The sequence below is a fragment of the Nocardia sp. NPDC003999 genome (genome assembly GCF_053604885.1).
Genome location: NZ_JBSGIB010000014.1, coordinates 1 through 57,671, shown reverse-complemented (window position 1 = coordinate 57,671; position 57,671 = coordinate 1). Strand labels below are relative to the sequence as shown.

The window sequence follows — 57,671 nt, the reverse complement described above, 5'->3', positions numbered from 1 at the left end:
CCGCGGCGGGGTTGGCGGTCGGCGCGGCCACCACGCTGCTCACCGCGCGCACCGGGGAACGCGTGCTGTTCGCCCTGCGGGTGCGCAGCTTCGCACACCTGCAACGACTCGGCCTGGACTACTACGAGCGCGAACTGTCCGGGCGGATCATGACGCGGATGACCACCGACGTCGACGCGCTGTCGACCTTCCTGCAGACCGGCGTGGCCACCAGTCTGGTCGGGCTGCTGACGCTGGTCGGCATCACGGTCGCGCTGCTGGTCATCGACGTATCGCTGGCTCTGGTCGTGCTGGCGACGGTGCCCGCCCTCGCGATAGCGACGGTGCTGTTCCGGCGGGTGTCCTCCGCCGCCTACACCGTGTCGCGCGAGCACGTGTCGGCGGTCAACGCCGACTTCCAGGAGAACGTCACGGGCTTGCGCGCGGTGCAGGCGAACCGGCACGAGCCGCGCGCCGCCCGCCGCTTCGCCGAGTACTCGCAGCGCTACCGCAACAGCCGGTTGCGGGCGCAGCGGGCGATCGCGCTGTACTTCGCGTTCGTCGTCGGATGGGCGGACGTGGCGCTGGCTGCGGTGGTGTTCTTCGGTGCGCGCGAGGTCGCCACCGGTGCGACCAGCGCCGGCACGCTGGTCGCGTTCGTGCTGTATCTGGAGCTGCTGTTCGTGCCGATCCTGCAGCTGTCCCAGGTGTTCGACAATTACCAGCAGGCCAGGGTCGGGCTGCGCCGGATCGGTGACCTGCTGCGCACCCCCTCCTCGATCGCCGCCGACCCGGCCGACCCGGTGACCATCGGATCCGCGCTGCGGGGTGACGTGGCGTTCGACGACGTCCGTTTCCACTACCCGGGAAGTCGTGTTCCCGCGCTGGACGGTGTGTCGCTGCGCATTCCGGCGGGTTCCAGCCTTGCTCTCGTCGGCCCGACCGGCGCGGGCAAGTCGACCGTCGTCAAGTTGCTCGCGCGGCTGTACGACCTGCGCCCGGATTCCGGCGAGCGCACGCGAGTGCCCGCCGCAGCAGCCGAAGGACACGCTCCCGACGCGATCAGGGTGGACGGCGTCGACGTGCGCGACTATCGCCTCGCCGACTACCGCTCGCGGCTGGGCATCGTCCCCCAAGAAGCTCACCTGTTCACCGGCGACGTGGCGAGCAACATTGCATTCGGGAAACCATTCGCGACCCCCGACGAGATCGCCGCGGCGGCTGCGGCGGTGGGCGCGACGGAGATGATCGCCGGCCTCCCGCTCGGCATGAAACAACCCGTCGGCGAGCGCGGCCGGGGCCTGTCGGCCGGGCAGCGGCAGCTGATCGCGCTGGCCCGTGCCGAACTGGTCGCTCCGGACTTGCTGCTGCTCGACGAGGCCACCGCGACGCTCGACCCGGACGCCGAGGCATCGGTGCTGGCAGCGAGCAGATCGCTGAGCCGGGACCGCACCACGGTGATCGTCGCGCACCGGCTCGGCACCGCCGCGCGCGCCGACCGGATCGCGGTCGTCGACCACGGGCGGATCGTGGAATTCGGCGAGCATACGGAGCTGCTCGCCGCAGGTGGGCCATATGCCCGGCTCTGGGCAGCGGCACAGGCGTCGGAGGGAATATTCTCGGGTGACGCCGGGTCATCACCAATAGGGTCGGGGGTGTCGGGTGGTCAGTGAATCGGCCGATTTGCTGCTGGGCCTATCCTCAGATAGGGCGCATCGGCGCGCAATCCGCTGATCCCCGTGCCGGGCACGTCACAAACGTCGCAGCGCGAAGAACGAAATGAGGCGAACACCTGCTGTGAGCAGCTCAACATCCCAGTTCGGACAGAACCAGTGGCTAGTCGACGAGATGTATCAGAAGTTCAAACAAGATCCATCATCGGTCGACGAGAGCTGGCACGAGTTCCTGGCCGACTACACGCCTGACGCGAGTGGCGACACCGGCAACAGCCAGCCCGCCCCCGCGACCGCGCAAGCTGCCGCTCCCGCACCGGCTCCGGCGGCCACCAAGCCCGCCACCGCCACGCGCAACGACGCCAAGCCTGCCGCCGCCCCCGCGGCCCCGAAAGCACCCGCCCCGGCCGCCGCCAAGCCCGCACCGGCTGCCGCCAAGCCCGCACCGGCCGCTGCCAAGCCCGCCGCTGTGACGACACGCACACCGCAGACCACCCCGGCGCCGACTTCGAACGCCGCGCCGACCTCCGGCCCGAAGCAGGCCGACACCGCCGCCGACGAGTCCAAGGTGCTGCGCGGCGCCGCCGCCGCGGTGGCGAAGAACATGTCCGCCTCGCTGAGCATCCCCACCGCGACGAGCGTGCGCGCCATCCCGGCCAAGTTGATGATCGACAACCGCTTGGTCATCAACAACCACCTCGCCCGCACCAGGGGCGGGAAGATCTCCTTCACCCACCTGCTCGGTTACGCCATCGTGCAGGCGGTCAAAGCGTTCCCGAACATGAACCGGCACTACGCCGAGATCGACGGCAAGCCGAACGCGGTCACCCCCGCGCACACCAACCTCGGCCTCGCCATCGACCTGCCCGGCAAGGACGGCAGCCGATCGCTGGTCGTCGCGGCCATCAAAGGCTGCGAGGCGATGACCTTCGGGCAGTTCCACACCGCCTACGAGGACATCGTCCGCCGCGCCCGCGACGGCAAGCTCACCGCGGAGGATTTCTCCGGCGTCACCATCTCGCTGACCAACCCGGGCACCATCGGCACCGTGCACTCGGTGCCCCGCCTGATGAACGGCCAGGGCGCGATCATCGGCGCGGGCGCGATGGAGTACCCCGCCGAGTTCCAGGGCATGAGCGACGAGCGCATCGCCGATCTGGGCGTCGGCAAGCTGATGACGCTCACCTCCACCTACGACCACCGCATCATCCAGGGCGCGGAGTCCGGTGATTTCCTGCGCACCATCCACCAACTGCTGATCGCCGACGAGTTCTACGACGAGATCTTCCACGGTCTCGGTGTGCCGTACGAGCCGATCCGCTGGCGCAAGGACATCCGCGAGCGCGCTGTCGACAAGAGCGCCCGCGTGCTGGAGATGATCGCCGCCTACCGCAACCGCGGCCACCTGATGGCCGACACCGATCCCCTGCGGCTGGTGAAGGACAAGTTCCGCAGCCACCCGGACCTGGACGTCACCCAGCACGGCCTGACCCTGTGGGACCTGGACCGCACGTTCAACGTGGCGGGCTTCCACGGCCAGGACCAGATGAAGCTGCGCGACGTGCTGTCCGTCCTGCGCGACGCCTACGTCCGCCACGTCGGCGTGGAGTACACCCACATCCTCGAGCCCGAGCAGTTGCAGTGGATCCAGGATCGGGTCGAGCAGAAGCACGCGAAACCGACGGTCGCGCAGCAGAAGTACATCCTGAACCGGCTGAACGCGGCCGAGGCGTTCGAGACCTTCCTGCAGACCAAGTACGTCGGGCAGAAGCGCTTCTCGCTGGAGGGCGCCGAGGCCGTCATCCCGATGATGGACGCGGTGATCGACCAGTGCGCCGAGCACAGCCTCGACGAGGTCATCATCGGCATGCCGCACCGCGGCAGGCTCAACGTGCTGGCCAACATCGTGGGCAAGCCCTACTCGAAGATCTTCACCGAGTTCGAGGGCAACATGAACCCGGCCGCCACCCACGGCTCCGGCGACGTGAAGTACCACCTCGGCGCGCAGGGCACCTACCTGCAGATGTTCGGCGACAACGAGATCGAGGTCTCGCTCACCGCGAACCCCTCGCACCTGGAGGCGGTCGACCCGGTCCTCGAGGGCCTGGCGCGCGCCAAGCAGGACCTGCTGGACAAGGGCGACGGCCCGGAGGGCTTCTCGGTCGTGCCGCTGATGCTGCACGGTGACGCCGCGTTCGCCGGTCAGGGCGTGGTCGCCGAGACGCTGAACCTGTCGGGTCTGCGCGGCTACCGGGTCGGCGGCACCATCCACATCGTGGTGAACAACCAGATCGGCTTCACCACCGCTCCGGAGAACAGCCGCTCCACCGAGTACTCCACCGACATCGCGAAGTTCATCGGCGCGCCGATCTTCCACGTCAACGGCGACGACCCGGAGGCGTGCGACTGGGTGGCCCGCCTTGCGGTCGACTTCCGGCAGAAGTTCCGCAAGGACGTCGTCATCGACATGATCTGCTACCGCCGTCGCGGCCACAACGAGGGCGACGACCCGTCGATGACCCAGCCGTACATGTACGACGTCATCGACACCAAGCGCTCGGTCCGCAAGGCGTACACCGAGAGCCTGATCGGCCGCGGCGACATCTCGCTGAAAGAGGCCGAGGACGCCCTGCGCGACTACCAGGGCCAGCTGGAGCGGGTGTTCAACGAGGTCCGCGAGCTGGAGAAGTATTCGCCGGAGCCGAGCGAGTCGGTCGAGGGCGACCAGCCGGTGCCCGCGTCCGTCGTGACGGCCGTGGACAAGTCGATCCTGCAGCGCATCGGCGACGCGTTCCTCAACGTGCCCGACGGCTTCAACGTGCACCCGCGCGTCAAGCCGGTGCTGGAGAAGCGCCGCGAGATGGCCTACGAGGGCAAGGTCGACTGGGCCTTCGCCGAGCTGCTCGCCTTCGGCACGCTGATCGACGAGGGTCGCGCGGTGCGCCTGACCGGTCAGGACTCCCGCCGCGGCACGTTCACCCAGCGCCACGCGGTGATCATCGACCGCAAGACCGCCGAGGAGTACACCCCGCTGCACAACATCGGCAGCGAGAACCCGGGCTGGTTCGCCGTGCACGACTCGGCGCTGAGCGAATACGCCGCCGTCGGTTTCGAATACGGCTACTCGCTGGGCAACCCCAACGCGCTGGTGTTGTGGGAAGCGCAGTTCGGTGACTTCGTCAACGGCGCGCAGTCGATCATCGACGAGTTCATCTCCTCCGGTGAGGCCAAGTGGGGCCAGCTCTCCGACGTCGTGCTGCTGCTGCCGCACGGCCACGAGGGCCAGGGCCCGGACCACACCTCCGGCCGCATCGAACGCTTCCTGCAACTGTGCGCGGAAGGCTCGATGACCGTCGCGGTGCCGTCCACCCCGGCCAACTACTTCCACCTGCTGCGCCGCCACGCACTCGACGGCATCCGCCGCCCGCTGATCGTCTTCACCCCGAAGTCGATGCTGCGCAACAAGGCCGTGGTCTCCGACCTCAAGGACTTCACCGAGAGCAAGTTCCGCTCGGTCTTCGACGAACCGGGCTACGAGCAGGGCATCGGCGACCGCAGCAAGGTCAAGCGCGTCCTGATGACCAGCGGCAAGCTCTACTACGAACTCGCCGCCGAAAAGGCCAAGCAGAAGCGCGAAGACGTCGCCATCGTCCGGATCGAGCAGCTCTACCCGCTGCCCGTCCGCCGCCTCAACGAGGCCCTCGAGGGCTACCCCAACGCCACCGACCTGGCCTGGGTCCAGGAAGAACCGGCCAACCAGGGCGCCTGGCCCTTCTTCGGCCTCAACCTCCCCGAAACCCTCCCACCCCGCTTCGCCAACACCCGACTGCGCCGCATCTCCCGCCGCGCGATGTCGGCCCCGTCCTCGGGGTCGAGCAAGGTGCACGCGGTGGAGCAGGCGGAGATCATCGCGGAGGCGTTCGAGCCGACTAGTTAGTCGCCTGCAATGCCGCCGGGCCGGATCGCTCAATCCTTCGAGCGACCCGGCCCGGTTTCGTATCTGAGGGTGATGACGGTTGCGGACCCCGAACGAGATCTCTGCACCAGGACTGCGATACAGCGTCGTTGGTTCTCTAGATCGTGCTCACGGCTCGAACAACCTCACACCTTGATGATCTCGATCTCCGAGTCACATAGCAACGCCATCTCTTCGGGGTCCGACGTCACCACCGTCGCCAGCCCCTGAACAGAGCGGGCCGACACAGCAAGGACGGCATCGATCGCGTACTTGTGTCCGCCAAGGCCGTGCTCGCGCAATAGTGCAGCGGCCCGGCCGGCCAACTCTCGAGTCACGGCATGCACATCGATCTGCGACAGCGTCCACGCGATCCGGGCGGCACGCACTTTGCTGTAGTCGGCTTCCACAGTCATTATAGCCGTGGTCGCCACTCGAACGCCGTCTTCTTTGGCGGCCCGCACCCAGGCAGGCATGCGGCGGTCCTTCCGATACGGCATGGACAGCCCCGCTCTATCGAGGAACAGTACGTCCGGCATCAGGCGGTCGATCCGCGCGAACCCCGACGGCGCCGCTCGAAGCCCAACTCCGCCCGGGCTTCATCGATTTCCGCCCGCGTCAGCGGCTCGTTGTCCTTCTCGAAATCGGCCACCAACTCCCCCAACTTGTCCATCGCCACACGCTGCCCCAACGCCTCGGCGACATAGGCGGAGAAGCCGCCCGGGCCGACATGGGCTCGAGCCTGCTCAGCGAGCTCCTCCGGGAGGCTGATCGAGTACTTCTTACTACCACCCATGCCCTAAGTGCTACCAAGGGTAGGAACAGTGCGGCCAGAGCACCCTTCACCGCGGCCGTCACGCTGATGACTAAGCGCAACTCATGTCCTCCCTTCACCAGTTACCGAACCGCTCAACCCATCGGCATCAAATGCCTGAGCGATACCCCTGCCTCCGTCGTCGACGGATTCGCTGCTGTCCTGAAATGCGGACGGCTGCGGCACGGCTTCGGCGCTTTTCGTCGCGGAATCCCTCGGCACCCCTGGCCGCGGGTGTTCGGGGTACACCGCTTGCACCAGTTGCGGACAGTGGTAACGGGTGTAGATGCAGAAGTGCTTACGCATGATGTCGAGAACCAATCGGGCCGCGGCGGTGGTGACGTGTGGGTCATCGACAAGGCGCCGGAGACTGTCCAGAGTCGAGCACTGCACCGAGATGTCGTCACTGCCCGCGTCGGCATACTCGCCATACGACAACCGCACCCGAGGATGCCGACGCAGAAATTTGCGTTCGGCCTCGACGGTGGGAACCAGCAGGCTGCGGCGGACATTGAGAAAGCCCGACAGATCATCGGAGACAACGAATACCTCCATCGCACCGACACTCACACAGAAACGGCGCTGGCCGCTGTAGGTGCCTGTGCTGACCGACCAATACTGGAACTCAGTCGCGCGCGGCACGGGAACCGACGAGTCCAAAAAGGTGCGAAGCAGCGCGGTGACCTCATCAGCCCCCGGCCTCGCTTGGTACCGACGCGCGTTTGCCGCGTATCGGACCTCCTGCGCCGGCATCGGCTTCAGCGGCGTCGCATCGGCGGCGTTGTAGACCAGCGGGTCGGCCAGCCATCGATCCTGCTCACCGACGGGCAGCAATTCCTCGAGGGCGTCGCGCCCAGCGGTGGCTCTCGCATTGATCACATTCCGCAGCGGTACGCCGAGCGCCTCCAACTCATGGGTGAAGGTCCGCTCACGCCGCTTGAGTTTCTGTTTCGACGCTATCTCCGGCCGAAACCGCACCGTGGCGATCTCCTCGCCCCACTTCGCGCGGTGCCCGGCCATCCGGCCCCGGAGGTTCACAGATTCGCCGACATAGAAGCTGTCATCGTGGAATCGAAGTAGGTACCAACCGCTCAGCACAGGCTGACCAGGCGGCAGCGCCACTGTTCGCGCCTCCGCGAAAAGAACTGCTGCATCGAAATTTCGGGAATCGGCCCAGCTCTCGGCAACCGATCTAGGCAGTGGATTCACGGAACGAGCATAGGAGTCGAAATCGAACTTTGCTGCGGGCCAAAATCTCTCCGTCGATCAGCTCGATGTTCTGCCATCCCGTCTTGCTGACGACCGCGCTCTTCTCCCGGATCAGCGCCGAGCGTGCGGCTGTGGCCATATCTTTCCAGCCGGGTGCGACTGGGCTGGCAGCGGTCACGGGCGCCTCAAAGGTCCGAACGACACGCTCACGCAGCAGGTGAAGCTCATGACGAAACACCGCGCTGGTCTTGGCCGACTTGTCCGCGACCGCGTCGTGGGCCCGATCCGCGGTCCCGCTGGCCGCCATCGTTTCCGGACGCCCCGGGTCGTACCAGTGCTCCGTCGTTTTGTCGAACTCCGCGATGCGGTGCTCATGACAGAGCATGAACAGATCCGTTGGTTCCAGCCGCCGGAACCCCCGGACGTCGAGCTGAGCGAGCAGCTCCTCGGTCGAGATACGGCGATTCGCGACCAATTCGCGAATAGTATTCACCAGCATTTCTTTCCGGTGTTGCCTCACTATTCCCCTTGGTGACGCAGGTCTGGAGCAAGACATGGTCACACACATCCCGGTAGCCCGCACACAGAATGGAGCATGATGCCGCGCAAGCGCTACGGCCATGACCTGTTGATCGGCAAGCCCAACAACGAGTTCGACGGTAGAGGGTTCACCGCAGGCTTCGGAATCTCGACCGGCTGCTCGCCTGAAGAAGCGACTTCACACCCCACCTCTGGCAGCCTGGTCACGCCGCTATGTACGCTGTACGCTCCGGGACCGTTGATGTGGGGGTGGCTGGAGTGCAGATCGACCCCGTGACGCTGACAGACGCAGCGCGCGTGTTGGAGTTCATTGCCGACGACGTCAAAGATCCAGTGAAGACGCCACGTCTGGATGCCGCTGACTGCATCAAGTCTCTGCGTGATTCGCCGATCGCCACCGCGCTCGGCGACGCCGATGGCGCGAGCGAGCAGGCCAAGATCGTGATGGAGAAACGGTACCGATGGATGGCCCATCTGCTGTATCTCACGGCGACAACGTTCCACGGCGTGGACGTCGATCTGGCCAACCAGTTGAACGCCATGGGCGAGTTGAACTGAATCGAGAACCTACCGATGTGGATTCCGAAGCTCGCCGACCTCATCAGTATCTCTGCTGGTACGGAGTCTCGATCGTTGGACGTATCGGCCCTGAAGGCGCTCGGCGAACGTGCAGAGAATGTCGAGAAGGGGCTCAACGCCACGGCCGACGCGATGCGCAGGCAGATCCAGGCACTGGAGTGGTCGGGCGCCGCGAGCCGCGCCGCGACAGATCGCGCCGATCAGGAGTACCAGGACGTTCGCAGGATCGCCGATGCGCACGGTCGGCTCGGTGAACTGGCGACCGGCGCTTACAACGACATGTCCTACGCCGTCTCATTTTTGACGTCCACAGCGCTGCTGCTCATGTCCGAGGGCTTTACGGTTGACCAGGACTGGACGGTTCATGCGCCCGACGGCGGTGACAAGGATCGGGCCACCAATGACACCGTCAGTCTGCAGGCTCAAGCCAAGCACATCGGTTCCTCCATGGATACGTGGGCACCTCAGATCACTCAGGTCATCAAAGATATTCGACTGCTGGCGCCGCCGTCGGCAGCGGACCGCTTCGCGACCGATCCAGCCGAAGTAGCCGAGATCAAGGGCAGACCCGCCGGGGCAGGACCGGCGACGCTCCATGAGCGTCTGCTGGCCAAATACAATGTCACACCCGATCCAGACGGAATGGTCATGTTCCCTACCGATCCGGACAGCGCGTTCGGCAAAACTTTGGCCGCCGCCGGGTTCGAGCCCAGACGAGTTACCGCCAGTGAGGCGCGGATGCTGTCAGAACTGGACTTGCATGGGGTCTTGGCGTTCGCCATGATCGAGCAGGCCGCCTCGGAGGAGGGAACGACGATCTTCGAGGACAAGCCGCGTGCGGGCGGTGTGGGCGACGGTCACGCCGACGCATTTCGGCACGCCTACTGGAACACTCTGCTGTCCAAAGAATTCGGCCAGGACTGGGCAAACGCGTACACGACTGCGCACGAGCGCATCGACGGTCCGACTTCACACGCGAGCGCGGAGGCGATGGACCTGCACAACAACGAGGTGGGCCGTCGAATCCAAGCCGAGCATCCGAATGCGTCGCCCACCGAACTGAAGGAGCTTGTGAAGAAGGCGGTAGAAAACGGTCAATTGGTTGTCGTCGGACCCGACGGCCAACTGAAGTACAGCAACCAGGTGCCATTCGGCGACACGGGGATTACCGACAGAGAGCCCCCGGCGCGAGGTGGTCACGACCCGGAGGTGACGCGCGGTGAGCCCAAGAACGGAACCTACTACTAAGGGAAAGTGGCTTCGCAGGGCGCTGTGGGGCGTTCTTCTCGTCGCTGTGCCGGTGTTGGCGGTGGTCGGACTTCTGGCATATGTGGCTGGCGGCCCGTTCGAACCGCACTTGAGTGAGGACAAGGCGCTGTCCGCACAGTTGAACGACCTGTGGCGGAAGGGCGGCTCCGCGCCACTGCGCGACCTTGCCGGCGGAAGCTGGGACCGCGTCTACGTGTACCAGCAGGAATACCTCGGCCGGAAACAGGTGGAGCGAGAAGTCGGTGCACCAGTGGAGATGGAGGACACCTTCTCCAAAAGTGGCGCGTCAGTGCTGGTCTTCGTGCGAGGGAACGGTGTTCAGCATGCGAGTTGGGTTGATGTGCCCTTGATTTCAGGGCTTTACACCGCAGACGTCGAGATTCGGGCGCCCGGCTACCCGCGCTATCTCGAATTCGTGGAGCCTCGGCCGACAGGTCCACACCTGATCGAGGACACCGATCTGGAGGCGAAGAAGGACGAACTCTTCCGCACGCACGGCTCAGCTTTGCTCCGCGATCTCACCGGCGGCGATTGGGACCGGGTCTACGTCGTGACCGCCGACACACGTGCGAAAGTCGAGGCGTTCGTCGGCGCTCAGGTCGAGATGGAACCCATCTTCACCGAGCGTGGCAGCATTCTCGTGTTCACAAAAGACGGTGCGGTTCAACGAGCCGCGTACATCCGCGGGTATCTTCCTCCCGACGGTGTCTACAGCCCTGCCGTACGTCTCGACGCAAACGTTGCCCCTTTGGAGGTACGACTCGTCGACCCCGCTCCGACCTCGACAACAACCGTGCCGCGGTAACTCGGCCGCAGCGGATTCCGGCAGCCGCCACTCACCCGGCTCGACGAGATCGGCTGCCGCCACGGATACCGCCATCGGACTCGTCGCGCTCTCGCGCTGACAATCGCGCCCAGCTGGGGACGGCCACCGGCAGCCCGCTCGAACGACTCGGCTGGACACAATTCCAGGCGGGCCGATGCTCCCCGGCTGGGAGAACACCGGCTGGACCCGTCGACTTATCTGGCAGCAGAGGAATGTCGTCTCAATGGGCCGCCGCTAGTACCAGATCCCGATAGGGGAGCTTGGTGATCGGATTATCGGCGATGCCGAGTTCTCCTTCGACCTGACCAAGGTGAATGGTTGCCACGTCCGTGTCGGCCGCCGTGATTTCCGTTTTGCAGAACTGCCCGTCCGTCGCCTTCGCCGTGGTGCCAATTGTCCTGCGGAATGTGTGCACCGAAGGGATCATCCTGTAGGTCGTCGATGCGATGAATTGCAAGTAACGTGGCGGTACTTCTCTAGGGTCTTCAGCGGCCGCAAAACCGGCCCGCCGGTATTCATTGCCTCGAACCGGCCGTACCCGCTGATCCTGTCGAAATCCGAGCGGAGACCTGCGATCTCCGGTATGAATCGAACCGGGTTCGGCGAACTGTAGTGGGAGGGAATACACGATCATGTCCGAAGACGCGCACCGCGTGCGAGAACAACAGGCCTGGTTGATCCGCGCTGGGCGAAGCGGGGAACGCGAGGCCCGCGCGCTACAGGACGGCCTCGCCATCCTAGGCTGGGACGAGGTGGGTGACCTCAGCCGGTACCGAACCTGGGATGAGCTCAAATCGGCTCTGCGTCAGGCATACCCGGACGCCGGTCGAGCGTTGATCGGTAATTGGGCCGGACAGCTGTGGAAATTCGAGACCGAGATCCAGTACGGCGATCTCGTGGTGATGCCTCTCAAGACCCATGCCGGATACTTGGCGGTCGGCAGAGTCAGCGGTTCGTATGAATTCCGTCAGGACGAGCCGAAGGAATTCCGGCAGGTGCGAAAAGTCGACTGGCTCCGCACCGATATACCGTGGGACGCGGTCCGGCCCGATCTGCGGGCCAGCCTCGGCTCTCTTCTCACGGTTTGCGGCCTAACCCGCCACAACGCCGCCACACGCATCGAGCATTTGGCGGCTCATGGTACCGATCCCGGCTTCGACGGGGACGAGGAGGCCACCAGCTCGGCCGAGCTGTTGGACGACGCCGCGTCCAGAGACCCATCGAATCCGCGTGAGCTGACCATTCGAAGCCTGCTCGAACACTGGGGTGTCGAACGACGCACTGCCGCGGTGATCTCCATGATCAAGTCGGATCTCGCGAGCAACGGACTGACCACGCGGCCCGCCTTCACCGAAGGCGCGTTGAGTGACATCGTCGCGCTTGTGCCGCTCGGAACAGAACCCGGGGGCGTCACGGTCACCGGCGCGGCCGAGGACATCGAGAACGTGACCGAGCCCGAGCCGATGTCTCGTCGGCTCGGCAGCCTCCCCGCTCGGCTTGTGTACGTGCCGTCCTCGGTCGATCTGACCTACGTCAAAACTTTGATGCTGCAACACCAGTTCTCCCAGGTCGCTGTCATCGATGAGGACGGCACCTATCACGGTGCGGTGACCTGGGAGTCGATCGGGCAGGCACACATCGCCAGCGATGACCCGACCTTGGCGAACGCGACCGTATCGGCCCTCGTTGTCGATCACGATGCCCTTCTGCTCGATCAGATCGATGCGATCTACGACAGAGGATTCATCTTCGTCCGGGATCAGGACCGCGTCAGAGTCACGGGTATCCTGACCGCCTCGGATCTCACTCGTCAGTTCGGCACGCTCGCACGTCCGTTCATCCTGATCGAAGAGGCTGAGAACCGGTTGCGTCGTGCTGCCGACGAACATTTCGACCTCGAGGACTTCAAGGGCTCGGTGGCCAACCATCAGAAGTCCCGGGTCAAGGACGCCTCGGATTTGACCTTCGGCAACTACGTCTTCCTCCTGCGAGACCCCGACCGCTGGCGCAAGCTCGGCTGGCGACTGGACCGAAGCCAGGTCGTCGATCTGCTGGAAAGAGTCCGGAACGTTCGCAACGACTTGATGCACTTCGCGACCGACCCCTTGTCGGAAGAACAATTCGCCGCGGTCACCGGGCTCTTGCAACTGCTTCGTACAGCCGAGCCGAACCCGTAGCAGTCGGCATCGGAGCGTCGACGACTACCTCCCGAAGGACGACGACGGTGTATGAGGAAAGGGTGTCGCTGAACCAGCACGTAGCACACGTGCCTTTCCTCTCCCGCGACTGTGGAGTCGGCACGTCGCCCTGGTTCGGCATGCCGACCGAGCGTCATCGAGCGGGCATGAGCGCGGAGATCATGGCCATACCGGCCGTTGTGCCGGGCACCCCGTATGCGCGAATTCACCGCCGCGCGCCGCGCGCAGGACCGGCTACAGCAGACGCGGAAACGTGCACGAATTCAGTCTCCACTGAACCAGAGATACCCATTCCTACGGATAGCGGCTTCGGCAGCATCGCGCAATACTGCGAGCATCTCCGCTTCTTTATCGTTGTTCGGCGACAGATGTACGAGTTCGTCCAAGAGCATGGCCAGTTGGGTCGTGTTGAACATTGTGTCAGCGTGCGCGTGGAGACCTCGAAGTAGAGAGCCCGCCGGAGCATTCTCTCGATACTTGACAAGCGTGTCCTCCACGTCCCCGTATACCAGTTCGACCCGTTCGTGGATTTGATTTTGAACAACTATGTCGATTCCCAATTCAACTCCCTGGATTTTACGGGATCGGATACATGGTGATGATGCCGCCGAATCGGTCGGTGATGATTTTGTATCGACTGGTGGCGTGACCACCCAACTGCTCCGACACGCTGCCGATGACTTTACCGGCGTCGACCTCGCGTTCGAAGTTGCCGTCGTGGTTGGGTCCACGTGCCGGTGAGTTCTCGGCCGCTTCGGCCAGCTCATCGAGTTCCTCGCCGGTAATCGTGTCGGGCCACGTCCCCTTCGACGGATTATAGTTGGGAGCGCCTTTGACATGCTTGCCGAGGATGTACTTTTCAACTTCATCGGTCATGCCCGGAGCCGGGTTGCCCGGAGCCAGCGGCAAGTTCTCGAATTTGTCCTCATCATCGATGTAAACCTTCATGGCGATGATGGCAGCAAGTTTGAGCGCGATATCGGTGAGGCTGGGGACTTTGTCGAACGCAGTGACGGTGAAGGCTGCGACGCCCGCCACCGCGGAGGCAGTGCCGATTATTTTGATGAGTTTGCTGGCGTCGTAGGTGCTTTTGAGCACTCTGGCGGTGTTACCCGCGATCGCTACGACGCCCACACCGGCGGCGACGTCGCTGAGTGCGGCGGTGATCCAGGAGGCGGCGACACCGATGACGACAGTGGTTCCGGCTGCTATCAAAGCGTTGGTGACCGCGTCCCTGAATTTGTCGCGGGTTTCGGAGGTGGCGGTGCTGTACTCCGCGACAGGTGTAGCGAGGTTGAGGGACGCGGAGGCAAGCTGGGTGGCGCCGCCGTTGAGGGTGGTGAGGTGACCGAGGATGGGGTCGAGGCCTTTTTTGTCCTGGATGTCGCTGAAAAGGTTGCTGATCTCGGTGATCCGGGATGCGGCATCGGTGATGGTCTTATGTTCGGCGAACGTCTTCCAGGTTGATGCGGCCTTCGCGAGCTTGTCCTTGTTGCCGTTGGGCAGCTTGCTTCCGAACTCCTCCTGGACTTTCCCGACCAGGGCGTCGTAGAAGCCGGGGACACTGCCACTTCCCTCGGTGACACCGTCGCCGTTATTGCCGACCGAAGTCGGGATGGTCACCTTGTACTCCGACATCGCCGTCACGGTGGGCCGGTCGGGCATCGGGTTGGAGTTGTTGGACAGTGCCCAGTTGTACCCGGCCGCGTAGAGCATGTTGCCGAAGTTGGTGAGGGCGTCGGCCAGGTTCGTGCAGGTCTGCATCGTTTCCCGGGCGACGCGGTCGTAGGTGATCCCCCATTGTTCGCAGCCCGCGGTGTTCCCGGCCATGCCAGCGCATTCACCCTTTACCGCGTCGTGGACCGGTTTGTCGGCGGCACGGAGGTCGGTTGCCAGCGCGTGGCATTTCTTGCCGGCGTCGTAGTAGGTCTGCCAGTCGATAACCAGTACACCCATGTGTCTTACCCCTGGGAGAACATCTTGTAGTTCGTGTCGTGGGCGGTGGTGTAGCGCGCATGGGCCGCCTTCGCCGCGTCGCTGACATCCTTCACACCCTCGACGAACTCCCGTGCCCCGGCGATCCATTGAGTGTGGGCATCGGCATACGCCTGGGCCGCAACCCCCTCCCACCCGGTACCGGCCAGGGTCGCGACCCGGTGATCGATCTCATCGAGATGCTCGCCGATGAACCCGGCCAGACCCGACAGACGAACCACGATCTCATCGAGATGGTCCAGGTCGACGGAAAACCGAGAGTTCATGGCAGATCCAAACTCGAAGTGCTCAGAGACGCAGCGTTGATTTCATCGCGTGCTTGATAGGTTTCCGCGGTGACTCCGAGCTTTTCCGCCATACCAGTCAGGGCGGTCATGATTCTGGCGCCGCCATCGCGGACCTCGGTCCAGCCCTCGGAGAATTCGTTGGCCGCGTCCCCGGACCAGCCGCCATCGGTCAGCGAAGCGACCTCCTGCGCGGTGGAGTCCAACGCCGCGCGCAGCGCCTCCGCCAACTCGTAGACATACTTGCCTACCTCGCGCACCTTCTCGGGCACCACCGCGACGTTCTGGCCCGAGGCTGGTGTCCCCCCATCACTCATGACGCGAATCCTAACCGATACGCGCTTCGGTACCGGTAGAGCGAGGTGGGAGATCTTGGTCGGTTGGCGAGTACAGATTCCAATACATCGTGGCGCTCAACTCCGCCTTCCTCGACAGCGTCGAAGCGCAGAGCGACGGAGCTTTCGACGCAGGACCGTCCATACTCGACCAGCGACTTACCGACGAGACAGACACGGCGGGTGTTCGGCTTCCGTTTCAATTAGTCTCAGTGCGTCTGGTCGTGGGCACCCCGAAGCTGATCATGACCAACGAACCTCACGCCCCACCGTCAACCGTCCCCCAGGTTCCTCGGCTCGTGCCGGGGGCGGCCGGTGACGTCGACTGGTTCCGGTGGGTTCACGACCCAGACGCACCTTCTCGACCGGTGACTCTGCTCATCCACGCCGCATCAGCAGAACCTTCGATGTCAGTTCGTCTTCGTGTTTCTCAGGTGACGACCGACATAGCCGACAACCACCTTTCCTGTCTCGCCGGCAGTGTCATCGAAGAAGTGCACCCGAGGAGACGTAGCGCCCGCGCTGTCGATCTTCACGTGCGACTCCATGAAAACTGTTCCAGTACGACTTATCTCGCGGGGGACAGGCAGCACTCTCTCCTGCCTCATTCTGGGGTTGTTCCGCACGGACTCCGATTCCACCATCGCGACACGAGTCGATGGATAGCCGCGCGCGCCTGGCGGAACGTTCGAGCAGTATTCCCTGAATGTTCCACTGAATCCGTTCGACCGTCGGAGCCCACTGTAGTCATTCAACGCCGAGAGGCAGTCCCAAACCTTCGCGGCCCACGTCGAACCCTTCCATTCGTCGTCTAGCTCCACTGCTTTATCAGGGTCATACGTGAGAATCAGATTAGTCATGGATGTGCGCACCAGCTGGTTGATTTGGTCGAATGAGGTCGGACTCGGCTCTGTTTCGACCGGCGTGTACGCCTCGTCCGACCGACCCGCTTCGACAAGTCGGCGCTGCAGCTCCGCGACAGTCTTGCGGAGGTCGCCGAGCTCGTTGGCGTCCGTGTCATGATCGATGACTTCATGTTCGTATCTCTGTTCCGCATCCTGGACTTGGATTTCGAGGGCCCTCGCTTTGCGTTCCAAGAGCTCCAGCTGCTGTTGGGTTTCATGCAGTTTCTCGATAACCCCAGATAGATGCGGCTTCGCCGCGTCGGAAAGCATCGAGTCGACGTCCGACACAGTGCCTGTGGAGTGCGACGGGTCGACACTGATCAATGTGTCGGTAATACCGGGGAACTCGACCTCGCTCAATAAGGCCGGTTGAGGTGTTCGAGCCGACAAAAGGCGCGGCTGACGAGCGATCGTTTGCGCAGCTTTCTCATGGAAGTCGCTCTTCCTGAGCCAACTGAACATAAAGAAGCGATGTCGCCGACCATCCACCCAATCGTTAACGGCGACATCCGGTAGGTACCTCCGGAACTGACCGTGTCGGACTGCATGGGTGTCTCCCACCATCGCATTGAAACGATTCATCGCGGCATCGGACAGACGATGCAATGTCGCCAAGCCCGCGAGCTCACGGGCAGTCCTGTCAGCGAACGTATACCACGACGGATTGCTGATGACCGGCTCCACCGCAATTACCAGCGGCAGCGATCGTTCGGGGTCCGTCAATCGGTCGTACAGTTCCGGGACATCACCTGCGTCAACGTGATACGGCACCGATGACAAGCGAGTTCGCCCGTCCATGATCGTGAACTGCTCCAGCAGTTCACGCGCCACGCGCGGAGGACTGTAGCTGGTCATCTGGCGTCCAACTTCCGGGGCGGGATAATGCTCAACGTCGACACCGATGAAGGCGAAGCCATCCAAGCGATTGACCGCCGCAGTCAGCGTAGTCTGCCAAATCCCCCGGGCACGAGAGTCATTGCCGTTCTCACGCATCCTCAATCGAAGCGCAACCGGCCTGCCGCCGCCATCGTAAGCGTCAGTGACCGTGACAGTCCTGTCTGCGGCGACTCGATGCACGCCGGACGAAAGCTGCACATCGACTTTCTTGCTCTCCAGCCAGCGTTTGAAACATGCTCGTGCACCATTGAAGACGACATCCTGCTCACTGGCGACAATCGGAAGGACCGATCGATACACCAGAGGACTGGCGGGCTTGTCCCCGTAGGGCTCACTCACAGTGCGCGAAATAACTCGGTCGCGCTCTGCGCGTACTGAACGGACAGCGACCTTCTTCGGCATGATCAACGGGCTGGGACGTTCCATGTAATCCCCCGGCAGACAATGAGATTACTTCCGAAACAGAACATTACCTTGGCGGCAGCCGTGATGGATCCTACTCCGAAGAGTCGCAGGGATTGGAGGAGTTCAGCCACCTCGGGATCGTGTTCGGGTTCCACCTGACCGACCAGATGGACCTGCACTTCGGCGCGCGTAGCGCGCGGCAATCCCGAGTGGCCGAAGGTCGGCGTCTTCAGTCACAGGCACATGCGGCGCATCAACTGGCTCGGCGCATCCTGGTGACGACTGCTGCGAGTGAACGACCGCGACCTGCATGTAGCTGAGCTTGACGCCGTCGGCGGCACGCCCGTGCTGCACATCGTAGAGCGTCGCCATGGTTCGGCGTGCCGACCGGGCGTCATCGAGTGGGCATGGGCGCAGTGATCGTGGTGAAGTACTGCACCGCGGCCAGTATCGCGATCGGGGCCGAGACCAGTAGTTGACCCGCGACGGCGCCGAGGGGGCCCATCGCCACGACGCCGCCCAGGCAGCCGAGGAGGGCGGCGGGGAGGAACGGGCCGAACAGGCCGATGATGGTGGCCGAGGCGATGGTTACTCCGGCCAGGCCGCCCAGGACGCAGCCCGTTGCCGCGCCGCCTATTCCGCCGACCAGGGTGCCGACCATGACGCCGGTTGAGATGGTCGAGGTCAGGCGGGTCCAGGCGTCGCGTTCGCGGTCGTATTCCGAACGCCATGGGGCCTGGTCCTCGAAAGGTAGGGACACCGGGCGGTAGGTCGCGTGCTCTGGATCCAATTGCGGGGTCAGGACCACTGTGCGGTCTGTGATCTCCGCGGCGATCGGGAAGACGAAATCGTCTACGCGAGCGGCGAGTTCGGCTGCGGCGAGCACACGGCCGTCGTCGCCCGTGATCCGGAGGACGGCGTCGTCGACGGTGAGCGAGCCCGCGTCGATCTCGATGACGGCGGAGGTGGATGTAGCGTGCGCGTTGAAACCTACCGGGCGCGAATCGGTTTCCGCGCCAGCAGGGCCCGCGGCGAGGACGGCAGTCGACGCGAGCGCCAGCACTGCGCCCGCCACGATCCCACCGCGATCCACGGACCCCACCGCACCCCTCACAATTCCGCCAACGCGGCGACGAACGAGGCGGCTACGGCCTGCTGACCGGCCAACGTGGCGTGCACGCCGTCATCGAGCAGCAGCGGGTCCTCGCCGTTTGGCAGCGTGTCGTTCTCCACGTCGACGGTCAGCTCGGCCAGGTCGTGCAGCACGGTCGAGGTGTCGGCGATGTCGGCTCGGGTCCAGGCGATGCCGATTCGCTGGAAAGGCTCGAACGCGGCGACGCGGGCTTCGTCGACCGTGGTCGGGGTGAGCCAGATCCACTGCGCCGGTTCGGGGGCGCGGGATCGGAGTATGCGCAAGTTGCGTTCGGTCTCGGCCAGGCCGACCAGACGCTGACCGCCGGGGCCGCCGATGCGCTGGGCGTCGTTGGCGCCGAGCTGGCAGAACACCCAGTCGGGGCGCTGGAAACCCAGAGCGGGAGCGAGCGTCAGCGTCTGCGTTGTGGTCGCCCCCGAGACGGCGAGATTGGTGAGCCGAATGGCATCGTCGGGTCTGCGCAGGTCGAGCAGATAGCGCAGGATTTCGAACCACGACAGCCGGTCGGCGGTCGAACTTTCGCCCAAGGCGACCACGTGCTGTCCGGGTCGAAGCGGCAGCCGATCCACCGCGGCGGCCACCGCGGCGTCGTCCAGGAGGGCAGCGGCCGCCCAGCGCGCCTGCTCATCGAAATCGGCACAGAGCTTTTCGTATTCGACGGGGGTGAGGCCGAACAGCGGTGCGACGCGGTCGGCGCCGAGGCCGGGGAGGTAGGGCAGCGAGCGTTCGGGACGCTGGAATCGGACGAGCTTCTCAATGTGCGGATTCATCGGTCATTCCGTTTCTGCGGCAGATGATTTCGAGACGAGGAAGCCAGCGGCGATCAACCACGCCATGCCGGTGAAACGGGCCAGCGGCAGCAGTACGGCGGCCTCCGTGCGCATCAGCGTTGCCGTGGTAGCCAGTCCGGCGACGGCGATGACGAGGCCGAGCCTGGCCAGCCAGGTACGGAAGGCAGCTACCGGCGACGCGATGCCCGCGATGAGCAACCCGGTCGAGACGACATTGCCTGGGCCGCCCGCGAGGAAGGCCAGCGTGTGCAAAGCGCGCACCAAGTGCGGAGATTCGACGACCTCCGGCACCGTCAGCACCCAGGTCACCACCGCCGACAGCATCAGGAATCCGGTGGCGAGCGCGCCTCCGGTGAGGGCGAGCGCGCCCCGCGTCCGCAGCCGCGCGGTGATCGCGGCGACGAACAGCGCACCGGGGATCGCGGCGGCGAACTGCAGCGTCGCTCCCAGCCGGACCGCGTCGCGGTGGTCGGTGAAGTAGAACAGCGCGTCGTCCGGCGCGGCGAACGGGGAAGGAAACACATCGCCACCGGCCGCGACGGTGCTCGCGGCCAACCCGGCGACGAACAGCGCCGCCGAGGCGGTGGCGAAGACCCCCGGCGACGGGCCCAGCCTGGGTATATCCGGCCGCGGTGGAGTGGAAGCGATTGCGGGAGCGCTCATTACAAGAGTCCGTTCTTCTAGGTGAATCGTTCACTGCGGTGAACGATTGAGGCGTGTGTACGATAACCCGGTGACAGCAGGAGAGCAAGCGGGTGACAACCCGATTCCGCGACAGGCCCTTACCCGGCAGGTCTCGTTCCTGCTCGCCCAGCTCGGAGCACACGCCACCCAGCGGTTCACCGACCGCATCGCCCCGCTCGGCCTGACTCCCCCCGATATCGGCGTGCTGCGCATGATCGCCATGTCCCCCGGTCGCAGCCAGCGCGCTCTGGCGGAAGAACTCGGCGTGGTTCCCAGCCGCGTCGTCGCCCTACTCGACAACCTCGACCGCAAAGGCCTCGTCGAACGCCGCCGCAGCGCCACCGACCGCCGCAACCACGAACTGCACCCGACCCCGGCGGCCTACCAGCTGATGGGCGAACTTTGGCCGGTGCTCCAGACCCACGAAGCCGACCTCACCGCGGCGTTGTCCCCCGCCGAACGCGATCAATTGGCGTCACTGCTGGCGCGGATCGCCGATCAACAAGGTCTGGACGTGGGCGTCCACCCGGGATACCAGCGCGCGAACTCGCCCACCACCGATCAGACGAAGGGATAGATCGCGACCCGACACCAGGCCGCTTCCAGGTGGAGCAGTTCAGCCCACGGCTTCACGCGGGTGGCAGTACCTGGTGAGATCACTGCCCCGTCGCCCCCATACGTGGCCGTGTAGGCCCACAGCGCCGCTCGCCGTACAACATGCGGGTGAAGGTTGTTGCCGGTTGAATAGCGTTCCCCACGTCACAGACGGTCCTGGCGTGAACTCCGTAATCGTCACCACGCAGATGCTGACGCGGCGTCCACTGCCGATATCGCCGTTGCGCCCACCTGCGCGAGTAGAGTCGCCGACCTGACGACGGCTCTCGGCAGTCCGCTCGAACGGCTCGGCCGGGCACGCCACCGGGCGGTCCGGTAGGACGGCCGTGGAAGCAGTGGCCGTCAGAGGCAAGCGTGAACCGCGCCTGTTCACCCGAAACCGCTCGCTCACCGTCTGCATCAGGGCGGCGCGGTTCGAGGCGGCCGCCCAACTCTCCGCTCGCCACCACTATCGAAAGGCTGTGTCAGCAGGAGTGGTATTGCTTCAGCTGGCACGGAACGCCCGATCGACAGTTCTATGAATCGGACGTCTTCATCCTGTCCAATATCCTGGGCTGCCATTGGTAGAACCAACTGAACTTGTAGGACTCCCCATCGGGCGACGAGGTAGCGGCATAGGTGAATCGACGGTCGGTCGTGCTGATCGGAACTTTGTCGACGAGTTGCTCGAAGCGCGGTTCGATTCGAACCGGGAGCGTTGTCGGGTCCGGTGTTATCACCGGAAAACAGAGGCGCTCGATTCGGCGCGATTCCCAGCTGATGGTGGCGTATATATCGAATGCTTTCTCGGTGAGTGAGAGAAAGTCATCGCTCGGGTCCGGGAGTCCGGCATCCCGGTGCAGCGACACGATGGCGCGGGGTTCGAAATAGTCGGCCGACAGTCCGGGGAAGTACACGTTCATCGTCTTGTCGTGGTAGTCGATACCGAGCAAGCCGACTTTATCCTCCAAGCCGTGACGTGCGAACATGCCGGCGTGGTCGGCGAGACTGGGCGGCATGGACGGTAGCTCGGCGAGCTCCGATACTTTCTGCATGCCGTCGGCGGGAAAGAACGGCCAGATTTTCTTGAAGCCGCCGACTACACCGATATCGATCCCGTAGCTGTGGATCGGGCACCGTTCCCGGACCTCGTCCAGCAGAGCGCCGACCGGATGATCGGTCTCGGAAATGAGTTCGTTGGAAAGGGCGATGTCATAGGGGTCGATGTCGCTCGGCAGCGTCAAGAAGCGGTAGTCGAGGTCTCCTGAGCGGCGGGCGTCGGTGACCACTCGGAGGGAGATCACGGAACGCGTGAGCATCGCGCCGTACGCGGTCAGAGTGGGCCGGACAGCTTCTCGAGTGCAGGGCACGTTCCATAGCCGCGCGGATTCCTCGATGGCCGCGTAGAGATCTTCCAGCTCGGATTCGGTAGTGGTGAACACGCGTCCTTCCAGAGATCGGTGCTACGAGCAACATCACGGTTGCGCCAATTCCATTCAACCAGAATGCAACTCAGCGCCGGATGCCACGTGTGGGAATGCAGGCACCGCATCCATCCATGGTCACGCGGTCGACGAACGGAGGTGGCGGGTGAGGGCATGACCCAGATGCGGGCCGAGGGGACCGGTGTGGTCGATGCCGAGCTGGGTGGCGAGGGTGGTGGTGTGCAGGCGTGTGGCGTTTTCCAGCAGGGTGGCGTAGGCATCGGTGGTAGCGCGGATTCGGTGATGAGCGGTCGCGGCGATGACGACGGCGAGAGGTGCGGCGGGCCACCACCAGACGGTCAGAACGAGGTAGAGAACGGACCAGGCCGCAAGCGTGGTCGCTCGCGAGAGAGCGGTGCGGGCGGTGGTGATCTGCTCGCGCACGGGGTCCGGCAGGACCAGCCACAGCGACGGCCACACGGTCGCAAGGTCGAGATGGTGATCGCGATCGAGTCGAATCGCCGTTGCTTGGATTCGGTCGCCGCTCCAGGTCGGGCGCTCGGGCCGCTCGACCGAAATCCTTGCTCGCGCGCGTGCCGCACGGTGCCTGAGCGCCGGGTCGGGCCGGGACGCCGGATCGGGAGTCAAGGCATTCTGGTATTCACGGAGGTAGTCGGCGTTGGCGCTGTCCCACCGACGCTGACGGCGGGCGAGCGACCACCGAGCGGCGAACCGGACGGGAATCGGCCAAGCCTGCCATTCCGCCGCCAGCACAGCCCGCTCCACAAACGTTCCGATCGATTGTGCGACGAAACCGACCGCCGCGGCGGCTGCGAGAATCGCGGCCAAGACGACGACCTGCCCGCCCGTGCTGGTCACCCCGGGATTTCTGGCGTAGTCGGTGATATGTCGGGTGAGCAGGCCGATGTCCAACGCATGCGCGTGGCCGAGAGTGAGCGCGGTGGCGGTGACCGCCAGATAGAACGCGCCGGGCAACACGAGAAGCGAAAACCATTTCTCGGCCATCTTTTTGGCGAGTTCACTCCACAACCCGTTCATCAGGAGAGCCGTTCGCGCCGTAATTCCCGTCCGCTGACGGCGCATCGGGGCGGCTCGGCATCGACATCGTCGCGGCCGTCGCAGCGTTCGAGCGGGCAGCGGTAGACGACTTCGATGCTGTGCACGCCGACCGGCACCAGACCGCGGTGGTGTCCATACACACCGCGCGCATCGCCGGCCGCCCGCAGAGCGGTGTGCACCCCGTCCAGCGCGGCGGCGATGCCCGCACCGTCCCCCGATCGGACCGAGCTGAGCAGCTTGTGCAGCGGGGTCGAAATGTCCGTCCCGTCATCGCCGAGAGTGCCGCGGATCTCCTGCAGATGACCGCACAGATACGCCAGCCCGGCGGTGACCCGAGTTGCATCTTGCGACGGCGGCAACCGAACCCCCAGGTGCACAGGTGAATACGATGGGCACTGCCGCCGAGGCCACGATCCGGCGAGCGTGTCGTGTGATCATATCGCCGTAAACCGTTGTGCCACGGGTGGCCGTGTGATCAGCGTGGCTCGATAGGGCAGGGGGATGGATGCGGTATGACGATCAACGCCACCATCATCACGGCCGAAATCAAACTGTGGCAACGCAAGCTGACCACCCTTCCGAACGGCCACCCCACGCGGGTGCTGTGCCTGTTCCGCCTCGGTGACGCGTTTTATCGCCGGTTCAAGCAGACAGGGGCCATCGCCGACCTGGACGAAGCCATCGTCTCCCTCCGGAAAGCCGTGGAGGCCACTCCCGCCGGTCACCCGAACCTCGCCGTCATACTGACCGAACTCGGCGGCGGACTCTGGATCCGTTTCCAGCGGACCGGGATGCCGCCCGACTTGGACGAGGCGATCCGGACAGCTCGACGCGCGGTGGACGCCACGCCACCCGATCGCCCCGTGGACGGCCTGCTGGGTTTCATCGCTGCAGCCCTGAAGATCCGGTTCGAGCGGACGGGCGCGATGGCCGATCTGGACGAGATGGCCCGGACAATGCGGCTGACGATCGCGGCCACGCCCACCGATCACCCCGAGCGGGCCCAAAGGATCAGCGCGCTGAGTCGCGCCCTGCGGCATCAGTTCACGTTGACGATGGCGCTGCCCGATCTGGACGAGGCGATCCAACTCGGCCGACAGGCGGTGGCCGCGGCCCCGTACCACCCCGAGCGTTCCAGCATTCTGTCCGATCTCGGGATCTCCTTACGGCTAAGGGCCGAGCGAACGGGCGGGCAGGCCGACCTGGAGGAAGCGATCCGAGTAGGTCGGCAGGCGATAGCAGAAACATCCCCCGACCACCCCAAGCGTGCCGACCACATGACCAGCCTCTGCCGGGCTCTGGTGCACCGGTTCGCACGCGCGGGTCTACCGGACGATCTAGATGAGGCGATCGAAATCGGTCGACGAGCGGTAATGGTCACAGCCCCAGAGCATCCCGACCGTGCCGAAAGTATGTCCATCCTCGGATCAGCGCTACGGCTCCGGTCCGAGCGAACAGGCTCGACAGCCGATCTGGACGAGGCCGTCGCCACCCTGCGGAAAGCCGTGAATGTGGACCTCGTCGACCGAACAGTCCGCCCGGTGTCGCTGTCCGATCTCGGTATCGCCCTTTTGAACCGTTTCGAAAGGACCGGGGCCCAGGCCGACCTGGACGAGGCGATTCAGGTCGGCCGACAGGCGGTGGAAACCGGCTTCGGCCGCTTCGACTTCGGCAACATCCTGTCCGGTCAGGGGGTCGCGGTACTGCGGCGGTTCGAGCGAAACGGCGAAATGAGCGATCTGAACGAGGCCGTCATCACCTTCCGGAAAGCCGTGGACGTCACGTCTCCCGATCATCCCGATCTGGCGAGCATACTGACCAATTCCGCCGTCACCCTGCTGAAGCGGTTCGAGCGGACCGGCGAGCTGCCCGATCTGGACGAGGCGATCGAACTCGGCCGACAGGCGGTGACAGCCCTGCCCACCGGCCACCCTGACCTGGCCAAAACACTGTCCAATCTCGTTACCTGCCTGGCGAGCCGGTTTCACCGGACAGGCGAAATGGCCGACTTGGACGAAGCGATCCGGATCGGACGGGAGTCGGTCGTTGCCACACCCACCGGCCATCCCGGCTCGGCCGCCACCGGGTCCAATCTCGCGATCTGCCTGGTGAGCCGATTTCACCGTACGGGGCAGACGCCGGACCTCGACGAGGCGATCGCCACCCTCCGGAATGCCGCGGACGTTCTTGCCCCCGACCATCCCGATCTTGTCACGCTGCTGTCCAATCTCGGTGTCGCATTGTGGAAGCGGTTCGATCGAACCGGAGCCCCGGTCGACCTGGACGAGGCGATATACGCGAACCGACGAGCGGTGGCGGCCATACCGGACGACCACCCCCTCCGAGCCCGCCATCTGTCCAATCTAGCCATCCCTTTGCGGATTCGATTCCAGCGAACCGGCGCGATGGCCGATCTGGACGAAGCGATCCGAATGGGTCGGCAGTCGGTCGCGGCCACACCCGAAGACCATCCTGACCTTCCCATCATGTCGACCGAACTCGCGGCCTTCCTGCTGAGCCGGTTCGAGCGGACGGGCATGATCGCCGACGCGGACGAAGCCATAGCCACGCTCCGGAAAGCCGTGGACATCACCCCGGTCGACCACCCCGCACGCGCCGGGATACTGGCCGACCTCGGAGTGGTGCTTTGGAAGCGCTCCGAGCGTACGGAAACGGCGGATGACTTGGGCGAGGCGATCCGGATGGGCCGGCTGGCAGTCGCGGCCACGCCGACCGACCACCCCGAACGCGCCAACCGACTGTCGAACCTCGCCGTGCCCCTGACGATTCGGTATGAATCGACGGGCACGACACACGATCTGGACGACGCGATCCGTCTCGCCCGGCAGGCGGTCGCGGCCATCCCGACCGGGCACCCTGGCCACGCCGTCATGCAGGTCAACCTCGCCGAAGCTTTGCGGGCCCGATACTCGCGGACAGGCATGGCGTCTGATCGGGAGGAGGCGACGACCGCCTTGCAGGAGGCTGCGGAACTGGCCACAGCGGCTCCGTCCCTGCGCATCCGGGCTGCTCGCGGCGCCGCCGAGCTCACCGCGACGGCGCAGCCGGGCCGGGCGGCGGAACTGCTGCGGCGGGCGGTCCGCTTGTTGCCCGAAGTCGCGCCACGTGAGTTGGCGCGGTCGGATCAACAACATGCTCTGGGCGAGTACGCTGGAATCGCCTCCGACGCGGCGGCACTGGCGCTGGACGATCCGTCCACACCGCCGGACCAGCGGCCCGTCCTGGCATTGCAGCTGCTGGAGGCGGGGCGGGCGGTGCTGTTGAGCCAAGCGTTGCAAGTGCGCGGCGACATAGCCGACCTCGCAGACCAGCATCCAGATCTGGCCGCCGATTTCGTCCGGCTTCGGAAACTTCTCGACCGAACTCCCCATGCCGCCGCCGCGTCGGACGCGGCAGCCGACCCCATAGCGGACCGGGCGCGCTCGGCGCGGGAGTTGAACGACGTGCTGGCGCGGATCCGGGCGCAGCGCGGATTCGAGTACTTCGCCCTGCCGCCGTCGGCGGCGGAACTCATCGCTCAGGCCGGCCGAGGCCCGGTGGTGGTGTTCAACATCAGCGGTCACCGCAGCGACGCGCTGCTGCTCACCGCCGGCGCAGCGACCTGTCTGCCGCTGCCCGGCCTGCCGCTCGAGACCGTGATCGACCAGGTTCTCGCCTTCCACGAAGCCTTGCAGGCCGCTGGTCACGGCGGTACCGGGCCGGAGCGGCAAACCGCCCAACGACAGCTCAGCCGGATCTTGGAATGGCTGTGGGACAACGCCGCAGGCCCGGTTCTGGACGCCTTGGGCTACCGCGATCGGTTCCCTGTGGACCGGACCGGCCCGCGGGTGTGGTGGATACCCGGGGGTCTGCTGGGTCTACTGCCCATCCACGCCGCGGGCTATCACACCGCACCACCTGATCCCGCGGGCCGGGCGGTGCTGGACCGGGTTGTCTCCTCCTACACCCCCACCATCGCCGCCCTCCGCCATGCGCGGCGGCGCTCACCGAGCACCGAGCCGTCCGCACGCAGGCCCGCACTCATCGTCGCGATGCCTACCACCCCCGGCGTAGCGGGGCGCCTGCACCACGTGCCCGAGGAAGTCCGCACGGTCGCCGCCCACCTGTCGTCGTCGATCACGCTCACCGAGCCGGACTCCGGCATCCAGGTCGATCTCGCTGGAGCGGACTCCGCCACAACCCTTCCGACCAAGGCCAATGTCTTGAATCGCCTGGCCGACTGCGCCATCGCGCACTTCGCCTGCCACGGCACCACCGATCCGGCCGACCCATCCCGCAGCCACCTGCTGCTGCACGACCACGACGCGGACCCGCTCACCGTCGCCGAACTCGCCCCGGTCCACCTCGACCACGCGCGTCTGGCCTACCTTTCGGCCTGCGAAACCGCCCTCACCACCAACACCCGGCTCCTCGACGAAGCCATTCACCTCACCTCGGCGTTCCAACTCGCCGGATACCCACACGTCATCGGCACACTGTGGCCCATCGACGACGAAATCGCCGTGCAGGTGGCCGACGCCTTCTACGCCGCTCTGGTCACCGACCCGGACGTGACCGATGCCGCATACGCGCTGCATCGCGCCATCCAGGCTGTGCGCGACGCGCTTCCCGCCACCCCCTCGCTCTGGGCCGCCTACCTTCACGCCGGGGCATGAGAGCCGACCTCGATCGGCCCCGCATGCCCGCCTGCGTCGTCAGCACTTCGGCGTGAGCGGAGTGCACAGAGGCAGCAGGTTCATGCGGGCCGGGGTCTCCGTGACGGGCGGCGGTGGGGGAACCGCCTCGGTCGTGAGCACAGGCGCTTGGGTGGGTTGCACAGCGCCGCCGGTGGGGGTCGAGCAGGAGGCGGCCAGTATCCATATCGTGCCGATGACCAGCACGATCAGCGCCACCGCGGCGATCTGTTGCGAGCGGTGGCCGCGTGACTTCGATTTCTCGGAGGTGCGACCGGGGATCCGCGCGGACAGGGCGGTTATCTGCTCGCGAACCGGGACCCGTGGACGGCGCTCGAGCACAGCCGTCGGCGTGGGTCGGCGCAGCGGCTCGGGCGCGGGGGTGGGCGTTGACCACGATGCGGGCCGGCTCGGCGGAGGCGCCTGCACCGGACGTGGGCTCCGAGGCCGGTCGGCGGCGGGCTCGATCCACGACGACCAGTTGTCCGTGAAGGACGACGGTGCGGGCTTCGCCGCGAGTCGGCCTTCGAACCGAGGCGGCTCCGCGTGCTCGGCATCAGTTGTCGGGTCCGACGCCGCGGGATGTGATTCGGGCTCCGGCGCGAGGTATTCCGGCGCGAAGGGATCCGCCTGGGCGGGTTGCGCCTGCGCAGCTACGGCGACAAGTGCCTGCGGGGAATGCGACTCTGACGCGGACACCCTTTGGCTGCCGCCTGGCACATCCGTGTACTCGAGTGACTGTCCAGCCGTCGACGACGCCCCTTGGGCTCGCTGTGCGCTTTCGGCACTGGGCCGCGTCGACGGCTCGAACTCCGAGCCCTCGTGCTCGTCGACAACCTGCGCGGCCACGGTTCCCGAGGCGTCGGTCTGCTCCAGCGCAGGCATCGCGGACTGCGACGCGGGCGACTGATCTACCTGCGGGACCTGCTGATAACCCTCATCTGCCTCGTCACCGTTTTCGACGGTTCGCGTCGAACCGGATTCGCTGAGTCGCGCAGCATCCGGATCGAGGTCGTGCGGCTCGGGCACGGCGTCGACCGGTGGCGCGTCCGAACCAGCCGACACGTCGTCGGTGTCCGAATCCTCGCTGGACGTCCTACCCTCGAGCTCGGGAGCCTTCCGCGTCACGCTCTCCAACGCCGCCAGCGTCCCGGCCCGTAACTTCCGCTCCGCCGGAAAACCATCCGCCACCAGGTCGTCGATGGTGATCTGGTCGCCCAGGTTCAAGTCCGTCAGGAGGGCGTGGGTGCGTTCGGCGGTCCAGATGAGCTTGCGGCTCGCGGTGCGGTGGAACCACGCGCGCAGGTCGGCCTGCCCGGCTCCGAGCACCACCGCGCATCCGCGCCTGCGCGACTCGATGTTGAGCGTGAGGTTCGAATCCTTGGGCGGCACCACGACGATCAGTCCGTCGACGAATGCCTCGGCATTGTGCTTGCGCACCAGCGTCTTCAAGTTGAAGACGTTGTTCGTCACCTGGTCGAACGGGCTGCTGTCGTGGTCGCGCACGTGGATCGGGTCGCCCGCGTAGCCGGACAGCCGCCAGCGTCCGTTGGCCTGCACCGACAGGACACCGCTCGTCGCCTCCGGGACGGTGCCCTTGACCTCGACGACGACCGCCGCCCTGGGTGTGATCACCACCAGATCGGCTTCTTGCGTTTCGTCCTTGCGCTCGCGGTCGGGTAGGTAACACCCCGAGATCGCGAGTCCCACAATGACGTACTGGCCGGTCCAGCTCCGCATCCAGTCGAGCACGCGCTGTTCGGATCGCGGCGCCGTCGTTCGTTCATTGATGACCAACATCGGCGGCCTCCATCGCCGTCCACACCATCGACCACACAACGGTATGCGCCGGGATTTCCGCCACAAAATCGAAAGGCACTGGAGCAGCAGGATATTGGCAGCACAAGGGCGTGCGAAGGACGGCGTGTGGGCAGCGCCACACTCGGGTGCGTCAGACCCCGACCGCTTCTTCGATCTCTTCCTCGGCCGCATGTTCCGTGACGCCGACCGTCTCGGTGCGCGCGGCCGTGCGCAGCCTGCGCTCGTAGCCGCCCGCCACCAGGACCAGTCCCGCACCGGCCGCCAGCCACAGCACCAAGCTCAACACCCGGTTGCCGAATCCCGCACCGCCGTCGAAGTACAACAGGGTGCGCGCGCCTTCGACGAAACCCGCTCCGTTCCAGAACGAATGCAGCGCGCCGAAGAAATCGTTCTGCAGCCACGGCCCGTACACGCCGCCCGATGTCGTGAAGTTGAGCATCACGAACAGCACCATCATCGTCAGCGTGGTCCAGCGCCGTAAGAAGGTGTGCAGCCCGATGCCCACCGCGAGAATCCCAGCCGAATACAGCCACGACATCGCCCAGACGGCGGCGTAGTCGTGGTCGACCACATGGAATACCGGCCCCGCGACGCCGAGTCCGATGACGCTCACCGCCAGCGACGTGACCAGGCCCAGCAGCGCGCGAACGCCCATGCTCAGTCCCGCCCCGGCCGCGCCGATCGCCGCGACGCTGCCGTAGGAGCCGATGCTCAATGCCACCAGCAGGAAGAACAAGCCCTGCGCGGTCGGATCGCCGGTGCTCGGCGGAGCGATATCGGTGACCTCGACCGGTGCGCCCTGCTGGGCGGCGATCCGGTCGAAGACGGCCTCGGCCGCCATCGCCGTGGTGTCGGAACCAGCCTTGGCGACCAGCGCTTCGTGCGATTCCGGCACGTAGGCGCCGGCCAGTGTCCGCTCCCGCAACTGCCGCACCGCCTCCTCCCGACCTGGCAGAGTGACAACCTCCAGCGCGTCTCCGGCCCGGTCCTTCAGCGTCTGAGCCAGCACCTTGACCTGCGGTGCGTCACCCACGATCGCCACCTTCAGGTGGTTCGGCTCGGGCTGGTGGAACGCGCCCAGATACGCCAGTGCCATGCCGAGGCACATCAGCAGTGGGGTGAGCAGATGCGCGGCGACATGCCGTAGTTGGTGCATGAGACGACTCCCCAAAAGGTTGGTAAATACAACTATCTTCGTTGTACTATACAACCATGCGGCAATCTCCGGCATTCCCCACTCGCTCGACCGCGATCCACACCATTCAGCGCGAGCTCACCGCATTCGCCCGCCGAGCCCGTGGCCGAGCCGCCGAACTGCATCCGGAACTGCCGCTGGTCGCGTCGAGCATCCTGGACCTGGTCATCGAACGCGACGGCTGCCTGGCCACCGAACTGGCCGAACACTTCCTGCTGGACAAATCCACGGTGAGCAGGCAGGTTGCGGCGCTGGAACGGCTCGGGTATCTCACCCGGGAGGTCGATCCCGCCAATCGCCGCAACCACATCCTGCGCGCCACCCCCGCCGGGCAGCGGATCGCACGGGAGGCCGAGCAGCGCCGCCGGGAGGCGTTCGCGGAACGGTTCCGCGACTGGGACGACGAGGACCTCGCCGAACTCGCCGGGTACCTGGTCCGCTACAACGCGGCGGACGGCTGATCGGCCCACGGCCGGCGCGGCGGACGCGAGCGAGCCCCCTCAACCTCGCAGCGCCGCGGCCAGATCCGGGTCCACGGAGAACGCGATGGCGATCAACGATTCGACCAGCAGATCGATCAGCTCCGTACGCGAGATGGGCTCCGAGCGCAGCCAGGTGAGCGTGGATTCCTCGACGAAGGCGATCCAGCCGCGCATGGCGAGCATGAGGCGGGGGTGGTCGGATTCCACAATGGGAGTGGGAGTCTCCGCGAGGATGATCCCGATGATCGCGTCGCGGGTCTGGTCGACCAGCGGGGCCAGGTCGGGGCTGACGCTGGTGGGGCCGCGTAGCAGCGCCAGATAGGAGGTCCGGTTCTCCGTGACGTACTCGATGTAGCGCTCGATCGAGTCGCGCAGCATCTCGAACAGGCCCAGCGAGCGGTCCGGGGCGACACGCTCGAGCAGTTCGGCGTTGGCGTGGTGCACGATCGCGAGCTGGAAGTCCTGCTTGGTCGGGAAGTAATGGAACAGCAGGCCGCGGGAGATGCCCGCCTCGGCGGCGATCTCGCTGACGGAGATGTCCTCGATGGAACGCTCGCCGAGCATCTTCGCACCCAGAGTGATCAGCTGCTCGCGGCGCTCGTCGGGACTCAGCCGCGTGCGCTTGGGGGCGTCTCCCTGGGTTCTCGTCACGCGCCCAATCCTACTGAACGTCAGTCAATACACTGTTGACTCACGCTCAATAGGACCGTAGGCTCGGTTACATGAGTCGCAAGGTTACAGACAAAGCTGTCGCCGGCCGACCCGCGCGCCACGCCAAGACGATCATCATCGGCAGCGGGTTCGCGGGCCTGGGTCTGGCCATCCGGCTGACCCAGCAGGGTCGCAACGACTTCCTCGTGCTGGAGCGCGGCAGCGACGTCGGCGGCACCTGGCGGGACAACACCTACCCCGGCGCGGCCTGCGACGTGCCTTCGCACCTGTACTCGTACTCGTTCGCGCTGAACCCGAACTGGTCGCGGTCGTTCTCCCGGCAGGGCGAGATCCAGCAGTACATCCAGGACGTGTCGAAGCGCTACGACGTGCGTGACAAGCACATCTTCGACTGCGACGTGACCAGCGCCCGCTGGAACGACGAGACCGCGCTCTGGGAGATCGAGTCGACCAAAGGCAGCTTCACCGCGAACACGGTGGTCTCCGCGGTCGGCGCGCTGTGCGAGCCCGCGCTGCCGGACATCAAAGGCATCGGCGAATTCGAAGGCGAGATCTTCCACTCCGCCCGCTGGAACCACGACGCCGACCTCACCGGCAAGCGGGTCGCCATCATCGGCACCGGCGCCTCGGCGATCCAGATCGTGCCCGCCATCGCCCCGAAGGTCGGCCACCTGGACGTCTACCAGCGCACGGCGCCGTGGCTGCTGCCGCGCCTGGACCGCCCGTACACGAAGGCCGAGCGAATGGCCTTCAAGTACGTGCCGGGTCTGCAGCGACTATCCCGCGCGGCCATCTACGCCGCGCGCGAGACCCAGGTGGTCGGCCTGGCCAAGGTGCCTGCCCTGATGCAGTTGTTCGAGGCGATCGCGAAGGCCAAACTCCGCCACGAGATCCGCGATCCGCAGCTGCGCGCCAAGGTCACGCCGAATTTCCGGATCGGCTGCAAGCGCATGCTGATCTCCAACGACTACTACCCCGCGCTGTCGCGCCCCAACGTCGACGTGGTCACCGACGGCATCGCCGAGGTGCGCGCGAACTCGATCGTCACCGAGGACGGCACCGAGCGCGAGATCGACGCGTTGATCGTGGCGACCGGCTTCCACGTCACCGACTCCCCCACTTACAACACCATCGCGGGCCGTGACGGTCGCACTTTGGCAGAGGTATTCGACGAGCTCGGCCAGCAGGGCTACAAGGGCTCCGCGATCGCCAATTACCCCAATTTGTTCTTCCTGCTCGGCCCGAACGTCGGCCTCGGGCACACCTCGATGGTGTACATGATCGAATCTCAGATCAATTACATCGCCGACGCACTGGCTACCATCGACCGCCTCGACCTGCGTACCGTGGAGGTGCGCCGCGACGTGCAGGATGCCTACAACGCCGACCTGCAGGCGAAGCTGGCGGGCAGCGTCTGGCTGACCGGCGGGTGCTCGAGCTGGTACCTGGACAAGCACGGCAACAACACCACGTTGTGGCCGGACTTCACTTTCGAATTCCGTAGGCTGACCAAGACATTCGACGTGGCGGCGTACGACATCTCCATTTCCCGGGCCGATTTGAAAGCAGTGGCATCGTGAGCAGTGACGCTTACTTCGAGAACAAGGTATGTGTGATCACCGGAGCGGGTTCCGGGATCGGCCGTGCGCTGGCAATGAATCTGGCCCGGCGCGGCGCCAAACTGGCACTGTCGGACATCGACGTCGACGGTTTGAACGAGACCGTACGCCGCTGCGAACAGCTCGGCGCCGAGGTCAAGTCCGACCGGCTGAACGTGGTCGAACGCGAAGCGGTGATCCTCTACGCCGACGCGGTGAAAGCGCACTTCGGCACGGTGCACCAGATCTACAACAACGCGGGCATCGCCCACCACGGCGAGGTCATCCGCTCGGAGTACAAGGACTTCGAACGCGTGATGGACGTCGATTTCTGGGGCGTCGTCAACGGCACCAAGGCGTTCCTGCCGATGGTCATCGAGTCCGGCGACGGCCACGTCGTCAATGTGTCCAGCCTTTTCGGCCTGATCGCGATTCCCGGGCAGAGCGCCTACAACGCGGCGAAGTTCGCGGTGCGCGGCTTCACCGAGTCGCTGCGCCAGGAGATGCTGGTCGCGCGGCACCCGGTCAAGGTCACCTGCGTGCACCCCGGCGGCATCAAGACCGCGGTCGCGCGCAACGCCACCTACGCCGAGGGCATCGACGCCAAGTCGGCCGCGACGATGTTCGACCGGAAGCTGGCCATCCACACCCCGGAGATGGCGGCGCAGACCATCGTCGAGGGCGTGCGCAAGGGGCACGGCCGCGTGCTGATCGGCTGGGAGGCCAAACTGCTGGATCTGTTCGTCCGGGTCACCGCGTCGGGCTACCAGCGGATCGCGGCCAACGTCGAACGCCGCTTCCTGCCCTGACCCGGATTCGAGGAACGACGAATGCGGGACATCGACCTGCCACTGCCCCTCGCGCGGGCGATACTGAATCCGATCTTCCGGGTCACGCTGAACAAGCGATTGCCGTTCACGGTGCAGCGCAGGCTGCTCGACGTGACTTCGCGGGCGCAGTTGCTGCCCGCGGGCGCTGTCGTGCGGCCCGTGCGCCTTGGCGGCAGGCCCGCCGAGCGGATCGATTTCGCGGACACCTCCGAGCACGGTGCCGTGCTCTATCTCCACGGAGGCGGATACGCGGTCGGCTCGGTCGCGACACATCGCTCGCTCGCGGCCCGGCTGGCACGAGACATCGGTTGCGCGGTCTACGTGCTCGACTACCGGCTCGCGCCGGAGCACCCCTTCCCCGCGGCACTGGACGACGCCGAGGCGGCGTTCCTGGAGCTGGTGGCGACCTCGGGACTGCGGCCGGACCAGATCGCCGTCTCCGGTGACTCCGCGGGCGGCGGTCTGTCGCTCGCGCTGGCGCAGCGACTGATCGCCCGGCACGGGCAGACCCCGGCCGCGCTCGGTCTGATCGCGCCGTGGGCGGACCCGAACGAGATCCCGGAGCGGGAACGCGATCTGGTTATCAACAGGCCCTGGTCACGCGCCTGCGCCGCCGCTTACCTGGGCGACAGCGATTCCGCCGACCCGGCTTACGCACCCCTGACCGGCGAACTGCGCGGCCTGCCGCCGACCTACGTGCAGGTGGACGTCAGCGAACTGCTGCACCGGCAGTGCGTCGCGCTGGTCGCCGCGCTGCGCGAGGCGGGGGTACACGTGCGCTTCACCGAGAGCAAGGGCTTGTGGCACGTCGCTCAATTGCAGGCCGCGCTGGCGGCGCCCGCAGCGGCCGCGCTGTGCGAACTCGCCGAGTTCCTGCGCGAAGCGATTCAACCGGCGGACCTGCGCGAACTAGGATGAAATTCGAGCGGGTCCCCAGCCTGCGGTGATGTACGGAGGCGATTGGCGGTGGTCGACCTCACGGGCCCGGCGCAGGTGTCGTAGATTACTGGCGAGTAAACCCACGTGGAAGGGCACTGATGCGAGAGTTCGAAGTCCCGGCTTCTTACACCATTCCGGATGACGCGAACAATTCCGACAACGTCTTCCGCCACGCCGAGCAGTCGCCGAATACGGTGCTGTTCAACGTGCCGAACGGCAGTGGCGGCTGGCGGGACGTCACCGCCGCCGAGTTCGCGAAAACCGTTACCGGGGTGGCGAAAGGCCTGATCGCTTCGGGTCTCGAACTCGGCGATCGCGTCGCCATCATGGCCCCCACCCGCTACGAGTGGGCCGTCCTCGACTTCGCCATCTGGGCCGCGGGCGGCTGCACCGTCGCGATCTACGACAGCTCCGCCGCCGAGCAGGCCAAGTGGATCCTGCAGGACTCGGCCACCAAGCTGCTGTTCGTGGACAGCGACAAGCACCGGAAGGTGATCGACGAGATCGAAACCGGGGCGCTGCCCGAGCTGCGGGAGATCCTGCAGATCGACAAGGGCGCGGTGGACGAGCTGCTCGGCCGCGGCGCCGACCTGGACGACCAGGCCGTGCACGAGCGCCGCGCACAGGTCGGCGCGCAGTCGCCCGCCACCCTGATCTACACCTCGGGCACCACGGGCCGCCCGAAGGGCGTCATGCTGACCCACGCGAACCTGTACGCGGAGTCCAAGTCCGACCGGATCGCGCTGAACAAGTACGTCACCGAGGGCAAGAAGACCCTCATGTTCCTGCCGCTGGCGCACGTCTTCGCCCGCGCCGTGGCGCTGGCCGCGTTCGACGCGAAGGTGGTCGTCGCGCACACCGCCGACTGGTCCACCCTGGTCGAGCAGTTCGGCAGCTACCAGCCGCACTTCATCCTCTCGGTGCCCCGGGTGTTCGAGAAGGTGTTCAACAGCGCCAAGCAGAAGGCGCACGACGGCGGCAAGGGCAAGATCTTCGACGCCGCCGCCGATACCGCGATCGTATGGAGCGAGGCACTCGACAACGGCGGACCGGGCCTGGCGCTGAAGCTGAAGCACGCGCTGTTCGACAGGCTGGTGTACGCCAAGCTGCGCGCCGCGCTCGGCGGCCAGTGCGAGGCCGCCGTTTCCGGCGGCGGACCGCTCGGCGCGCGACTGGGCCACTTCTTCCGCGGCGTCGGCGTCACCATCTACGAGGGCTACGGCCTCACCGAGACCACCGCGGCCATCGCGGTCAACACCCCGGAGCACATCCGGGTCGGCTCGGTCGGGCGGCCGATCGAGGGCCACGCCGCCAAGATCGCCGAGGACGGCGAGCTGCTGCTGCGCGGCTCGGTCGTGTTCAGCGGCTACTGGGGCAACGCGGAGGCCACCGACGACGCGTTCGAGGACGGCTGGTTCAAGACCGGTGACCTCGGCGCCATCGACGGGGACGGCTTCATCACCATCACCGGCCGCAAGAAGGAGATCATCGTCACCGCCGGTGGCAAGAACGTCTCCCCCGCGCTGCTGGAGGACTCGCTGCGGGCGCACCCGCTGATCAGCCAGGTGATGGTGGTCGGTGACGGCCAGCCCTTCATCGGCGCGTTGATCACGCTGGACCCGGAGTCGCTGCCCGGCTGGAAGGAACGCAACAGCCTGCCCGCCGACACCCCCATCGAGAAGCTGATCGAGAACCCGGATCTGCTCGCCGAGGTGAACGCGGCGGTGGCCGAGACGAACAAGAAGGTGTCGAAAGCCGAGCAGATCAAGAAGATCCGCCTGCTGACCATCGACTGGACCCAGGAAACCGGCGAACTCACCCCGAAGATGTCGCTCAAGCGCGCCGTCGTGATGAAACAGCACGCCGACGACGTGGCGAACATCTACAACTGAACCGATCGCGGAAAGGCGCTGTCCGTTCGCGGGCAGCGCCTTTCGCGTGTCCGGGTCCGTCCGCGACGATCCGTGCGCTGTCGCGGATGCCGGACCAAGCCGGTCGGCGGCCGACCGGCAGTAGTCTCGATGCCATGGCCGATCTGCGACTGCGTGTGGTGGCCGGGATCGTCTCGGCGGGCCTCACGCTGGGTGTCGCCGAATTGCTCGCGGCCTTCCTCGGCCCCGACAGCGCGCCGCTGCACCTTCTCGGTTCGGCCGTGGTCGACCACACGCCCGACGGTGTGCGGGAATGGGCCATCACCACCTTCGGTACCAACGACAAGGCCGCGCTGTACCTGATCATGAGCGTCATCGCCGTCCTGGTCGCCGGCGTGGCCGGAGCGATCGAGCGGACCACCCGTGCCGCCGGGTCGTGGTTGTTCGTCGTGTTCGGAGTGATCACCGCATGGGTGGCGGTAGCGCGCACCGGTCTCACCGCCGCGTTGCCGACCGTCGTCGGCGTCGCCGTCGGCATCTACTCGCTGCGAGCGCTGACACTTCGCATCGACGCGGCGGTCGACAAGTCGTCCGGTACGAGGCACGCGGGAACGGCATCGTCGACCGCCCCTGCTCGAACCGTGGCCGAAGGTTCGGCTTCCGCCGACCGAGATCACTCAGAGCACGCCGATGTCGCCGACGGGCAGAACCGGGCGATCACCGACGTGGACTCCGGCGCGGACTCGCGCCCGGACTCGTCGGTGCACCGGCCAGGCCCCGAACGCCCTGGTGCGGGCGAGAACCTCGCCGCCGCGGACGAACCGGGAAGGGTCGAGGCCAGACCGGCGGGTGAGGCCTCGCCCGCATCGGCCGCCGGGGCTTCGGAGCTCAGCTCGGCGGCTCCGGAGCGCAGGCAAGTCTTGCGGGGACTACTGGTGGCCGGTGGGCTGGCCGCGGTGACCGGAATCGGCGGACGGGTGCTCGGCGCCCGCCGCAGCGACGTTTCCGGCGAGCGAGCCGCCGTGCAGTTGCCGGAGCCGTCGGCACCCGCCGAGCCGGTCGCGCCCGGCGTGGACCTTCGTGTCCCCGGACTGACGCCGTACCTGACCGCGAACGACGATTTCTACCGGATCGACACCGCGCTGATCGTGCCGCAAGTGTCCAAGGACGGCTGGTCGCTGCGGATCCACGGCATGGTCGACCGCGAGATCCGGCTCACCTGGGCGGATCTGGCGCTTCGCCCGGTGGAGGAACACCTGGTCACGCTGGCCTGCGTGTCCAATCCGGTGGGCGGCGACCTGATCGGCAACGCGCGCTGGCTCGGTTACCGCGTGGATCAACTGCTCGCCGAGGCGGGACCGCACCCCGACGCGGACATGGTCCTCTCGCACAGCGCCGACGGCTGGACCGCGGGCACGCCGCTGGCGGTGCTCACCGACGGACGCGACGCGCTGCTCGCGGTCGGCATGAACGGCGAACCGCTGCCGGTGCGGCACGGGTATCCAGCCCGGCTGGTCGTGCCCGGTCTCTACGGCTACGTCTCGGCCACCAAATGGGTGACCGAACTGGAAGTCACCCGCTTCGACCGCGCCACCGCGTACTGGACCCGCCGCGGCTGGTCGGCACTCGGCCCGATCAAGACCGGCATCCGCATCGACACTCCCCGTGCCCGCGGCCGCCTCCAGCCGGGCCGCATCCCCATCGCCGGAGTCGCGTGGGCGCAACATCGCGGCATCCGCGCCGTGGAAGTGCAAGTCGACAACGGCCCCTGGCAGCAGGCCCGCCTCTCCGAAGAGCAGTCCATCGATACCTGGCGCCAGTGGGTCTTCGACTGGGACGCCACCTCCGGCCCGCACACCCTCCGCGCCCGCGCCACCGACGGCGCCGGCGAAACCCAAACAGCCGAACGCCGCGACGTCATCCCCGACGGCGCCACCGGCCTTCCCTCGGTCACAGTCAGCGTGGGTTGACGCGCACCGCGGATGGTCTCGTAATGGCAGGCAGTGAACTCGTGTCGACGGGATAGGATCGGGCGAGTCCGGTAGTCGTCGGCCGTTCGAGGAGGGGGCCATGTCCGAGATTTTGGATTGGGCGCGAGAAGAGAACTTGCAGCCGGCGCCGATCACGTTGGAGATCTGGAAAAAGCTTCCCGAAGATTTCTGCCGCTTGGTGGAGGTGGTGAACGGGGAGGCCGTTCGGGCGGAGTCGCCTACCAGGCCGCATCAGAAGTCCGCCCGCAGAATAGCGGACTTTGTCGAGACCGCTGCCGAAGCTCACGTTGGTCGATACCGTAGCGGCTGCTTGGACGTCGATATGGATTTCGATGTGCTGCTGTGGGAGCTGCCGCGGGTGACGATTCGGCGGCCCGACATCGCACTGTTCGAATGCGCCCCGCCCGAACTTCGGCCGTTGCCCGCTTCCATGGTCAAACTGGTGGTAGAAGTCGTCTCACCGGGCACCGAGCGTGTAGACACGGCCGACAAGCTCGCGGAGTATGCGTTGGCCGGGATCCCGTGGTACTGGATCGTCTGGGTTTCCGGCAATTGCGTCGATTCGATCGAGGTCTATGTACTCGACCATGTACTGGGCCAGTACCGACTACATGTGAAGCTGCCGCCGACCGATTCCCAGACCGTGATCGATGTGCCGATCGAGATCACCATCGACTGGACCAAGCTCGGCGTGCTGGCGCGCTGACGAACATGCCCCGCAGAAGGACTTCTTCTGCGGGGCATGGGATTTCGGCGGTCAGCTCGCTACGGCGTCGGCCTCGACCCGTTCTTTCTCGAGCCGCGGCGGGGCCGACTCGCCGTGGCGGATGAACAGTACCGAGGCGGCGACGCCGATCAGCAGGACGGCCGCGGGGAGCAGCGCGGACTGGCCGAGCGCGGTGCTGAAGGCATCCTTGACGAACTCCGGGAGCGGGCCCCGGCCCGCGCCTCCTTCGGCGACCGGGCCGCCGCCCAGGCCGTTCGCCGTCATCCTGGCCGCCACGAGCGCGCTGATCGCCGCGCTGCCGAGCACCGAGCCCACCTGGCGGGTGGTGTTGTAGACACCGGCGCCCGCGCCGGCCAGCTGGACCGGCAGGTTGTGCGTGGCGGTGGACGCCAGCGGCGCCCAGATGCAGGCGTTGGCGAAACCGGCCAGCGCCGCGGCCACCAGGAACCAGACCAGCGACGAGTCCGGCTTCATCAGCGCCGCGAAGCAGAACACCGACAGCGCGAACAAGCCGAAGCCGATGGTGGGCACGATCCGCGGGTGCAGCTTGTCGGCGAACTTGCCGACCAGCGGGGCGGAGAAACCGGTCACGATCGCCATGGGCGCGAAGACCAGCGCGGACTTGGTCGGCGACAGCTCCCGCACGGCCTGCAGGTAGAAGTACGTCGGCACAATCAGGGAGGTCACCGCCGCACCCATCGCGGCGATCGCGGCATTGGACAGCGCGAAGTTGCGATCACGGAACAGGCTCAGCGGCAGCAACGGCTCGCCCTTGTTCCTGGCCTGGTTGACCAGGAACACCGCGAGCACCACCAAGCCAGCGCCGATCAGCAGCCAGATGCGCAACGACCAATCGTAGGTGTTGCCCTCCTGGATGCCGAACACCAGCAGGAACATGCCGACGCCGCTGAGCAGCACGCCGGGGACGTCGAACTTGTGCTCGTGCGTCGGCAGCGCGGGCACCAGCCAGACGGCCAACGCGAAGGCGACGACGCCGACCGGAACGTTCACGATGAAGATCCATTCCCAGCCGAGACCGTCCACCAGCACACCGCCGAGGATCGGACCCACCAGTGTCGCCAGGCCTGCGACGCCACCCCATAGACCCATGGCAGCGCCGCGCCGGTCGGGCGGGAAGGTTCTGGTGATCACGGCCATGGTCTGCGGCGTCATCAGCGCGGCGCCGATGCCCTGGGCGGCGCGTGCCGCGATCAGCATGCCGATGGTGCCGGACAGACCGCACCACAGCGACGCGGCGGTGAACACCGCCAAGCCGATCAGATAGATGTTCTTGGGGCCGAATCGATCACCCAATCGTCCGGTGACCAGCAGCGGCACCGCGTAGGTGAGCAGGTAGGCGCTGGTCACCCAGATCACCTGGGAGATGTCGGCGTGCAAGCTGGTCATGATCGCGGGATTGGCGACCGCCACGATCGTCATGTCCAGCAGGATCATGAAGAAGCCGACGACCAGCGCGAGCAGCGCCAGCCACGGATTGCGTTGTGTGGACATCTGTTTCGATTCCTAACTCGGATGATCCGAAAATCTCGGGTCGGCGGCCGCCACAGCGCCGGGCGGCACCGGCAGCGACACCGCGGTGTCGGCGGCCGGTCCGGCCGCGGAGCGTTCGCCGGTCACGGGGTCGAAGTCCAGCCACTCCACTGCGCCGCCGGCCAATTCGGCGGTGAACTCCTCGACCCAGGTGAGTTCGGCGGCGAGGATCGCCCGCAGATACTGCAGGGAGATCCAGTAGCGGCGGGGAACGACGTGCTCCTCGGCCCAGGCGATCAGCATGTCGGCATCGGCCAGTTCGGTCTCCAGCACGCCGATTCGTTCGCGCAGCAGCGTGAGCGCCTCCGTCTTCGGCAGATTGTGCAACTCGCCCAGCGCCACCGGGAAGATCGGATACTCCGGAACGGGTCGCCGCACGATCTCGGCGATCCGGTTGCGCAACGCCTCCCTGCCGCGCCCGGTGATCCGGTAGGTGGTGCGTTCGGGCCGGTTGCCCGCCCGGTCGACGCCCTCGGCGTGCACCAATTCTTGGTCGGCCAGGCGGGACACGGTGTGGTACAGCGAGCCCGGCCGCACCTTGACCAGCTTGTCCTCCCGCCGCGCGATCAGCGTCTGGAACATCTCGTACGGATGCATGGGCCGCTCCTCCAGCAGTGCGAGCACGGCGATGGCCAACGGCGTCACCGACGGATGCGCCTGCCCTTGCCCCATGCTTGTTCACCTCCGTCACTCGGTCGTCTCGGCCTTCGGCCGCCGACGCTGCGAGCCTGCCGCCGACCGGCACGCTATCGCCCGGTTCCGACATGCTCCACTCTAAATATTCCACGTGGAATATACGGCGCGGAACAGCCTGCGAACAAGACACTGCGACCCGTGATGACCCCCACAATTCACAGCCTCGCGTATCGCGTTCCCCATGTCCCGGCTCGTACACGACGAGAGGCCATCGAGATGTCAGTTCTCGATGGCCTCTCGATTTCGGCTCCCGCCGAAGGCCGACAACGTCGGCGACCCTCTCCAGCGCCATTGCTGTGCGGGATGGTGTAGTGGCTGCTCAGCCAGCCTATGTCGCGGCTCACAACCGGCGGCAGTGTCGGATGCGACATCTATCGCTCGATTCCCGACAGCAAACGACGCGAGCTTAGGACTCAGCGGTGCCGGCCGGCTGTGGCAAGCGCCGTGCGGGTCACGCCTACAAGGAGTGCTTGTCCAGCCAGGCGCGCGCGACGTCACTCGGTGCGGCACCGTCGTCCCGGACATTCCGGATCATGGCCGCCAGCTCGTCGGTCGTCAGTTCGCCCGCGACGTAGTCGAGTTTCTTGATCTGCCGCCGGTCGAGCAGTCCTTTGCGGAACAGCGGCAGCACGTTCTCGGCTCGCACGGCGTACTCGTCATCGGACAGCACGGCCAATCCGTCGGTCGCACCGGGCGCCAGTTCGGCGGGACCGCCGAGCAGGCCGGCCTGAACCCGGCCTTCCAGCAGCGCTTTCCGCAGTGCGGCGGGATCCGGGAAGGCCACGGTGGCGGCGAAGTCGCACCCGGCGACGCGATCGCTCCCGGCCTGCGGCAGCAGGCCGGGCGTGGCCGCTACACCGACGGTCAGTCCACCGCAGCGGGGCGCGAGATCACGCACCGAACGCACTCGGTCCTGCGCCGCCGCCTGGGCGGTGAGCAGCACCCGCGGCCGCAGATCGGTGCCGTCGGCGAGATCGGAGACGACCAGCCCCTCGGGCAATGCGGCGCTCACCGCATCTTTCACCTGCTCAGGCAGCCGCGCCGTCGTGTGTTCGTCGAGATGGGCCAGCAGCGCGCCGGTGTGCTCGCCGACCACTTGGACCCGGTCCGCATCGAGCGCGGCGAGGTAGTCCGCGCGGCTGCCCAGTCGCGGGTCCACCGCGGTCCGCACACCGGCGCGCGCGAGCGCGCCCGCATAGATTTCGGCGAGCACGGAGGACTCGATCGAATCACCCGCGCCGACCGTGATCGACGGCTGCGGCTCGTCGTTCCCGCAGGACACGACCAGCGCGACGGAAGCGACGACCAGCAACCGAGCCAGCACCCGCTGTGACGAGGCCAACACCATCCGGCGACACCAACTCTCCGACGACTCGACACGGCCAACAGAAAAACCCGGAAGCGGGCAGTATGGACACCCAGAATGTACCGGCGGCCGCTCGGTGCCGAGACCGCGCCCGCCGTCATGTCGGAAGGACTCTCGTGAAATCCACCCGCACCCCCGGTGCCGCCGCGCACCGGCACCCCGCCGCGCGCGTCGCACTGCGCGGCGCCCGTATCCTCGCCGCCGCGACCGCCCTGGCCGTCGCGATGGCCCTGTCGGCTTGTGGCGATTCCGATCCACTCGCCACCGGCGGCAGCTGTTCGGGAGACGGATTGACCGTCGGTTCGGCGAACTTCCCCGAGTCCGAGACCATCGCCGAGGTGTACGCGGAAGTGCTGCGCGCGAACGGCTTCAGCGTGGATACCAAGCTGGGCATCGGCAGCCGGGAAGCTTACCTTCCCGCCCTGCGGAAGTGCGCCATTTCGGTGATCCCCGAGTACACCGGCAATCTGCTGCAGTACCTGGACAAGAACGCCACCGCCACCAGCGCGGCCGACGTGAACAGCGCGCTCGGCAAGGCGCTCGGTTCCGATCTCGCGATCGGCACGCCCGCGCCCGGCGAGGACTCGGACGCCGTCGTCGTCACCCGCGCCACCGCCCAGCGCTGGAACCTGAGCACGATCGCCGACCTGGCCGCGCACTCGGCCGAGGTGAAATTCGGCGCGCCCGCCGAATTCCAGGAGCGTGCGGGCGGTCTGCCCGGCCTGAAGAAGAACTACAACCTGGATGTCGCAGCGGGCAATTTCGTGCCGATCGCCGACGGCGGCGGTCCCGCGACGGTTCGCGCGCTGGTCGAGGGCCAGGTGACCGCGGCCGATATCTTCACCACCTCGCCCGCCATCCCGCAGAACGACCTCGTGGTGCTGAACGACCCGAAGCACAACTTCCCGCCGCAGAACGTGGTGCCGCTGCTCAACGCGAGCAAGAAGTCGGACAAGGCGCTCGCGGCGCTGAACGCGGTATCCGCGCAGCTGACCACCGCCGAACTGATCAAGCTCAACGAGGCGGTCTCCGGCACCGGCAAGACCGAGCCCAAGGCCGCCGCCGCGGCCTGGGTCGCCGCCAAGGGGCTGAACAAGCCGGTCGGCTAGGGAGGGAGATTCGGTGTCCGATATCGAATTCTCCGGTATCAGCAAGACCTATCCGGACGGCACGCACGCCGTCACCGACCTGGATCTGCGCATCGAGTCCGGGTCGTTCACCGTGTTCGTCGGGCCTTCCGGCTGCGGTAAGACGACCTCGATGCGAATGATCAACCGCATGATCGTGCCCAGCTCGGGGACGATCACCATTGCCGGGCAGGATGTTTCGACCGTCGATCCGGTCCGGCTGCGCCTCGGGATCGGGTACGTCATCCAGAGCGGCGGACTGCTGCCGCACCGGACGGTCGTCGACAATGTCGCGACCGTTCCGGTCCTGCGCGGTGACTCGCGCCGGGCCGCCCGTGCCGCGGCGCTCGAGGTACTCGACCGGGTCGGCTTGGATCGCTCGCTGGCGCAGCGGTATCCGGCGCAGCTGTCGGGCGGTCAGCAGCAGCGCGTTGGCGTGGCCCGCGCGCTGGCCGCCGACCCGCCGGTCCTGCTGATGGACGAGCCGTTCAGCGCCGTCGATCCGGTGGTGCGCGCCGAATTGCAGGTCGAAATGCAAAGGTTGCAGGCGGAATTGCACAAGACCATCGTGTTCGTCACACACGACATCGATGAGGCGATCACGCTCGGCGATCGCGTGGCGGTGTTCGGACGCGGCGGAGTGCTCCAGCAGTACGACGCGCCGCAACGCGTGCTCGCCCAGCCCGCCACCGATTTCGTCGCCGACTTCGTCGGCCGCGACCGCGGTTACCGCGGATTGTCCTTCCGGTCCGCGAATGAGATTCCGCTGCACGAGATCCGGACGGCTGTCACGGATGAGGTGCGCGAACTGCGACTCGACGCGGGCGAGTGGGTGCTGGTGGTCGATACCGACCGCAAGCCGGTGGGCTGGATGGACGTCACCGGCGTCGAGGGATTCCGCGCGGGCCGCGCACTGTCGGACAGCATGTCGGCGGGCGGTTCGCTGTTCACCCCGTCCGGCGACCTGCGCCAAGCGCTGGACGCCGCGATCTCCTCGCCATCCGGAATCGGTGTCGCCGTCGACGGCGCCGGTGCGGTACGCGGCGGAGTGCTGGCCACCGAGGTGCTCGAGCAGTTGGCCGGGCAGCGCGCCCACGAAGACGCCGAACGCAACCGGCACTTCTTCGAAGAACGAGTGCCGTGAACGGACGTGAGCGAGACGGCGTCGTGCACGCCGGAATCCGGAGAACGGCATGAGATACCTCGTCGAGAACTTCTCGGAGATCATGGGAATCACCGCGACCCACCTCTATCTCGCCCTGGTGCCGCTACTGCTGGGCCTGGTGATCGCGGTCCCGGTCGGCGCGCTGGTGCGGCGAGCGGCGTGGCTGCGCCGGGTCACGGTGACCGCCGCGAGCCTGGCCTACACCGTTCCGTCGCTGGCGCTGTTCGTGATCATTCCTCCGCTCGTCGGCATCTCGGCCATCGACCCGCTGAACGTGATCATCGCGCTCACCATCTATTCCACGGCGCTGCTGGTTATCGCGGTCCCGGCGGCTCTGGACTCGGTGCCCGCCACGGTGCTCGACGCGGCGGACGCGGTGGGCCACGGCCCGCTGCGCCGCACGCTCACCGTGGATATGCCACTTGCCGTGCCGGTCTTCGTATCCAGTCTGCGGGTGGTGGTGGTGACCAATATCGCGATGGTGTCGGTCGGCGCGCTGATCGGCGTCGGCGGGCTCGGCAAATTGTTCACCCAGGGCTACCAGCGCGATTATCCGGACGAGATCATGGCGGGCATCATCGTGACGCTCGCGCTCGCGCTGGTCGCCGACCGGGTGGTGTACGCGCTGGGCCGCTGGTCGACGCCCTGGGTGCGCGCGGACGCCAGGACCGTCAGGGCGAAAGGCACTGCGGCATGAACCTTTTCCTCGACGCCTTGCACTACTTCACCGACGGCGCCAACTGGAGCGGTCCGTCGGGCATCGGGAGCCGCATCGTTCAGCACCTCTGGTACAGCTTCCTGACCGTCGCCGTCTCCGCGGTGATCGCCGTACCGCTCGGCCTGATCATCGGCCATACCCGGCGTGGGGCGGCGGTGCTGGTCGGCTTCGCCAACGCCATGCGCGCGCTGCCCACCCTCGGCCTGTTGACCTTCCTGGTGCTGCTGCTCGGCCTCGGCTTGATACCGCCGCTGCTGGCACTGATCACGGTCGGCATCCCCCCGCTGCTCGCGGGCGCGTACGCGGGAATCGCGAACGTTCCCGCCGACGTCGTGGACGCCTCGCGCGCCATGGGCATGACCGAACGGCAGATCCTGTTCCGAGTGGAGGTGCCCAACGCGCTGCCCATCCTGCTCACCGGGCTGCGCGGCGCGACCCTCCAGGTGGTTGCCACCGCGACGATCGCCGCCTACGTCAACCTCGGCGGCTTGGGCCGCTACATCTTCGACGGCATCAGCCTCTACCGCTACGACCGCGTGCTGGTCGGCGCGCTGCTGGTGGCGGTGCTTGCCATGCTGCTGGACGGGCTGCTGGCGTTCGCGGTGTGGGTCAGCGCGCCGGGCACCGTCCGGTTGCGTCGCCCGACCCCGGCCGCGCGATCTGCTCCGCTATCGACCCAGGACCGAGCCACCGTGCCCAACTAGCTCTCCACGTGTCCGCTCAGTCGTCGGTGACGCGAGGCGCTTACTCGGCCGCGACACGCAAAAGGCGCCCATTCGCGGTCGAATGGGCGCCCTCGGCTGGCGTGCGGTGGCGTTACGCGACGCCCTCGGCGCGAGCGGCGGCGGCGACCGCTTCGGCGACGGCCGGAGCGACCCGCGGGTCCAGCGGGCTCGGCACGATCTTGTCCGGGCCGAGTTCGTCGGCGACGACGCTGAGGATGGCGTCGGCGGCGGCGATCTTCATGCCCTCGGTGATCCGCCGGGCGCCCGCGTCCAGCGCGCCCTTGAAGACGCCGGGGAACGCGAGCACATTGTTGATCTGGTTCGGGAAATCGCTGCGGCCGGTGGCCACGATCGCGGCGTACTTGCGCGCCACCTCGGGGTGGATCTCCGGGTCCGGGTTGGACATGGCGAACACGATCGCCTCCGGAGCCATCGACGCGATGAGCTCCTCGGCGATCAGACCGGCCGACAGGCCGAGGAACACGTCGGCGCCTGCCAGCGCCTCCGCCGCGCCGCCGGTGAGGCCGCGCGGGTTGGTGCGGGTGGCCAGCTCGGCCTTCACCTCGTTGAGGTCGCCGCGGTCGGCGCCGACGATGCCCTTCGAATCGAGCACGGTCACGTCGCGGACACCGGCGGCCAGCAGGATGTTCGTGCACGCGACACCCGCGGCGCCCGCGCCGGACACCACGACCTTCAGGCCCTCGATGCCGCGGCCCTGCACCTTGGCGGCGCCGTTGAGCGCGGCGAGCACCACGATGGCGGTGCCGTGCTGGTCGTCGTGCATCACGGGGCAGTCGAGCGCCTCGATGACGCGCTTCTCGATCTCGAAGCAGCGCGGCGCGGAGATGTCCTCCAGGTTCACCGCGCCGAAGCTCGGCCGCAGGCGGATCAGCGTCTCGACGATCTCGTCGACGTCCTTGGTGTCCAACACGATCGGGATCGAATTCAGCCCGGCGAACTTCTTGAACAGCGCCGCCTTGCCCTCCATCACCGGAAGCGAGGCGCGCGGGCCGATGTCACCGAGGCCGAGCACGGCGGTGCCGTCGCTGACCACGACCACGAGCCGATCGGTCCAGGTGTAGCGCTTGGCCAGCGCCTCGTCCTCCGCGATCGCGCGGCTGACCTGGGCGACGCCCGGGGTGTAGGCGATCGACAGATCGCGCTGGGTCTCCAGGGGCGCACTGAGTTCGACCGAGAGCTTGCCGCCGAGATGTCCCGCGAAAATTTCGTCGTTTGTGATTTCGGACAAGCTTGCCGTGGAATTCGGTGCATCAGTCACAGGTGACACGATTTCACTCCTGCTCGGGTCGGGCTAAACCGGGGGACGGTTACCACCGGGTAATGGGTATAAGGGGTTTCACGACGCTCATCGGGTGCGCTGACCGGTGCGTTTCGAGCTGGCTGCGAGCGGCGAACGCGACTTGCCGAGTTCTCGATGGCGGGCGCGGCACTGATCCGCGAAGCAGAACCGAGCGGGTGCGCCCGGACAGAACGTGCGGTGCGATCTCGCGGGTCGCGACGGTACGTCGGCGAGGCGGAGACCTCCGTGATTCCCTCACCCGGCGGTGGCGGAGGCAAGGAATCCGACACATTCTGCCAGTCCGGTAGGCAAGTTGCCAAACCGGTTACCCCCTGGGCCGTGTCGCGCTCCATCACCCAACGTTATGGGGCGGGAATTACCCTCAGGTAAGCGGAAACTCCCCGTTCAGCAGTCGCACGCGGTGAGCGATCGCACCGCTCGGGGCGGCGGCGGTGTGAGTACCAGCGGTCCGAGCGCCGCCCGGCGGCGCTCTGTCAAGCGACGATATCGCGGGGCTGCTCCGGCATCGTCCTCTGCGCGTCCGGGCGCACCCACACGCTGCGCACACCACCGGACATCAGTCGCGTCCGCCAGGTGTCGGACGCGCCGGGATGATCGGTCCTGCGGTGCATGCCGCGGCTCTCCGTGCGCGTCAGCGCGCTGTATTTGGTCCAGCGCGCCACCGCGAGCAGCGCGGCGGCCTGCCGGGCCCGCAGCAGGTCGGCGCCGCTGCCGCCGAGGTCGAATTCCGCCCCGGGCCACATGCCGTCGAGTTCGCCGATGCTGTCGCGCAGGCTGCCCGCGCTGCGCCAGTAGCTGCGCCGCAACGGCAGAGTGTGCTCTTGGACGAGGCCGACCACCGCCCTCGGATCGATCCGCGCCACGGCGTTGAGCCCGGCTCCGGTCACCTCGCGCGCCGGGGCACGCCGGTCCGTCGTCCGGGCGAATTTCGCCGCGCCCGCGCCTGCCCAGACGCCGGAAGCGATCGCCCACGCCGCGCTCAGTCCGCCGAATCCGCTCACCGCGCCGGTGAGCGGCTCGCGACTGACCACGTCGCCCGCGGCGAACAGGCCCGCGACGGTGGTCGCGCATTCCGGTCCGGTGACGCGCAGTCCGCCGGTGCCGCGCACGGTGCCCTCCAGCACGGCGCGCAGCGGCACCCGTTCGGCACGGTCGACGAAGCCATGGCGCGCCAGCCGGGACCGGAGGGCCACCGGTACGTCGTCCAGGGCGGCGAAAACGCGCTGACCATCGGCGATGGCCGCGAGCGCCGCCGAGCGATGCCCGGGCAGCTCGACGCCGGATTCGTCGTAGAGCGGGGCGTACCGCAAGGCGAGATTCCGCAGCGCGGTCGGCTCGGCCTTGCCTGGCGGAATCAGGCTGTAGGCGCAGGAGAACTCCATCCCGGACAGCTCGGCGCCCGCTTCCACGGCGAACAACAGACCGTCGCCGGTGTCCACGTCGGTGCCCGCCGCCCCGGACAGGAACGCGCAGCCACCGGTGGCCACCACGACCGCACCCGCGCGCACGGTCCAGCGCCCGAACCCGTCGTGGGGGCGCAGCCCGGTGGCGCCGCGCACTACGCCGTCACGGTCGACCAGCAGTTGCAACGCCGGGTGATGATCGAGTACCCGGACCCCAGCTTCCCGCAGCGCGCGGCGCATTCGCCGCAGGTAGCGGGCGCCGTCGAGATAGCTGCGCCGCCTGGCCGGACCCGCGGGGTCACCGGCGATGTGATAGCCCCAGCGGGCCAATTGCTCGACCCGCTGATGACTTTCCTCGAGCACGCGGTGCATCCAGTCCGGATCCCCCAGCGCGCCGCCGTGCGCGTGCCCGCGCCGGACCGCCTCGTCCCGCGCCGGGCCGGGCGGAAGGTGCCACAGCGAGATCGCGCCGTACGCCGTCGGCCCGCTCGACCCGCAGCGCGCCTTGTCGACGAGCACCACAGTGGCGCCGGCCGCGGCGGCCGAGACGGCCGCCCAGGTACCGGCGGGACCACCGCCGAGTACCAGTACATCCGTCTCGAGTTCGGTCATAAAGAAAAATATTCGGGCACAATTCATCGGCCCGCAACCAAAACTCGGGAGTCAGCTCCACCATTGCGTCCACAGCAATAGTCCAGCAGCCAGAAAAACGATCATCGAACCGGTAAAGGCGGCCGAACCACGATGCCGGTCCGAATATATCTGCGCCGCCAGGGCGACCACCGCGGCCGCCACGTGCCAGGCCACCGATTCGGCGCCGGGACCGGGGAAGCCGCGCCGCTGCGCGATGACCGCGGCGCCGACCACGACCAGCATGCCCACCACGACGCCACCGGCGACGACGCCGCTGAGGCCGCGCACGAATCTCACGCGGCGATCACCGGCACGCCGGAGGCCTTGCCCACCAGCTTCTCGAATTGCGTTGCGTCGGTGGTGAACTCGCCGAGCCGAATGGTCTTGTTTGTGCCGTGATAGTCCGATGAACCGGTGGTGAGCAGGCCGAGTTCCGCGGCGAGATCGGTGAGCAGCTCGCGGTCGGCCGCGGAGTGGTCCGGGTGCGCGATCTCCAGGCCGCCGAGCCCGAGCGCGGCCAGCTCCCGGATGTCGTCGACGGCGAGCAGCCTGCCCCGCTTGCGCGCCCTGGTGTGCGCCAGCACGCTGACTCCGCCCGCGGTGGCGATCATCTGCACCGCGCGACGCAGCGGGGTGTCGGCCTTCTCGGCGTAGTAGGGACCGTGCGGGGCGAGCAATTCGTCGAACGCCGCGTCCACGCTGGGCACCACGCCCGCGGCGACCAGCGCCCGGGCCAGATGCGGGCGCCCGGCCGACGGCCCAGCCGAGGCCAGCACGGCGTCGGGATCGATCGGCAGTCCGTCGGCCGCCATCCGCTCGGCCATGGCGCGCAGCCGTTCCACCCGTTCGGCGCGCAGCCGCTCACGTTCCTCGGCGAAGCCGCGATGGGTCGGGTCGAACAGGTAAGCCAGCAAATGTACGGGTACCGGCCAGCCATCCTCCCCCAGGCCGACGCAGGACATCTCCATGCCGCGGACCAGCGTCAGCCCCTTCGGTAGCGCGTCGACCGCTTCCGACCATCCGGCCGTGGTGTCGTGATCGGTGATCGCGACGACGTCCAGGCCCGCGGCGGCCGCGTTCCGTACGAGTTCCGCCGGAGTATCGGTGCCGTCGGACGCGGTCGAATGGGTATGCAGGTCGATGCGCACGCCTTCAAGTCTTACAGTGCTGCGCCGTCCCCCCGCACGCGCAGGCGACGTTCCGCCGGCCTGCGGCGACGTAGCATCGTCAGCGTGCCGTCCTTTTCTCCGCTTTCCTCGCTTCGTGGATCCGGCCGGACGCCGTCGCAGTCCGAGCAGCGGTTCATCCCGGTTCCGACGGCGCAGGCGATCGTCGACTGCGCGGTGTACGTGGACGGAAAGCGTCTGCCCGGACGGTTCACCCACAAAGCCGCGCTCGCGCGAGCCCGCGAGGAGCCGAACGGGTTCGTCTGGGTGGGCCTGCACGATCCCGACCAGACGCAGATGGAAGACATCGCCGCGACGTTCGGCCTGCACCAGCTCGCCACCGACGACGCCCTGCAACGGCACCAGCGGCCGAAACTGGAGCGCTACGACGATTCGCTGCTGCTGGTGTTGCGCACGGTCAGCTACGTCCCGCACGAGATGAACAGTGTCAGCGAGATCGTGGAGACCGGCGAGATCATCGTGTTCACCGGTCCCGACTTCGTGGTCGCCGTCCGGCACGGTGAGCACTCCGGACTGGCCGAGGTACGCAAGGCGCTGGAGGAGGACTCCGCGCAGCTGGCCCTCGGACCGGGCGCGGTGCTGCACGCGATCGCCGACCGGATCGTGGACTCCTACATCGACGTGACCCAGTCGGTCGAGAACGACATCGACGAGATGGAAGAGGAGATCTTCACCCCGCGCAGCAAGGTCACGGTGGAATCCATCTACCAGCTCAAGCGCGAGGTGGTCGAGCTGCGGCGCGCGGTGAATCCGCTCGCCGCGCCGCTGGAACAGCTCAGCCGCAAAACCGATCTGCCGGTGCCGAAGGAGGTCCGGCGCTACCTGCGCGATGTCGCCGAGCATCACGCCGCCGTGGCCGAGCGGATCAACGACTTCGACGAGGCGCTCAGCGCGCTGATCAGCGCCGCGCTGGCCCGGATCGGCGTGCAGCAGAACACGGATATGCGCAAGATATCGGCCTGGGTGGCGATCGCTGCCGTGCCCACGATGATCGCGGGCATCTACGGGATGAACTTCGACCACATGCCCGAACTGCACCAGGTCTGGGGTTATCCGATGGTGTGGGTGCTCATCCTCGCCATCTGCACCGGCTTGTTCTTCACCTTCCGCCGCAACAAGTGGCTGTAGCCGGGCTGGGCATCACAAGCTGGCGGCGCCGCGCCTCGGGTCGCGCACGTCGATGCCCGCCTCCTGCCATGCCTCCCGCAACGCCTGCGCTCCCCGCACCCGGACCCATGCCGCCTCGGTCGCGGTCACCGGCGTCACCGCGAAATACCGCACCGGCTCCGCCGGGTCCGGCAGCGGCACGGCGGGAATGTCGCTCTCACCGAGCAGAACCGCGGTGAACGGCGCGTCGCGCCACATCGGCTCACCCAGATCCATCAGCGCGTCCGCTTGCAGCACAACACCTTCCACGACCGGCGCCGCGGCGAGCACGCCGAGCGACTTGGCCAGGCCCGAGCTGGCTCCCACACCGGACCGCAACGTCAGCACGAGTTCCGCGCGCGGGCCGCGCACCGGGTCGGCGTGCACCGCGGTGGGATCGCCCATGGGATGCCTGCTGCCGCCCAGCGTCACGTAGTGCACAAGATCGTCCTCGACGATGCGCAGGATCTCGATCGGCTCCAAGCCCAGAAAAGTGACCGACGCGGCGTCGACGTTCGCGGCGTCCACACCGAAATGGCCCAGCACCTCGGTGCGGACCGTCTCCAGCACTTCCATACGTCAGATCGCCAGCCGCGCGAGCATGTCCCGTGCCTGCTCGGCCGACTTCGGATCGCACAGCACGTCGTAGCGGCCAGCCACCAATTGCATGGTGGACGCGAAGTCGCGCTGACCCCTGGTCGCCGCGTACGGGATCGAGGTCGAGATCAGGCCGAAGATGATGCCGCCGACCAAGCCGACGATCAGCGGGCCCAGCGCGCCGCTGGTGGTGAACAGGCTCAGCAGCAGACCGAGGAACAGGCCGAGCCAGGCGCCAGACACCACGCCGCCGCCGATCACCTTGCCCCAGGTCAGCCGGTAGAGAACCCGCTCGACCTGCATCAAGTCGACACCGACGATGGTCACGTCCTGCACCGGGAACTGGTTGTCGGCCAGATAGTCGACCGCCTTCTGCGCCTCGGCGTAGGTCGGGTAGGAGCCGACCGGCCAGCCCGACGGAGGCGTCGGGAGGGCCTGCCGCGCACGGCTCGAGTTCCCCAAGGGATTCGTCATAGTTCCATTCTGCTATTCCGACGCATCCCGCGGTGGTGTGAAACGCGTGGTGCGCGTCATTCCGGCGGCGCGGCCCTTTTCCGCGATCACCTGGGCCATCTTGGCGCTGGCCTCGTCGATCATCTCGTCGCCGAGCATCACCGCGCCGCGGGCGCCGCCCGCCGCCGAGGTGTGGAAGGCATAGGCGTCCAGGATCTCCTCGGCGCGGTCGTAGTCCGATTGCCGCGGGCTGAAGATCTCGTTGGCCGCCTCGATCTGACCGGGGTGCAGCACCCACTTGCCGTCGAACCCGAGCGCGGCTGTGCGCGCGGCGGCTCGGCGGAAGCCGTCCACATCCCGGATCTGCAGGTACGGGCCGTCGATCGCCTGGAGGCCGTGGGCGCGGGCGGCGAGCAGGATGGTCATCAGGATGTGGTGGTAGGCGTCGCCGGTGTCGTAGCCCTCCGGCTGTTCGCCGACCACCAACGTGCGCATGTTGATGCTGGCCATGAAGTCCGCCGGGCCGAAGACCAGGGTCTGCACCCGGGGACTCGCGGTGGCGATCGCGTCGATGTCGCGCAGTCCCACAGCGTTCTCGATCTGCGGCTCGATGCCGATCCGTCCGACGTCCAAGCCGCAGGTCTTCTCCAGCTGGGTCAGCAGCAGGTCCAGCGCGCGCACCTGGCCCGCGTCGGTCACCTTGGGCAGCAGGATCGCGTCCAGCCGCGCGCCCGCGCCCTCGACCACGGAAATGACGTCGGCGTAGGTCCATTCGGTGGTCCAGTCATTCACCCGGACCACCCGCAGTTGCGTTCCCCACCCGGAGTCGTTCAGCGCCGCGACGATGTTCGCCCGCGCCTCGGCCTTCGCGACCGGAGCGACCGCGTCCTCCAGATCGAGGAACACCTCGTCGACGGGCAACGTCTTGGCCTTCTCGATCATCTTCGGGTTGCTGCCCGGGCACGCGAGCACCGAACGGCGTGGCTTCATGATCACTCCCGTCGATCGTGGCGGGATGCGAACACCCGCGCGCGAACATCTAGCCTTGGCAGCATGGCAGCTACCAGGGTGTACGTCGCCAGGCTGGCCGGTTTGGCGGTACTGGGACCGGACGGGGAGTCTATCGGCCGGATTCGTGACGTCGTCGTGGCCGTGCGGTCCGACCGCCAGCAGCCCCGCGTGCACGGCCTGGTCGTCGAACTGCCCACCCGGCGGCGCATTTTCGTGCCGATTCTGCGGATCACCGCGATCGAGCCCGGCGTGGTCACGCTGAACACCGGAACGGTCAGCCTGCGCCGTTTCACCCAGCGACCGGGCGAGATGCTCGCCTTGGCGCAGATCGTCGACTCGATGGTGCGGGTCGATGACCCCGACCTGCCCGACCTGGCCGGCGTGGACGTCCACGTGGCCGATCTCGGCATCGAACAGGCGCGTTCCAGGGATTGGCTGGTCAGCAGGGTGGCCGTGCGCGGGCACCGCAGGCTTGGCCGCAGGCGCACGGTGCACGTGGTGGACTGGACCAGGGTGTCCGGCCTGACGCCCCACGAGATCGGCAGGCCGGGACAGGACGTGACGCAACTGCTCGAACGGTTCGAGGGCATGCGCGCGGCCGACGTGGCACAGCAACTGCGCGAGCTGCCGGAGAAACGGCGGATCGAGGTGGCCGTCGCGCTGGACGACGAACGTCTGGCCGACGTGGTGCAGGAACTGCCCGACGACGAGCAGGTCGAGTTGCTCAGCCACCTGGAGGTGCGCCGGGCCGCCGACGTGCTGGAGGCGATGGACCCCGACGACGCCGCCGACCTGCTGGGCGAACTGCCCGAGGGCGAAGCCGAATCGCTGCTCGCCCTGATGGACCCGCAAGAGTCCGAGCCGGTGCGCAGGCTGCTCGAGCACTCCCCTTACAGCGCGGGCGGCTTGATGACGCCCAAGCCGGTCATTCTCACCCCCTCCACGACGGTGGCCGAAGCTCTGGCGCGCGTGCGCAACCCGGACCTCACTCCCGCGCTGGCCTCCATGGTGTTCGTGGTCCGTCCGCCCACCGCTACGCCGACCGGCCGCTACCTCGGTTCGGTGCACATCCAGCAGTTGCTGCGCGAACCACCCGCCCACCTGGTGGGCGGAATCCTCGACACCGATCTGTCGACGTTGCGTCCCGAACTGCCTCTGGCCGCGGTGACCCGGTACTTCGCGACCTACAACCTGGTCTGCGGACCGGTGGTGGACGAGGAGAATCACCTGCTCGGCGCGGTCAGCGTCGACGACGTCCTCGACCATCTGCTGCCCGAGGACTGGCGCGACCAGGAAGAGACCGACGAACGGGGCGGAGCGTGAGCCCGCACGACCCCGCGCACGCCCGAAAGGACACACCGTGAGCGAGAACGACCCGGGCGTGCGGCTCGGTCACAGCAGGGCCCGCCAACGGCTGGAGACGCCGGTGGAAAGCCGGTTCCGATTGGAGTGGGACGCCGAGGCTTTGGCCCGCAGCAGCGAGCGAGTGGCGCGATTCCTGGGGACCGGTCGGTATTTAGCGGTCCAGACGATCGTGGTGGTGGTCTGGATCCTGGTGAACATCTTCGTGGTCGCGCTGCGCTGGGACCCGTATCCGTTCATCCTGCTGAACCTGGCGTTCTCCACTCAGGCCGCCTACGCGGCGCCGCTGATCCTGTTGGCGCAGAACAGGCAGGACAACCGGGACCGGGTCGCCCTGGAGGAGGACCGGGTGCGGGCCGCTCAGACCAAGGCGGACACCGAGTTCCTGGCCCGGGAACTCGCATCGCTGCGCATCGCGGTCGGCGAAGTGGCCACGCGCGATTACCTGCGCCGGGAATTGGAAGAGCTGAAAGGAATTCTGGACCGCATGGAGTACGCGGAATCCCCGGATGCGGAGAGCCGGACGGACAGCGCAGGAAAGGGCGGTCGCAAGAAAAGCTCCGGCCGAAAGCCCGCTCCGGCATCGGTTTCACCGTCGGTAACCAGTGATCAACCGGAAATACCGAATAAGGACCTGACTGGTGGGTAACCTGGACAACGTTGTCCAGAGCGGCCTGGGCAGGGGATGTCCCGGACGGCCGCTCCCACGACGTCGAGGATTGGGTGTGGCCGAATGCGTGTATCTGCTCCGATAACGGTCTCGGCTTTGGTTGTTGCTGGTGTGGTGGTGAGTGGTTCGGG

At 66.8% G+C, this 57,671-nt stretch carries 51 protein-coding genes (1 of these 51 running past the window's edge); 22 read left to right on the top strand and 29 right to left on the bottom strand.

Features of this window, described 5'->3' with window-relative positions; translation table 11 throughout:
• Positions 1-1,652, top strand: the 3' portion of a protein-coding gene (locus tag ACWESM_RS24800; RefSeq protein WP_452493848.1) for an ABC transporter ATP-binding protein. Its footprint begins 2,149 nt before the window's first position; only the last 1,652 of its 3,801 coding nucleotides appear in the window; the start codon falls outside the window, past its left edge; its stop codon occupies positions 1,650-1,652.
• 175 nt (positions 1,653-1,827) lie between these two features.
• Positions 1,828-5,589, top strand: coding sequence for a multifunctional oxoglutarate decarboxylase/oxoglutarate dehydrogenase thiamine pyrophosphate-binding subunit/dihydrolipoyllysine-residue succinyltransferase subunit (locus ACWESM_RS24795; protein ID WP_452493920.1), 3,762 nt, complete (start codon positions 1,828-1,830; stop codon positions 5,587-5,589).
• Positions 5,590-5,753: 164 nt separating this feature from the next.
• On the opposite strand, the gene ACWESM_RS24790 is transcribed toward ACWESM_RS24795, so the two are convergent.
• The 4 genes from ACWESM_RS24790 to ACWESM_RS24775 form a co-directional block, all read right to left on the bottom strand.
• The gene (locus ACWESM_RS24790) at positions 5,754-6,146 is read right to left on the bottom strand and encodes a DNA-binding protein (protein ID WP_452493846.1); all 393 of its coding nucleotides are present in this window, start codon (positions 6,144-6,146) and stop codon (positions 5,754-5,756) included.
• Complete coding sequence (locus tag ACWESM_RS24785; protein ID WP_452493845.1) at positions 6,146-6,403, bottom strand: hypothetical protein; 258 nt, start codon at positions 6,401-6,403, stop codon at positions 6,146-6,148. Before ACWESM_RS24785 ends, ACWESM_RS24790 begins: the two co-directional genes overlap by 1 nt.
• An 81-nt stretch (positions 6,404-6,484) precedes the next feature.
• Positions 6,485-7,630: a hypothetical protein gene (locus tag ACWESM_RS24780; protein ID WP_452493843.1), complete on the bottom strand. Its 1,146-nt coding sequence runs from the start codon at positions 7,628-7,630 to the stop codon at positions 6,485-6,487.
• Positions 7,614-8,123: a hypothetical protein gene (locus tag ACWESM_RS24775; RefSeq protein WP_364432673.1), complete on the bottom strand. Its 510-nt coding sequence runs from the start codon at positions 8,121-8,123 to the stop codon at positions 7,614-7,616. The genes ACWESM_RS24780 and ACWESM_RS24775 overlap by 17 nt, the downstream gene beginning before the upstream one ends.
• A 305-nt stretch (positions 8,124-8,428) precedes the next feature.
• Here ACWESM_RS24775 and ACWESM_RS24770 point away from each other — a divergent pair, with 305 nt between their 5' ends.
• Genes ACWESM_RS24770 through ACWESM_RS24760 form a run of 3 tightly spaced genes read left to right on the top strand, consistent with a single transcriptional unit; the run spans position 8,429 to position 10,823 of the window.
• Complete coding sequence (locus ACWESM_RS24770; RefSeq protein ID WP_364432679.1) at positions 8,429-8,728, top strand: hypothetical protein; 300 nt, start codon at positions 8,429-8,431, stop codon at positions 8,726-8,728.
• 15 nt (positions 8,729-8,743) lie between these two features.
• A complete protein-coding gene (locus tag ACWESM_RS24765) occupies positions 8,744-9,997 on the top strand; it encodes a DUF6973 domain-containing protein (RefSeq protein WP_452493840.1) in 1,254 nt (417 codons plus the stop codon).
• A 46-nt stretch (positions 9,998-10,043) separates the two neighbouring features.
• Entirely contained in the window at positions 10,044-10,823 is a 780-nt protein-coding gene (locus tag ACWESM_RS24760; protein WP_452493839.1) for a hypothetical protein, read from the top strand.
• 241 nt (positions 10,824-11,064) lie between these two features.
• Here the strand turns inward: ACWESM_RS24760 and ACWESM_RS24755 are convergent, their stop codons facing one another.
• Positions 11,065-11,478, bottom strand: a complete 414-nt coding sequence (locus ACWESM_RS24755; RefSeq protein ID WP_452493837.1) for a hypothetical protein — start codon at positions 11,476-11,478, stop codon at positions 11,065-11,067.
• Positions 11,479-12,037: 559 nt separating this feature from the next.
• Here ACWESM_RS24755 and ACWESM_RS24750 point away from each other — a divergent pair.
• Complete coding sequence (locus ACWESM_RS24750) at positions 12,038-13,021, top strand: CBS domain-containing protein (protein ID WP_452493835.1); 984 nt, start codon at positions 12,038-12,040, stop codon at positions 13,019-13,021.
• A 284-nt stretch (positions 13,022-13,305) separates the two neighbouring features.
• On the opposite strand, the gene ACWESM_RS24745 is transcribed toward ACWESM_RS24750, so the two are convergent.
• The 8 genes from ACWESM_RS24745 to ACWESM_RS24710 form a co-directional block, all read right to left on the bottom strand.
• Positions 13,306-13,458, bottom strand: coding sequence for a hypothetical protein (locus ACWESM_RS24745; protein WP_364438469.1), 153 nt, complete (start codon positions 13,456-13,458; stop codon positions 13,306-13,308).
• Between the two features lie 160 nt (positions 13,459-13,618).
• Complete coding sequence (locus tag ACWESM_RS24740) at positions 13,619-14,998, bottom strand: hypothetical protein (protein WP_364438466.1); 1,380 nt, start codon at positions 14,996-14,998, stop codon at positions 13,619-13,621.
• A gap of 5 nt (positions 14,999-15,003) precedes the next feature.
• Positions 15,004-15,303 carry a WXG100 family type VII secretion target gene (locus ACWESM_RS24735; RefSeq protein ID WP_364438463.1) on the bottom strand — a complete coding sequence of 100 codons (300 nt, stop codon included), beginning with the start codon at positions 15,301-15,303 and terminating at the stop codon, positions 15,004-15,006.
• Positions 15,300-15,638 (bottom strand): WXG100 family type VII secretion target, encoded by a 339-nt coding sequence (locus tag ACWESM_RS24730; protein ID WP_452493833.1) that lies wholly within the window; start codon positions 15,636-15,638, stop codon positions 15,300-15,302. The genes ACWESM_RS24735 and ACWESM_RS24730 overlap by 4 nt, the downstream gene beginning before the upstream one ends.
• A 428-nt stretch (positions 15,639-16,066) precedes the next feature.
• Entirely contained in the window at positions 16,067-17,884 is a 1,818-nt protein-coding gene (locus tag ACWESM_RS24725) for a hypothetical protein (protein WP_452493831.1), read from the bottom strand.
• 373 nt (positions 17,885-18,257) lie between these two features.
• The gene (locus tag ACWESM_RS24720) at positions 18,258-18,938 is read right to left on the bottom strand and encodes a hypothetical protein (protein WP_452493829.1); all 681 of its coding nucleotides are present in this window, start codon (positions 18,936-18,938) and stop codon (positions 18,258-18,260) included.
• Positions 18,939-18,973: 35 nt separating this feature from the next.
• A complete protein-coding gene (locus ACWESM_RS24715) occupies positions 18,974-19,786 on the bottom strand; it encodes an SGNH/GDSL hydrolase family protein (RefSeq protein ID WP_452493827.1) in 813 nt (270 codons plus the stop codon).
• Between the two features lie 3 nt (positions 19,787-19,789).
• Entirely contained in the window at positions 19,790-20,470 is a 681-nt protein-coding gene (locus ACWESM_RS24710; protein ID WP_364438448.1) for a hypothetical protein, read from the bottom strand.
• Between the two features lie 70 nt (positions 20,471-20,540).
• Here ACWESM_RS24710 and ACWESM_RS24705 point away from each other — a divergent pair, with 70 nt between their 5' ends.
• Positions 20,541-21,068, top strand: a complete 528-nt coding sequence (locus tag ACWESM_RS24705) for a MarR family winged helix-turn-helix transcriptional regulator (protein WP_364438445.1) — start codon at positions 20,541-20,543, stop codon at positions 21,066-21,068.
• 553 nt (positions 21,069-21,621) lie between these two features.
• Here the strand turns inward: ACWESM_RS24705 and ACWESM_RS24700 are convergent.
• The 3 genes from ACWESM_RS24700 to ACWESM_RS24690 form a co-directional block, all read right to left on the bottom strand.
• Positions 21,622-22,527 (bottom strand): aromatic prenyltransferase, encoded by a 906-nt coding sequence (locus tag ACWESM_RS24700; protein ID WP_355077312.1) that lies wholly within the window; start codon positions 22,525-22,527, stop codon positions 21,622-21,624.
• Positions 22,528-22,647: 120 nt separating this feature from the next.
• Positions 22,648-23,568, bottom strand: coding sequence for a hypothetical protein (locus tag ACWESM_RS24695; protein WP_364438441.1), 921 nt, complete (start codon positions 23,566-23,568; stop codon positions 22,648-22,650).
• Complete coding sequence (locus ACWESM_RS24690; protein WP_355077316.1) at positions 23,568-23,966, bottom strand: hypothetical protein; 399 nt, start codon at positions 23,964-23,966, stop codon at positions 23,568-23,570. The genes ACWESM_RS24695 and ACWESM_RS24690 overlap by 1 nt, the downstream gene beginning before the upstream one ends.
• A gap of 135 nt (positions 23,967-24,101) precedes the next feature.
• Here ACWESM_RS24690 and ACWESM_RS24685 point away from each other — a divergent pair, with 135 nt between their 5' ends.
• Positions 24,102-28,265 carry a CHAT domain-containing protein gene (locus ACWESM_RS24685; protein ID WP_452493823.1) on the top strand — a complete coding sequence of 1,388 codons (4,164 nt, stop codon included), beginning with the start codon at positions 24,102-24,104 and terminating at the stop codon, positions 28,263-28,265.
• A 39-nt stretch (positions 28,266-28,304) separates the two neighbouring features.
• Here the strand turns inward: ACWESM_RS24685 and ACWESM_RS24680 are convergent, their stop codons facing one another.
• The gene (locus ACWESM_RS24680) at positions 28,305-30,083 is read right to left on the bottom strand and encodes an NERD domain-containing protein (RefSeq protein ID WP_452493821.1); all 1,779 of its coding nucleotides are present in this window, start codon (positions 30,081-30,083) and stop codon (positions 28,305-28,307) included.
• Positions 30,084-30,234: 151 nt separating this feature from the next.
• Entirely contained in the window at positions 30,235-31,260 is a 1,026-nt protein-coding gene (locus ACWESM_RS24675; RefSeq protein ID WP_355077322.1) for a hypothetical protein, read from the bottom strand.
• Positions 31,261-31,316: 56 nt separating this feature from the next.
• On the opposite strand from ACWESM_RS24675, the gene ACWESM_RS24670 reads away from it, so the two are divergent.
• Positions 31,317-31,760 carry a MarR family winged helix-turn-helix transcriptional regulator gene (locus ACWESM_RS24670; RefSeq protein WP_355077323.1) on the top strand — a complete coding sequence of 148 codons (444 nt, stop codon included), beginning with the start codon at positions 31,317-31,319 and terminating at the stop codon, positions 31,758-31,760.
• A gap of 39 nt (positions 31,761-31,799) precedes the next feature.
• On the opposite strand, the gene ACWESM_RS24665 is transcribed toward ACWESM_RS24670, so the two are convergent.
• Positions 31,800-32,432, bottom strand: coding sequence for a TetR/AcrR family transcriptional regulator (locus tag ACWESM_RS24665; RefSeq protein WP_355077325.1), 633 nt, complete (start codon positions 32,430-32,432; stop codon positions 31,800-31,802).
• 71 nt (positions 32,433-32,503) lie between these two features.
• Between ACWESM_RS24665 and ACWESM_RS24660 the strand changes: the two genes are divergently transcribed.
• From ACWESM_RS24660 to ACWESM_RS24635, 6 genes are all read left to right on the top strand, one after another.
• Entirely contained in the window at positions 32,504-34,033 is a 1,530-nt protein-coding gene (locus tag ACWESM_RS24660) for a flavin-containing monooxygenase (protein ID WP_452493818.1), read from the top strand.
• Positions 34,030-34,860, top strand: a complete 831-nt coding sequence (locus ACWESM_RS24655; protein WP_355077329.1) for an SDR family NAD(P)-dependent oxidoreductase — start codon at positions 34,030-34,032, stop codon at positions 34,858-34,860. Before ACWESM_RS24660 ends, ACWESM_RS24655 begins: the two co-directional genes overlap by 4 nt.
• Positions 34,861-34,881: 21 nt before the next feature.
• The gene (locus tag ACWESM_RS24650; protein ID WP_356969729.1) at positions 34,882-35,799 is read left to right on the top strand and encodes an alpha/beta hydrolase; all 918 of its coding nucleotides are present in this window, start codon (positions 34,882-34,884) and stop codon (positions 35,797-35,799) included.
• A 119-nt stretch (positions 35,800-35,918) separates the two neighbouring features.
• Complete coding sequence (locus tag ACWESM_RS24645; RefSeq protein ID WP_452493815.1) at positions 35,919-37,712, top strand: AMP-dependent synthetase/ligase; 1,794 nt, start codon at positions 35,919-35,921, stop codon at positions 37,710-37,712.
• Positions 37,713-37,846: 134 nt separating this feature from the next.
• Positions 37,847-39,661: a molybdopterin-dependent oxidoreductase gene (locus ACWESM_RS24640; protein ID WP_452493813.1), complete on the top strand. Its 1,815-nt coding sequence runs from the start codon at positions 37,847-37,849 to the stop codon at positions 39,659-39,661.
• A gap of 100 nt (positions 39,662-39,761) precedes the next feature.
• Positions 39,762-40,388 carry a Uma2 family endonuclease gene (locus ACWESM_RS24635; RefSeq protein ID WP_379254789.1) on the top strand — a complete coding sequence of 209 codons (627 nt, stop codon included), beginning with the start codon at positions 39,762-39,764 and terminating at the stop codon, positions 40,386-40,388.
• A gap of 51 nt (positions 40,389-40,439) precedes the next feature.
• Here ACWESM_RS24635 and ACWESM_RS24630 read toward each other — a convergent pair whose 3' ends face one another.
• From ACWESM_RS24630 to ACWESM_RS24620, 3 genes are all read right to left on the bottom strand, one after another.
• Complete coding sequence (locus tag ACWESM_RS24630) at positions 40,440-41,921, bottom strand: DHA2 family efflux MFS transporter permease subunit (protein WP_452493812.1); 1,482 nt, start codon at positions 41,919-41,921, stop codon at positions 40,440-40,442.
• A 12-nt stretch (positions 41,922-41,933) separates the two neighbouring features.
• The gene (locus tag ACWESM_RS24625; protein WP_364438412.1) at positions 41,934-42,632 is read right to left on the bottom strand and encodes a PadR family transcriptional regulator; all 699 of its coding nucleotides are present in this window, start codon (positions 42,630-42,632) and stop codon (positions 41,934-41,936) included.
• A gap of 481 nt (positions 42,633-43,113) precedes the next feature.
• Positions 43,114-44,004, bottom strand: a complete 891-nt coding sequence (locus tag ACWESM_RS24620; protein ID WP_397280332.1) for a glycine betaine ABC transporter substrate-binding protein — start codon at positions 44,002-44,004, stop codon at positions 43,114-43,116.
• 242 nt (positions 44,005-44,246) lie between these two features.
• On the opposite strand from ACWESM_RS24620, the gene ACWESM_RS24615 reads away from it, so the two are divergent.
• From ACWESM_RS24615 to ACWESM_RS24600, 4 genes are read left to right on the top strand one after another with little or no spacing between them, the layout of a single operon-like run.
• Positions 44,247-45,131 carry an ABC transporter substrate-binding protein gene (locus ACWESM_RS24615; protein ID WP_355077387.1) on the top strand — a complete coding sequence of 295 codons (885 nt, stop codon included), beginning with the start codon at positions 44,247-44,249 and terminating at the stop codon, positions 45,129-45,131.
• Between the two features lie 13 nt (positions 45,132-45,144).
• Positions 45,145-46,293, top strand: coding sequence for an ABC transporter ATP-binding protein (locus ACWESM_RS24610; RefSeq protein WP_356969741.1), 1,149 nt, complete (start codon positions 45,145-45,147; stop codon positions 46,291-46,293).
• A 49-nt stretch (positions 46,294-46,342) separates the two neighbouring features.
• Positions 46,343-47,011 (top strand): ABC transporter permease, encoded by a 669-nt coding sequence (locus ACWESM_RS24605; protein ID WP_355077342.1) that lies wholly within the window; start codon positions 46,343-46,345, stop codon positions 47,009-47,011.
• A complete protein-coding gene (locus tag ACWESM_RS24600; RefSeq protein WP_397280328.1) occupies positions 47,008-47,736 on the top strand; it encodes an ABC transporter permease in 729 nt (242 codons plus the stop codon). Before ACWESM_RS24605 ends, ACWESM_RS24600 begins: the two co-directional genes overlap by 4 nt.
• 112 nt (positions 47,737-47,848) lie before the next feature.
• On the opposite strand, the gene ACWESM_RS24595 is transcribed toward ACWESM_RS24600, so the two are convergent.
• The 4 genes from ACWESM_RS24595 to ACWESM_RS24580 form a co-directional block, all read right to left on the bottom strand.
• The gene (locus ACWESM_RS24595; protein ID WP_397280326.1) at positions 47,849-49,045 is read right to left on the bottom strand and encodes an NAD(P)-dependent malic enzyme; all 1,197 of its coding nucleotides are present in this window, start codon (positions 49,043-49,045) and stop codon (positions 47,849-47,851) included.
• Between the two features lie 506 nt (positions 49,046-49,551).
• Complete coding sequence (locus ACWESM_RS24590) at positions 49,552-51,093, bottom strand: FAD-dependent oxidoreductase (protein WP_452493807.1); 1,542 nt, start codon at positions 51,091-51,093, stop codon at positions 49,552-49,554.
• 51 nt (positions 51,094-51,144) lie between these two features.
• Positions 51,145-51,411, bottom strand: a complete 267-nt coding sequence (locus ACWESM_RS24585; protein ID WP_355077348.1) for a hypothetical protein — start codon at positions 51,409-51,411, stop codon at positions 51,145-51,147.
• Positions 51,408-52,262 (bottom strand): PHP domain-containing protein, encoded by an 855-nt coding sequence (locus ACWESM_RS24580; RefSeq protein ID WP_355077350.1) that lies wholly within the window; start codon positions 52,260-52,262, stop codon positions 51,408-51,410. Before ACWESM_RS24580 ends, ACWESM_RS24585 begins: the two co-directional genes overlap by 4 nt.
• A 75-nt stretch (positions 52,263-52,337) precedes the next feature.
• Between ACWESM_RS24580 and ACWESM_RS24575 the strand changes: the two genes are divergently transcribed.
• On the top strand, positions 52,338-53,429 hold the full coding sequence (locus ACWESM_RS24575) for a magnesium and cobalt transport protein CorA (RefSeq protein ID WP_452493919.1): 1,092 nt from the start codon (positions 52,338-52,340) through the stop codon (positions 53,427-53,429).
• A 12-nt stretch (positions 53,430-53,441) separates the two neighbouring features.
• On the opposite strand, the gene ACWESM_RS24570 is transcribed toward ACWESM_RS24575, so the two are convergent.
• Genes ACWESM_RS24570 through ACWESM_RS24560 form a run of 3 tightly spaced genes read right to left on the bottom strand, consistent with a single transcriptional unit; the run spans position 53,442 to position 55,487 of the window.
• Entirely contained in the window at positions 53,442-54,023 is a 582-nt protein-coding gene (locus ACWESM_RS24570) for a suppressor of fused domain protein (protein ID WP_356969749.1), read from the bottom strand.
• Positions 54,024-54,026: 3 nt separating this feature from the next.
• Positions 54,027-54,518: a general stress protein gene (locus tag ACWESM_RS24565; RefSeq protein ID WP_039800517.1), complete on the bottom strand. Its 492-nt coding sequence runs from the start codon at positions 54,516-54,518 to the stop codon at positions 54,027-54,029.
• Positions 54,519-54,530: 12 nt separating this feature from the next.
• Positions 54,531-55,487: an HpcH/HpaI aldolase/citrate lyase family protein gene (locus ACWESM_RS24560; RefSeq protein ID WP_355077354.1), complete on the bottom strand. Its 957-nt coding sequence runs from the start codon at positions 55,485-55,487 to the stop codon at positions 54,531-54,533.
• A 63-nt stretch (positions 55,488-55,550) separates the two neighbouring features.
• Here ACWESM_RS24560 and ACWESM_RS24555 point away from each other — a divergent pair, with 63 nt between their 5' ends.
• Positions 55,551-56,831, top strand: a complete 1,281-nt coding sequence (locus tag ACWESM_RS24555) for a magnesium transporter MgtE N-terminal domain-containing protein (protein WP_355077356.1) — start codon at positions 55,551-55,553, stop codon at positions 56,829-56,831.
• A 58-nt stretch (positions 56,832-56,889) separates the two neighbouring features.
• On the top strand, positions 56,890-57,519 hold the full coding sequence (locus ACWESM_RS24550; RefSeq protein WP_364438475.1) for a DUF1003 domain-containing protein: 630 nt from the start codon (positions 56,890-56,892) through the stop codon (positions 57,517-57,519).
• Positions 57,520-57,671: the final 152 nt, after the last annotated feature.

What these genes read in the sequence shown, in the direction of transcription:
- ACWESM_RS24630 (WP_452493812.1), bottom strand. Translation starts at nt 41,921, where the DNA reads ATGTCCACACAACGCAATCCGTGGCTGGCGCTGCTCGCGCTGGTCGTC.
- ACWESM_RS24695 (WP_364438441.1), bottom strand. Translation starts at nt 23,568, where the DNA reads ATGAACGGGTTGTGGAGTGAACTCGCCAAAAAGATGGCCGAGAAATGG.
- ACWESM_RS24615 (WP_355077387.1), top strand. Translation starts at nt 44,247, where the DNA reads ATGGCCCTGTCGGCTTGTGGCGATTCCGATCCACTCGCCACCGGCGGC.
- ACWESM_RS24725 (WP_452493831.1), bottom strand. Translation starts at nt 17,884, where the DNA reads ATGGAACGTCCCAGCCCGTTGATCATGCCGAAGAAGGTCGCTGTCCGT.
- ACWESM_RS24735 (WP_364438463.1), bottom strand. Translation starts at nt 15,303, where the DNA reads ATGAACTCTCGGTTTTCCGTCGACCTGGACCATCTCGATGAGATCGTG.
- ACWESM_RS24620 (WP_397280332.1), bottom strand. Translation starts at nt 44,004, where the DNA reads ATGGTGTTGGCCTCGTCACAGCGGGTGCTGGCTCGGTTGCTGGTCGTC.
- ACWESM_RS24715 (WP_452493827.1), bottom strand. Translation starts at nt 19,786, where the DNA reads ATGAATCCGCACATTGAGAAGCTCGTCCGATTCCAGCGTCCCGAACGC.
- ACWESM_RS24560 (WP_355077354.1), bottom strand. Translation starts at nt 55,487, where the DNA reads ATGAAGCCACGCCGTTCGGTGCTCGCGTGCCCGGGCAGCAACCCGAAG.
- ACWESM_RS24605 (WP_355077342.1), top strand. Translation starts at nt 46,343, where the DNA reads ATGAGATACCTCGTCGAGAACTTCTCGGAGATCATGGGAATCACCGCG.
- ACWESM_RS24795 (WP_452493920.1), top strand. Translation starts at nt 1,828, where the DNA reads ATGTATCAGAAGTTCAAACAAGATCCATCATCGGTCGACGAGAGCTGG.
- ACWESM_RS24685 (WP_452493823.1), top strand. Translation starts at nt 24,102, where the DNA reads ATGACGATCAACGCCACCATCATCACGGCCGAAATCAAACTGTGGCAA.
- ACWESM_RS24640 (WP_452493813.1), top strand. Translation starts at nt 37,847, where the DNA reads ATGGCCGATCTGCGACTGCGTGTGGTGGCCGGGATCGTCTCGGCGGGC.
- ACWESM_RS24670 (WP_355077323.1), top strand. Translation starts at nt 31,317, where the DNA reads ATGCGGCAATCTCCGGCATTCCCCACTCGCTCGACCGCGATCCACACC.
- ACWESM_RS24635 (WP_379254789.1), top strand. Translation starts at nt 39,762, where the DNA reads ATGTCCGAGATTTTGGATTGGGCGCGAGAAGAGAACTTGCAGCCGGCG.
- ACWESM_RS24660 (WP_452493818.1), top strand. Translation starts at nt 32,504, where the DNA reads ATGAGTCGCAAGGTTACAGACAAAGCTGTCGCCGGCCGACCCGCGCGC.
- ACWESM_RS24790 (WP_452493846.1), bottom strand. Translation starts at nt 6,146, where the DNA reads ATGCCGGACGTACTGTTCCTCGATAGAGCGGGGCTGTCCATGCCGTAT.
- ACWESM_RS24730 (WP_452493833.1), bottom strand. Translation starts at nt 15,638, where the DNA reads ATGAGTGATGGGGGGACACCAGCCTCGGGCCAGAACGTCGCGGTGGTG.
- ACWESM_RS24710 (WP_364438448.1), bottom strand. Translation starts at nt 20,470, where the DNA reads ATGAGCGCTCCCGCAATCGCTTCCACTCCACCGCGGCCGGATATACCC.
- ACWESM_RS24675 (WP_355077322.1), bottom strand. Translation starts at nt 31,260, where the DNA reads ATGCACCAACTACGGCATGTCGCCGCGCATCTGCTCACCCCACTGCTG.
- ACWESM_RS24650 (WP_356969729.1), top strand. Translation starts at nt 34,882, where the DNA reads ATGCGGGACATCGACCTGCCACTGCCCCTCGCGCGGGCGATACTGAAT.
- ACWESM_RS24570 (WP_356969749.1), bottom strand. Translation starts at nt 54,023, where the DNA reads ATGGAAGTGCTGGAGACGGTCCGCACCGAGGTGCTGGGCCATTTCGGT.
- ACWESM_RS24600 (WP_397280328.1), top strand. Translation starts at nt 47,008, where the DNA reads ATGAACCTTTTCCTCGACGCCTTGCACTACTTCACCGACGGCGCCAAC.
- ACWESM_RS24625 (WP_364438412.1), bottom strand. Translation starts at nt 42,632, where the DNA reads ATGGGGCAAGGGCAGGCGCATCCGTCGGTGACGCCGTTGGCCATCGCC.
- ACWESM_RS24745 (WP_364438469.1), bottom strand. Translation starts at nt 13,458, where the DNA reads ATGTTCAACACGACCCAACTGGCCATGCTCTTGGACGAACTCGTACAT.
- ACWESM_RS24755 (WP_452493837.1), bottom strand. Translation starts at nt 11,478, where the DNA reads ATGATCGTGTATTCCCTCCCACTACAGTTCGCCGAACCCGGTTCGATT.
- ACWESM_RS24555 (WP_355077356.1), top strand. Translation starts at nt 55,551, where the DNA reads ATGGCAGCTACCAGGGTGTACGTCGCCAGGCTGGCCGGTTTGGCGGTA.
- ACWESM_RS24565 (WP_039800517.1), bottom strand. Translation starts at nt 54,518, where the DNA reads ATGACGAATCCCTTGGGGAACTCGAGCCGTGCGCGGCAGGCCCTCCCG.
- ACWESM_RS24645 (WP_452493815.1), top strand. Translation starts at nt 35,919, where the DNA reads ATGCGAGAGTTCGAAGTCCCGGCTTCTTACACCATTCCGGATGACGCG.
- ACWESM_RS24765 (WP_452493840.1), top strand. Translation starts at nt 8,744, where the DNA reads ATGTGGATTCCGAAGCTCGCCGACCTCATCAGTATCTCTGCTGGTACG.
- ACWESM_RS24590 (WP_452493807.1), bottom strand. Translation starts at nt 51,093, where the DNA reads ATGACCGAACTCGAGACGGATGTACTGGTACTCGGCGGTGGTCCCGCC.
- ACWESM_RS24785 (WP_452493845.1), bottom strand. Translation starts at nt 6,403, where the DNA reads ATGGGTGGTAGTAAGAAGTACTCGATCAGCCTCCCGGAGGAGCTCGCT.
- ACWESM_RS24680 (WP_452493821.1), bottom strand. Translation starts at nt 30,083, where the DNA reads ATGTTGGTCATCAATGAACGAACGACGGCGCCGCGATCCGAACAGCGC.
- ACWESM_RS24740 (WP_364438466.1), bottom strand. Translation starts at nt 14,998, where the DNA reads ATGGGTGTACTGGTTATCGACTGGCAGACCTACTACGACGCCGGCAAG.